Below are 56,861 nucleotides of genomic sequence, written 5' to 3'. Positions count from 1 at the left end.
CTTGGCCGCTTCGGCGTCCGGGCGCTCGATCTTGATCTTCACGTCGAGTCGTCCGGGCCGCAGGATCGCGGGGTCGATCATGTCCTCACGGTTGGAGGCACCGATCACGACCACGTTCTCCAGGCCCTCCACGCCGTCGATCTCGGCGAGCAGCTGGGGGACGATGGTGTTCTCCACGTCCGAGCTGACGCCGGATCCGCGGGTGCGGAAGAGGGACTCCATCTCGTCGAAGAAGACGATGACGGGCGTGCCCTCGCTGGCCTTCTCACGCGCACGCTGGAAGACGAGGCGAATCTGCCGCTCGGTCTCGCCGACGTACTTGTTGAGCAGCTCCGGACCCTTGATGTTGAGGAAGAAGCTCTTGCCCGTGGCCTGTCCGGTCACTTCCGCGACCTTCTTGGCAAGGGAGTTGGCCACTGCCTTGGCGATCAGGGTCTTGCCGCAGCCGGGAGGCCCGTAGAGCAGGACGCCCTTGGGCGGCCGCAGCTCGTGCTCCTTGAACAGGTCCGGGTAGAGGTAGGGGAGCTCGACCGCGTCGCGGATCAGCTCGATCTGGTTGCCCAGACCGCCGATCTGCTCGTAGCCGATGTCCGGGACCTCTTCCAGGACGAGCTCTTCGACCTCGCTCTTGGGTACGACTTCGTAGACATAGCCGGATCGGGGTTCGAGCAGGAGGGCGTCGCCGGGGCGGATGGTGATGTCGAGGAGCGGTTCGGCGAGCCGGACCACCCGTTCTTCATCGGTGTGCCCCACCACCAGGGCGCGCTCGCCGTCCTCGAGGATCTCCTTGAGGGTGACGATGTCGCCGACGCTCTCGTACTCCATGGCCTCGACCACGTTGAGCGCTTCGTTGAGCATCAGTTCCTGGCCGCGCCTGAGCTCTTCGAGCTCCACGCTGGGGCTGACGTTCACCCGGAGCTTGCGGCCGCCGGTGAAGATGTCGGCGGTACCGTCCTCGTTCGCCATGAGGAAGACTCCGAAGCCGGCCGGCGGCTGCGCGAGCCGGTCGACTTCCTCCTTGAGGGCCACGATCTGGTCGCGGGCCTCCCTGAGCGTGTTGGCGAGCCGCTCGTTCTGTGCGGACACGCCGGCCAGGTTGGTCTGCAGCTCTACGATCCGCTCTTCGAGAATCCTCGTATGGCGCGGAGAGTCGGCGAGCTTGCGTCGCAGGACGGCGATCTCCTGCTCAAGATAGGCAATCTGACCGGCCGGGTCTTCGGACCCTCTTCCCGGGCGGATGCCGCGGTTCATGTCGTCGTCGTGGGCTGCCACGGTCCTCACCTCCTCCAAGGGGAGCTGGACGCTTCCAGACCCTACCTGGGTGGGTGTCGATTGAAACCCCTAGATCACAAAGACGAAGGGGGTGTGTCCGATCTTCACCCTTGCGCTCTCCCTCACGCCAGGGGAATACCCACCCAACAACATCGGAAAGCGGCCGACTGTAGGGTCGAAGTGTTCAACACCCGTCGGAGCTGGCCCGACTTGCTGGTACGCGGGGTGGTTCGAGGCAGGAAACGGCAGGAGATATGAGCGTGCAGCAGGAGGCCGGATCCGGCATCGACAGCGGTGCCGCCCTTGAGGTGTGGATCGACCAGGGCCTCTGCACCGGCGACGGGATCTGCGTGCAGTACGCGCCGGAGGTCTTCGAGCTGGACATCGACGGACTGGCCTATGTGAAGGGCGCGGAGGACGAGCTGTTGCAGGCGCAGGGGGCCACCACCCCGGTGCCGCTGCCGCTACTGAACGACGTCGTGGACTCCGCGAAGGAGTGCCCGGGCGACTGCATTCATGTACGTCGCGTTTCGGACAGGGTGGAGGTCTACGGCCCTGACGCGGAGTGACCGCGGGGTTCCCGCGCGTCACTCGACGTGGGAAGAGGCCAACGAAAGGGGCCCGTGCCGCCGTTCCCGGCGGGCAGGGCCCCTTTTCGTATGCCGCGCTTCAGACGCTGCGTGCCTCCGCGGGAGTGGAGCGCACGAACGCGTCGCCCTTCCACTGCCACTTGGCCTTGTCCTGGGTGTCGGGGCAGCAACTGGGGACGGCGGAGCTGGAGTAGCCGAGGAGCGTAGCGGTGACGGTCTGGTCGCGTACCGCCACGTCGTCGGCGGTGAGCCGGTCCTTCGGGTCGACGAGGGTGGCGACGATGCGCGGCTTGGCGTGGGCCTCGTGGGGCTGGGTGAGGACGTAGACGCCGTTCGGCGGGGTGCCGGAGCCGGCGTCGCAGCGGACCACGGCGACGGTTTCCGGCCTGCCGTCACCGTCGAGGTCCCCGGTGGCCTTCTTCACCACGAGGATCTTGGCGGGGCCGCACTCGAGCGGGAAGTGGACGGCGGCCGCGTCAGGCGGCGCGGCGGCGGTTCTGGTGCCGACGGGCTGTGTTCCCGGCTGGGCCGCGGTGGCCGCGCCGGGCTGTAGGAACGAGGAGGCCGCGACGACGGCCGATACGGCCGCGGCGGTCGCGAGCCAGTGGATGGGGCGGGTGGTGGTGTGCGCCAGTTCCGGGACGGCGGGGTGCTGCACTAGGAGTGTCTCCTGTGAGGGCTGTGCCGGTGGGGGTGGCCAGCATCGTGCCATACCTCACACCGTGGGGGAACGTCAGGGTCCGCTGATTCTCAGCTTCCTCACGTGTCCTTGCCGTACCGTGCGCGCCGCTCCTCAACGAACGGGCGCCGCCGTCGAGTTCGCCCGACATGCGGGGAACTCGACGGCGGCGCCTGTGCGTTGTGTCGGTGTTCGGGTCAGCGCCCGGCGTTGCCGCCGTCGGCGTTGGGGCCCGAGTAGTCCTCGCCGTAGGCGCCCTTCGCGGGGCGACGGCGGCGCATGGGCGGCTCGACGCCGTCCGCGAGGCGACGGGCGGTGAGGAGGAAGCCGGTGTGGCCGATCATGCGGTGGTCCGGGCGGACGGCCAGGCCCTCGACGTGCCAGTTACGGATCATCGACTCCCAGGACGTCGGCTCGTTGAAGCAGCCGATCTCGCGGATGGACTCGACGGTCCGCGCGAGCTGGGTGGTGGTGGCGACGTAGCAGCAGAGGATGCCGCCGGGGACGAGGGCCTTGGAGACGACCTCGAGGCACTCCCAGGGGGCGAGCATGTCGAGGATGACGCGGTCCACGTCGGCGTCGCTCAGGTTGTCCTGGAGGTCGCCGACGGTGAGCTGCCACGCGGGGTGGGGGCCACCGAAGTAGCGCTCCACGTTCTGCGTGGCGATCTCGGCGAAGTCCTCGCGGCGCTCGTAGGAGTGCAGCATGCCCTCGTCGCCGATGGCGCGCAGCAGGAAGCTGCTCAGCGAGCCGGAGCCGACGCCTGCCTCGACGACGCGTGCGCCGGGGAAGATGTCGGCGAAGGCCAGGATCTGCCCCGCGTCCTTGGGGTAGACCACGGCGGCGCCGCGGGGCATGGACAGGACGTAGTCGGGGAGCAGGGGGCGCAGCGCGAGGTAGGCGACGTTTCCGGTGGTGCGGACAACGCTGCCCTCGGGAGCGCCGATCAGCTCGTCGTGGGGGAAGGAACCCTTGTGGGTGTGGAAGTTCTTCCCGGCCTCGAGCGTGAACGTGTAGTGGCGGCCCTTGGGGTCGGTCAGCTGTACCTGGTCCCCGACCTTGAAGGGCCCGCGTCGGCGGGCGGCACCGGTCGGTTCGGACATGTGACCAGCCTACCGGTCCGCGGAGGGCCCGCGGACCAGGGGCGCGGGGGTGCGGGCCCGGTCAGGAGGGGCGGGCCATGGCCTTGACGAAGGCGCGCTCCACGTCGGCGGCGGACAGGACGCCGTAGATGGCGCCGCTCTCCTCGACGACGAGGTACTCGGTGGCGGGGGTGGCGCGGAGGGTGTCGAGGAGCTCCTCGCCGGCGAGTTCCGCGGAGACGCGCATGCCGTCGGTGAGGTCCTGGGCGAGGCCGCTGACGGCGACCCAGGGGCGGCGGTGTTCCGGTACGCCGACGATGGCGGCCTCGCGCACGAGGGACCTGGGTTCCCCGTCGGCGTCGACGATGACGAGGGCGCGGGCGCCCGCCTCGTTGGCGCGGCGCAGGGCCTCCGACAGCGGGGTGGCGCTCTCCACGGGGACGGCGCGGCGGGTCAGGGCGCGGGCGCGCAGCTCCGGGAGGTGTTCGCGCAGGCGGGCCATGCGGAGGCTGTTGCCGGCGCCGGTCCAGATGATCGCGGCGAGGATGGCGGCCAGCAGGGCGTCGGTGACGGTGTCCATGCCGCTGACGTCCGCGGCGCCTTCGCCGAGGGCACCGGACTGGGTGAGCAGGGGCAGTCCGATGAGGACGGTGATCGCGAGGGCGCGGCCGACCCAGGCGGCGGCGACGGTGCCGCTCATGGGCTTGCCGGTGATCTTCCAGACGATGGCGCGGAGCATGCGGCCGCCGTCGAGGGGCAGGCCGGGCAGCAGGTTGAACGCGGCGACGATGAGGTTGGAGATCATCAGTCCCGCGAGCAGGACGCCGGGCACGGTGCCGGGTTCCACGGCGAGCATGCCCAGGTAGAAGACGCCGGCCAGGACGAGGGAGAGCAGCGGTCCGACGAAGGCGAGTACGAACTCGCGTCCCGGCGTCTCGGATTCCTTCTCGATCTCGGACACGCCGCCGAAGAACTGGAGCTGGATGCGGCGCACCGGCAGCTTGAAGCGGAGCGCGGCGACGGTGTGCGCGAGTTCGTGGACGAGTACGGAGGCGTAGAACGCGACCGCGAAGAAGAGGGAGACGAGATAGCGGACCGCGCCGAGTCCGGGCAGGACGTGGTCGAGTTGTCCGCCGAAGACCCAGGTGATGAGGGCGGCGACGAGGAACCAGCTGGGCGCGACGTAGACGGGGACGCCGAAGGGGCGCCCCATGAGGAGTCCGCCACGGGGCTCGGGAGCCTTGGTGGGGCGGCGGCCGCTTGTCGCGGGGGTACGGCTGGGTGGGGTGTCGCCCTGGGATACGGGGTCCTGGGCGGGCGTGGCTGTGTCATCGCCGCCGGCCGGGGCGTGCTTGGTGAACGGGTCCGAGCCGGGGGCGGTGTCCGGGGCAGTGTCCGAGGTGTCGCCCTGGTCGGCCGGGGTGGCGTCCTCGGGGTGCTCCTTGTGCGGCGGCTCTTCCGGGTCCTGGGGCGTATGCGGGACGGAGTTCGCGCGGGCCGCGCCGTTCGCGCTCGCGGGTGGTGGGGGCGTGGGGCCGGGGCGGGCGGCCTGGTGGTCGTCCGTCGTGCCGCTGCCGGGCTGCGGCCGGCCGCTCTCGTCCACGGTGATCCCTCGGTCCCCTCGTTGGAAATCCCTCGCTCCTGCCGTTGCACGATCATGCAGGGCGAGGGGGTCTGCCGTCGATGGTATGCGTCCGTTGTGGCGCGGCCCTCGTCGACTCCCCTGCGGCGCCGCCGGGCCCCGCTTCCCAGGACGCCGGCGACGCGTTCGTACCTGACTGTCAGTGGCGGCCCGTAAGGTCTGTCGTCATGGAAACCAGCACCGAAGGGGCCGCCGCGGCCGCTCGCCCTGCGTCGCTCTCGCCGTCGCGCGCGAGCGACTTCATGCAGTGCCCGTTGCTCTACCGGTTCCGGGTGATCGACAAGCTGCCCGAGAAGCCGAGCGAGGCGGCGACCCGCGGCACGCTGGTGCACGCCGTGCTGGAGAGACTGTTCGACGCTCCGGCGGGAGAGCGGACGGCGCCGCGGGCCAAGGCGCTCATCCCCGGCCAGTGGGACCGGCTGCGCGAGGTGAAGCCGGAGCTGGCCGACCTGTTCGCGGACGACGGCGAGGGTGAGCGGATGGCGCGCTGGCTCGGCGAGGCCGAGCAGCTCGTCGAGCGCTGGTTCACGCTCGAGGACCCGACGCGTCTGGAGCCGGCCGAGCGGGAGCTGTTCGTCGAGGCCCAGCTGGACTCGGGCCTGAAGCTGCGCGGCATCATCGACCGGGTCGACGTGGCGCCGACGGGCGAGGTCCGGATCGTCGACTACAAGACGGGCAAGGCCCCGCGCCCCGAGTACGCGGAGGGCGCCCTCTTCCAGATGAAGTTCTACGCGCTGGTGGTGTGGCGCCTGAAGGGGGTCGTGCCGCGGCGGCTCCAGCTGGTCTATCTGGGCAGCGGTGACGTGCTGACGTACGACCCGGTGGTGGAGGACCTGGAGCGGGTGGAGCGCAAACTGCACGCGCTGTGGGACGCGATCCAGCTGGCCACGGAGACGGGCGAGTGGCGGCCACGCCCGACGAAGCTGTGCGGTTGGTGCGACCATCAGGCGGTTTGCCCGGAGTTCGGTGGGACTCCCCCGCCGTATCCGCTTCAGATCAGGGTGCCCGGGTCGGACGCCGGCTAGCAGGGCAGAATGGGCCCGGACTACCGAAGGAGAGTTACGTGGCGATCCGCGTCCTACTGGTCGACGACCAGCCGCTGCTCCGTACCGGGTTCCGGATGATTCTGGAGGCCGAGCAGGACATCGCGGTCGTCGGCGAGGCCGGAGACGGCCTGCAGGCGCTCGACCAGGTCCGTGCCCTGCAGCCCGATGTGGTGTTGATGGACATCCGTATGCCGCGGATGGACGGTGTCGAGGCGACCCGGCAGATCACCGGCCCCGGCCGGGACGGTCCGGCGAAGGTGCTCGTCCTGACGACGTTCGACCTCGACGAGTACGTGGTGGAGGCGCTGCGCGCCGGCGCAAGCGGCTTCCTCCTGAAGGACGCCCCGGCCAACGAGCTGGTGCAGGCGATCCGGGTGGTCGCGGCGGGCGAGGCGATGCTCGCGCCGAGCATCACGCGCCGGCTGCTCGACAAGTACGCGGACCATCTGCCGTCGGGCGACGACCCGGTGCCCGACACGCTGCACACGCTGACCGAGCGTGAGGTCGAGGTCCTGAAGCTCGTGGCGCGTGGCCTGTCGAACGCGGAGATCGCAGCGGATCTGTTCGTCAGCGAGACGACGGTGAAGACCCATGTCGGCCATGTGCTGACGAAGCTGGGGCTGCGCGACCGCGTGCAGGCGGCGGTGTACGCGTACGAGAGCGGTCTGGTGCGTCCCGGCGCCCAGTAGAAGCAAGCAAGGCAAGCGTCTGCAAGAAAAAACAGGCCGGTGGCCGCCTCCCGCGAAGGGAGGCGGCCACCGGCCTGTTGGTTACGCGGTGCCCTTGCTGATCTCCCAGAAGCGGAACACGGTCGACGCGTCGAGGCAGGACTCCAGGCCGTAGACGCTGTCGCGGACGACGGCGTACTGCTTGGCCTGCCAGACGGGCAGGACCGGCAGCTCGTCGGCGACGATGTTCTGGAGCTGCTCGAAGTCCCGGTCGGTGGAGGCGCGGTCGCTCTGTGCCCCGGTCTCCGGGATGATCTTCCCGGTGATGGTGCTGTTGGTGTAGTTGTTCCCGAGCACGTTGCCGGCGCCGAAGAACGGCTGGGTGAAGTTGTCGGGGTCCGGGTAGTCCGGGACCCAGCCCTTCACGTACACGCCGTACTTGCCGGTCTTGATGTCCTTCTCGTACTGGCCGAACTCGATGGACTTCATGTCGGCGTCGAACAGGCCGCTCGCGTTGAGCTGCTTGGCGATGGCCGCCAGTTCCTGGTCGGTGGCGGGGCCGTAGCGCGAGGGCGTCGACCAGAGGGTGATCTTCACCTTGCCGGTGATGCCGTCGGCGCGCAGCGCGGCGCGGGCCTTCGCGGGCGTGGGGTGAGCGCCGTAGGTGTCGAAGAAGGCCGTGTTGTGGCCGCTGATGCCCGCCGGGATGATCGAGTACAGCGGGGTGGCGGTGTCCTGGTAGACCTCGTCGACCAGGGCGTCGCGGTCGAGGAGGTACGCCATGGCCTTGCGTACGGACAGGCGTCCCGCGACCGGGTCCTTCATGTTGAAGACCAGGTGCTGGACCTCGGCGCTGGTGCCCTCGACGACCTCCATGCCCGAGCTCGTCGAGGTGGAGTTCTCGATGCCGGCGATGTCCTTGGCGGCGAGTCCGCGGTAGGCGAGGTCGATCTTGCCGCCGACGAGGGCCTTCTTCAGGCCCGCCTGGTCGCCGTGGAAGAACTTGATGGTCATGCCGGAGTTCTGGACCCTGGCGGTGCCCTTGTAGCCCGCGTTGACCGAGAAGACCGCCTGCTTCTTGTCGAAGGAGTCCAGCTTGTAGGGGCCGGAGCCGACGGCCGCGCCGTCCGTGCGCAGGCTGTTCATGGAGTACGCGGTGTGGTCGACGATGGATCCGGCGCCGGACGCGATCTTGCTGGGGAAGGTGGCGTCCGCGTGCTTCAGCTTGAAGACGACGGTTTTCGCGTCGGGCGTCTCGACCTTGTCGAGCATGGGGAACATGATCGCCGGGCCGGCGTCGTCGTTGATGGTCATCATGCGGTCGAAGGAGAACTTGACGTCCTTCGAGGTGAGCTTGTGGCCGTTGCTGAACTTGAGCCCGTCGCGCAGCGTGCAGGAGTAGACGCGGGTGCCGGTGTCCGTGAAGGAGCACTCCTTGGCGGCTTCGGGTTCCGGCTCCGTGCTGCCCTTGGGGAAGCTCAGGAGCGACTGGAACACGTTGTTGAACAGCAGCCACGACCCCGGGTCGTAGCCGGACGCCGGATCGGTGGCCTGGATGTCGTCGGACATTCCCATGACCACGGCCCCGCCCTGCCCGGCGGCATCGCCCTGGTCGGTGCCGCAGCCGGCCAGCAGGGCCGCGGTGAGTCCCGTCCCGAGGGGCAGGACCAGCCACTGGTTGCGCATTCTCACGTACGTGCCTTGTCGTCAGTGGTGCGGAAATCGGGCGAGCCGGCCGCCCTGGAGGGGGAGGCCGGCTCGCGCGGGGATCAGCCGCTCACGCCGCGGCCGAGCTCCCAGAGTTGAAGGATCGAGGAGGAGCTCAGCGCCCACTCGACTCCGGTGATGTCGTCGCGGGCGGCGACGTACTGCTTGCCCTGCCAGAGCGGGAGGACCGGCACGTCGTCGGCGACGATGTTCTGGATGCTCGTGAGGCTCTTGGAGGCGGTCAGCCGGTCGGCCTCACGACGGGACTCGGGGATGAGCTGGTCCCGGATCGTGCTGTTCGCGTACGGGGACGCGAGGAAGTTGTCCTTGTCGAGGAACGGCGCGATGAAGTTGTCGGCGTCGGGGAAGTCGGGGAACCAGCCGAGTCCGTAGACGTCGTACTTGCCCTTGAGCTCGGAGGCGCGGAACGTGTCCCAGGCGTCGCCCTTGATGTCGACGTCGAACAGGCCGCTGGAGTTGAGCTGCTTCTTGAGCACCTCGAACTCCTTCTTGGTGGCCGAACCGTAGTGGTCGGTCGTGTAGTGCAGGGTCAGCTTCACCGGCGTGGTGATGTCGGCCCGGGACAGGATCGAGGCGGCCTTGGAGACGCTCGGCTCGCTGTACCTGTTGAAGAACGAGTTCGTGTGGCCGGTGATGCCGGCGGGCACGAGCGAGTAGAGCGGCTCGGCGGAGGTGCCGTAGACGTCGGCCGTGAGCTGGCCGCGGTCGACGACCTGCGCCATGGCCTGGCGGACGGCCTTGCTCTTGACCACCGGGGCGCTGGTGTCGAACCCGAGGTAACGGATCTCCATGCCCGGCATCTCGACCAGGTTGATGTTCTTGCTCGGGTTGTCCGAGAGCTGCTTGATCTGCTCCGGCGACATGGTGCGCGTCATCATGTCGACGTCGCCCTTTTCAAGGGCCTTGCCCATGGCGTCGGCGTCGGCGAAGGAGACCAGCTCCACCTTGTCGTTCTTCGGCTTCAACTGCCCCTTGTAGTGGGGGTTCTTGGTGAAGACGGCCTTGACGAGGGTGTTGTTCTTGACCTTGGCGTCAAGGGTGTACGGGCCGGAGCCGTCGACCGCGAAGCCGCCCCGCAGCTTCCCCTTCGTGTAGTCGTCGGGGTTGACGATGCCGGCGGTGGGTGTGGCCAGCTTGTACGGGAAGGTGGCGTCGGGGCTCTTCAGGTGGAAGATGACCTCGCTACGGCCCTTGGTCTCGATCGTGTCGACGCTGGAGAGCAGCGCGGAGGAACCGCTGTCGCTCTTGATATGGAGCACACGGTCGATGGAGAACTTCACGTCCGAGGCGGTGACGGGGGTGCCGTCGGCGAACGCGAGACCCTTGCGCAGGGTGCAGGAGAAGCGCTCGTTGCCGGTGTCGGTGAAGCCGCAGGTCTGGGCGGCCTCGGGCACCGGCTCGCCGCCGCCGCGCGGCATGGCCATCAGGGTCTGGATGGTCTGGCGCAGCACGTTCCAGGAACCCGCGTCGTAGGCGTACGCGGGGTCGAACGGGGCCGGGACCGCCTTCGAGGCAACGAACCGGTCGGTGGTACCGACGGCGATCGGGTTGCCGTCCTTGCCCCCGCTGTCGGACCCGCCGCAGGCGGCGAGCACAGGCGCGAGCAGGCCGATGACGGCCGGCAACACCAAAGTCTTGCGGTTCATGCTCGAAGTTCTCCAGAGCTGTCGATCCCGTGGGCCCGGCAACGGGGGTGGTGTCGACGGGACACGAGGGGTTACGGCGATGTTCTCGCCACGACATTAATGCGCACGGCGAAGCGTCCCGAAGGGGCCGGAGCCACGGCTTCATCACGCTGCGAAACCGGGCGTGGACACACCGATAACCCCACAGGGGTCGCTTCGGCTCAGGGTCCGACCAATCGGGACACAAGGTCACTCGGGGTGGGGCGGGGGGTGGGGTCGCAGCACAGGTCCGTATACCTGTCGACCCCGCATCGAGTGGGAAACGTCACATGCTCAACTGGGTTGATGGGCGCAGCATTTCGGCCACGCACGAGCGCTGTTACCGAAGGTTCAGTAGCCCATCAGGCCATGTAGAAAAGGGAGGTTGACGTGTTCGAGCGAGGGGACGACGGTGCGCCGGTAGGCGGGTGCGATGGGGGCCACGGAGGGTACGGCGACGACGTGGCAGCCGGCCGCCTCGGCGGCGGCGACACCCGTGGCGGTGTCCTCGATGACGGCGCATCTGGCCGGATCCGCACCCAGTCCCGCGGCGGCGAGCAGATACGGGTCGGGGTACGGCTTCGTCCGCTCGACCTCGTCACCTGCGACCGTGAGCGCGAAAAACTCGGGTCCGAGCGAGGTCAGGACCCGGTCGATGATGCGCCGGTGCGAGGCGGACACGAGGGCCGTGGGCACCTCGTGGGCGGCGAGTTCGGCAAGGAGCCGCGCGGCGCCCGGCATGAGCGGCAGGGCGCTGCTGATGCGCTCCTCGAAGCCGTCGTTGAGCAGCACGGTCAGCTCGGGGAGCGTGATGTCCGCGCCGGTCGCCTCGATAAGGAAGCCGGCACTGCGGGTCATCGGGCCGCCGACGACGACTTCGCGCCACGCCTCGTCGAGCGCGTGCCCCAGCGAGCCGAAGACGGCGACCTCGGCGTCCCACCAGAAGCCTTCGGTGTCCACCAGAGTGCCGTCCATGTCGAGGAGCACGGCCTGCAGGGCGGAGCCTTCGGCCGTTCGGGTACCGAGAGCGGGGACCGTACTGGTCATCCGGGCACACCTCCGTGAGGGACGAGAAGGCCGACTGCCTCCTTTTGACAGGAAGGCAGCCGGCCTGCACTGGACCGACCAGTGTACGACTTGTGCGGATCAGCGCGCGCGTTGGCGACTCACGGGCGGCCTCCGCACCGCGCTAGCGCGCGTTGAAGTACTTCGCCTCGGGGTGGTGGATGACGATCGCGTCCGTGGACTGCTCGGGGTGGAGCTGGAACTCCTCGGAGAGGTGGACGCCGATGCGCTCGGGCTCCAGGAGCTGAGCAATCTTGGCCCGGTCCTCGAGGTCCGGGCACGCTCCGTAGCCGAGCGAGAAGCGGGCGCCGCGGTACTTGAGCGCGAACATGTCCTCCATCTCGGCGGGGTCCTCGCCGGAGAAGCCCAGCTCCGAACGGACGCGTGCGTGCCAGTACTCGGCGAGCGCCTCGGCCAACTGGACGGACAGGCCGTGCAGTTCGAGGTAGTCGCGGTACGAGTTCGACTCGAAGAGCTTGGCGGTCTCCTCGCCGATCCGGGAGCCGACGGTGACGACCTGGAGGCCGACGACGTCGGTCTCGCCCGACTCCTCGGGACGGAAGAAGTCCGCGAGGCACAGCCGGCGGCCGCGGCGCTGGCGCGGGAATGTGAAGCGGGTGCGCTCGTTGCCCTGGTCGTCGAGGATGATCAGGTCCTCGCCCTTGGACACGCACGGGAAGTAGCCGTAGACGACGGCCGCTTCCAGGAGGTTCTTGGTGTGCAGCTCGTCCAGCCAGCCGCGCAGCCGCGGGCGGCCCTCGGTCTCCACCAGCTCCTCGTACGTGGGCCCGTCGCCGGTGCGCGCCTGCTTGAGGCCCCACTGGCCCTTGAACAGGGCGCCCTCGTCCAGCCAGGACGCGTACTCCTTGAGCTGGATGCCCTTGATGACACGGGTGCCCCAGAAGGGGGGCTCGGGGACCGGGTTGTCGGTGGACGTGTCGGAGCGCGCCGGCTCCTCGTCGGGCCGCTCCTCGATCTGTACGGCGCCCGCCTTGACCCGGCGCTGCTTGAGCTCGGGGAGGGTGGCACCGGGGACGCCCCGCTTGACGGCGATGAGCGCGTCCATGAGGCGCAGGCCCTCGAACGCGTCTCGTGCGTAACGGACTTCGCCCTCGTAGATCTCGTGGAGGTCCTGCTCGACGTAGGCCCTCGTCAGCGCGGCGCCGCCCAGGATCACCGGGAAGTCGGCCGCCATCTTGCGCTGGTTGAGCTCCTCCAGGTTCTCCTTCATGATCACCGTGGACTTGACGAGGAGTCCGGACATGCCGATGACGTCGGCCTTGTGCTCCTCGGCAGCTTCCAGGATCGCGGAGACGGGCTGCTTGATGCCGAGGTTGACGACGTTGTAGCCGTTGTTCGACAGGATGATGTCGACGAGGTTCTTGCCGATGTCGTGGACGTCGCCGCGCACGGTGGCCAGGACGATGGTGCCCTTGCCCTCGGCGTCGGACTTCTCCATGTGCGGCTCCAGATAGGCCACCGCGTTCTTCATGACCTCGGCGGACTGGAGGACGAACGGCAGCTGCATCTGGCCGGAGCCGAAGAGTTCACCGACGACCTTCATGCCGTCCAGGAGCGTCTCGTTGACGATTTCGAGGGCGGGGCGGGTCTGCAGCGCCTCGTCGAGGTCGGCCTCCAGGCCGTTCTTCTCGCCGTCGATGATGCGGCGCTTGAGGCGCTCGTCCAGGGGCAGCGCGGCCAGTTCCTCGGCCTTGCCCGCCTTGAGGGACTTCGCGGTGGCGCCCTCGAACAGCGCCATCAGCTTCTGCAGCGGGTCGTAGCCCTCGGCGCGACGGTCGTGGATCAGGTCGAGAGCCGTCTGCACCTCCTCCTCGCTGAACCGGGCGATCGGCAGGATCTTCGACGCGTGCACGATCGCCGAGTCGAGGCCCGCCTTCACGCACTCGTCGAGGAAGACCGAGTTGAGGAGGATGCGGGCGGCCGGGTTGAGGCCGAAGGAGATGTTCGACAGGCCGAGCGTGGTCTGCACGTCGGGGTGACGGCGCTTCAGCTCACGGATCGCCTCGATGGTGGCGATGCCGTCCTTGCGCGACTCCTCCTGGCCGGTGCAGATGGTGAAGGTGAGGCAGTCGATGAGGATGTCCGACTCATGGATGCCCCAGTTGCCGGTCAGGTCGTCGATGAGGCGCTCGGCGATGGCGACCTTGTGCTCGACGGTGCGGGCCTGGCCCTCCTCGTCGATGGTCAGCGCGATCAGAGCGGCGCCGTGCTCCTGCGCGAGGCGGGTGACCTTCGCGAAGCGGGACTCGGGGCCGTCGCCGTCCTCGTAGTTGACGGAGTTGATGACCGCACGGCCGCCGAGCTTCTCCAGGCCGGCCCGCAGGACCTCGACCTCGGTGGAGTCCAGGACGATCGGCAGGGTGGAGGCGGTGGCGAAGCGGCCGGCCAGCTCCTCCATGTCGGCGACGCCGTCACGGCCCACGTAGTCGACGCAGAGGTCGAGCATGTGCGCGCCCTCGCGGATCTGGTCGCGGGCCATCTCGACGCAGTCGTCCCAGCGGCCGTCCAGCATGGCCTCGCGGAACTTCTTGGAGCCGTTGGCGTTCGTGCGCTCGCCGATCGCCATATACGAGATGTCCTGGCGGAACGGGACCGTCTGGTAGAGCGAGGCGGCGCCCGGCTCGGGGCGCGGCTCGCGGACGGTGGGGGTGAGGCCGCGGACGCGCTCGACGACCTGGCGCAGGTGCTCGGGGGTGGTGCCGCAACAGCCGCCGACGAGGGAGAGCCCGTACTCACGGACGAACGTCTCCTGGGCGTCGGCCAGCTCGGGGGCGGTCAGCGGGTAGTGCGCGCCGTTCTTGCCGAGGACGGGCAGGCCGGCGTTGGGCATGCAGGACAGCGGGATACGGGAGTGGCGGGCGAGGTAGCGCAGGTGCTCGCTCATCTCGGCCGGGCCGGTGGCGCAGTTCAGGCCGATCATGTCGATACCGAGGGGCTCCAGGGCGGTCAGTGCCGCGCCGATCTCGGAGCCGAGGAGCATCGTGCCGGTGGTCTCGACCGTGACCGAGCAGATCAGCGGGAGGTTCGTACCGGTGGCGTCGAGGGCGCGGCGGGCGCCGATGATCGAGGCCTTGGTCTGGAGCAGGTCCTGCGTCGTCTCGACGAGCAGCGCGTCGGCACCGCCGGCGATCATGCCCTCGGCGTTCTGCTGGTAGGCGTCGCGCAGCGCGGTGTACGCGGCGTGGCCGAGGGTGGGCAGCTTGGTGCCGGGGCCCATGGAGCCGAGGACCCAGCGCTGCTGTCCGGTGCTCGTGGTGAACTCGTCGGCGACCTCGCGGGCGATGCGCGCGCCGGCCTCGGAGAGCTCGAAGACGCGTTCGGGGATGTCGTACTCCCCCAGGGCCGCGAGGTTCGCGCCGAACGTGTTCGTCTCGACGCAGTCGACGCCGACCGCGAAGTACTCCTCGTGGACCGAGCGGACGATGTCGGGGCGGGTGACGTTCAGGATCTCGTTGCAGCCCTCGAGGTTCTCGAAGTCCTCGAGGGTGGGGTCCTGCGCCTGGAGCATCGTGCCCATCGCGCCGTCGGCCACGACCACACGGGTGGCCAGGGCCTCACGGAGGGCGTCGGCTCGGGTGCGGCCGGCGGGGTCGGTGGACGGGACGGGGGTTGGCAACGAGGCCATGAAAGTGCTCCCTGAGGTGCGACGGCTGTCGGCTTTGCGGCTCCCATGGAGGAGGCGCACCCGGTCAGGGTAGCCGGGCCGGTGGTTTCTCCGCGGAGGCGTCCACTGGCCGGAACGGCCGTGGGGCGCGGGGTGCGGGTGCGTGCGGGTGCGTTCCGAACCGGGGCGTCGAGCCAAACGGGGCGAAATATAGGCTCCTCGCGTATTCGCACGAGGTCGGCAACGACCGATAGTGTTCAGCATTGTCGAACGTTGCTCGGCGAGAGGATCGAGGGAGGAAGGGCTGGGATGGCACGGAACATCCAGTCACTCGAGCGGGCAGCCGCCATGTTGCGGCTCCTTGCGGGCGGTGAGCGCCGGCTCGGCCTCTCGGACATCGCCTCGTCGCTGGGCCTGGCCAAGGGCACGGCGCACGGCATTCTGCGTACGTTGCAGCACGAGGGCTTCGTCGAGCAGGACGCCGCGTCGGGCCGCTACCAGCTGGGCGCGGAGCTGCTGCGCCTCGGCAACAGCTATCTCGACGTGCACGAGCTGCGGGCGCGCGCGCTGGTGTGGACGGACGACCTGGCGCGCTCCAGCGGCGAGAGCGTCTATCTCGGCGTCCTGCACCAGCAGGGCGTACTGATCGTGCACCACGTCTTCCGGCCCGACGACAGCCGTCAGGTCCTGGAGGTCGGGGCGATGCAGCCGCTGCACTCCACGGCGCTCGGCAAGGTCCTGTCGGCGTACGACCCGGTGGCGCACAGCGAGGTGGTCGAGGTGGAACGCAAGGCGTTCACCGGACGGACCGTGAGCGACATGGCGGAGTTCGAGACCCTTCTGGACCTGACCCGCGCGCGCGGGTACGCGGACGACGTCGAGGAGACCTGGGAGGGCGTCGCCTCGGTCGCGGCCCCGATCCACGACCGGCGGCGCATGCCGGTCGGCGCGGTCGGCATAACCGGCGCCGTGGAGCGCGTGTGCGTCGACGGGGAACTGCGCCCCGAGCTCGTCGCCGCCGTGCGGGACTGCGCCCGCGCCGTCTCCCGGGACCTTGGCGCCAGCCGCTTCTGAGCGCCTCGCGCCGCCCCGCCGGCGCCCCCGTACGACCGAAGGCCCCGCTTCCCGGCGGGGCCTTCGCCGTTTCAGCGTGCAGGCCGCACCTTTCCGGGACACCATCGACGAACGCGCAGTCCAGACACGGAAGCGATAGCCCGACCCGATCAATAACGATCGAGTTTTCGATAACAGAACCCTTGACTAGCGAGTAACCCCGGGGTGAGACTCGCGTCCATCGGTCGGCATTGTCGAACACCTACCGGCAATAGACGTTAGAGTGTGGCAAGCCAGGGCCGAAAACGCTCTCACCTGAGGGCGCGAACCACCGGAGAGGGACCCGGGGTTCGGCTTCCCCTGGACGAAGGACAAAGGAGTCGCGGGTGTCCAGCTCCGACATCTTCATCGGCGAGACCATCGGTACCGCCGTGCTCATCCTGCTGGGCGGTGGCGTGTGCGCCGCCGTCACGCTGAAGCGCTCCAAGGCGCGCAACGCCGGCTGGCTCGCGATCACCTTCGGGTGGGGCTTCGCGGTACTGACCGGTGCCTACCTGGCGGGGGGCGTGTCAGGCGCCCACCTGAACCCGGCGGTCACCATAGGCCTCGCCATCGAGGGCGGCACCAAGTGGAGCGACGTTCCGCTCTACCTGGGCTCGCAGCTCCTGGGCGCGATGATCGGCGCCGTGCTGGTCTGGGCGACGTACTACGGACAATTCCAGGCGCATCTGACCGACCCGAAGATCCTCGAGGCTCATGCGGGCAACGGCGAAGAAGGAATGGTCGACCCGAAGGCCTCGCCCAAGGCCGGCCCGGTGCTCGGCATCTTCTCGACCGGCCCCGAGATCCGGAACGTGGCGCAGAACCTCGTCACGGAGATCATCGCCACGGTCGTGCTCGTCCTGGCCATCCTCACGCAGGGCCTCAACGACGGAGGCAACGGCCTGGGCGTCCTCGGCGCCATGGTCACCGCGTTCGTCGTGGTCGGCATCGGCCTCTCCCTCGGCGGGCCCACCGGCTACGCGATCAACCCGGTCCGCGACCTCGGACCCCGCATCGTGCACTCCCTGCTGCCCCTGCCGAACAAGGGCGGCTCCGACTGGACGTACGCCTGGATCCCGGTCGCCGGCCCTCTCATCGGCGGCGCCATAGCGGGCGGTCTCTACAACGTCGCCTTCAAGTAGGCGACAGACCCGCTACGCACCCTCCGCCAGAGCCGCACCGAGAACTTCCAGGAGCAGACCGTGACCGACGCACACACCGCGGGCCCGTTCATCGCAGCGATCGACCAGGGCACCACCTCCAGCCGTTGCATCGTCTTCGACAAGGACGGCCGGATCGTCTCCGTCGACCAGAAGGAGCACGAGCAGATCTTCCCGAAGCCGGGCTGGGTCGAGCACAACGCGACCGAGATCTGGACCAACGTCCAGGAGGTCGTCGCCGGGGCCATCACGAAGGCCGGCATCACCCGCGACGACATCAAGGCCATCGGCATCACCAACCAGCGCGAGACGACGCTGCTGTGGGACAAGAACACGGGTGAGCCCGTCCACAACGCCATCGTCTGGCAGGACACCCGCACCGACGCCCTGTGCAAGGAGCTCGGGCGCAATGTGGGCCAGGACCGCTTCCGCCGCGAGACGGGCCTCCCGCTGGCCTCCTACTTCGCGGGCCCCAAGGCCCGCTGGCTGCTCGACAACGTCGAGGGCCTGCGCGAGCGTGCCGAAGCGGGCGACATCCTCTTCGGCACCATGGACACCTGGGTCATCTGGAACCTGACCGGTGGTGTCGACGGCGGCCACCACGTCACCGACGTGACCAACGCCTCCCGCACCATGCTCATGAACCTCCACACCATGGAGTGGGACGCGAAGATCGCCGAGTCCATCGGCGTCCCGCTGGCCATGCTGCCGGAGATCCGCTCCTCCGCCGAGGTGTACGGAGAGGTCAGCGGCGGCCCTCTCGGCGACCTCCTCGGCGGCATTCCCGTCGCGTCCGCGCTCGGCGACCAGCAGGCGGCCCTGTTCGGCCAGACCTGTTTCTCCGAGGGCGAGGCCAAGTCGACGTACGGCACCGGCACCTTCCTGCTGATGAACACCGGCGACAAGCCGGTCAACTCGTACAACGGCCTGCTGACCACCGTCGGCTACCGCATCGGCGACCAGAAGGCGGTCTACGCCCTGGAGGGCTCGATCGCCGTCACCGGTTCGCTGGTGCAGTGGATGCGCGACCAGATGGGCCTGATCTCCACCGCCGCCGAGATCGAGACGCTCGCGTCGTCGGTCGAGGACAACGGCGGCGCGTACTTCGTGCCGGCCTTCTCCGGTCTGTTCGCCCCGTACTGGCGCTCCGACGCCCGCGGTGTGATCGCCGGCCTGACCCGGTACGTCACCAAGGCGCACCTGGCGCGTGCCGTCCTGGAGGCCACGGCCTGGCAGACCCGTGAGATCACCGACGCCATGACGAAGGACTCCGGCGTCGAGCTCGCGGCGATCAAGGTCGACGGCGGCATGACCTCCAACAACCTGTTGATGCAGACGCTCTCTGACTTCGTGGACGCCCCCGTGGTGCGCCCGATGGTCGCCGAGACCACCTGCCTCGGTGCCGCCTACGCCGCCGGTCTCGCCGTCGGCTTCTGGACCAGCACCGACGACCTGCGCGCCAACTGGCGCCGGGCCGCCGAATGGACCCCCAACATGGCCGCGGAGAAGCGCGACCGTGAGTACAAGAGCTGGCTCAAGGCCGTTGAACGCTCCATGGGCTGGCTCGACGAAAGTGGCGAGGAGTAAGACATGACCACCCTGCAGAGCGTCCCTGCCCTCGGGACGCATCCGGCCGCCGGCTCGACTGCGTCGTTCAAAGCAGCGAGCCGCGCCGAGACCCGGGAGCAGCTTTCCAAGGCTCAGTACGACCTCCTGGTGATCGGCGGCGGAATCCTGGGCATCTCCACCGCCTGGCATGCCGCGCAGTCGGGACTGCGGGTGGCCCTGGTGGACGCCGGTGACTTCGCCGGCGCCACCTCCTCCGCCTCCTCCAAGCTGCTCCACGGCGGTCTGCGTTACCTGCAGACCGGCGCGGTGAAGCTGGTGGCGGAGAACCACTTCGAGCGGCGTGCGGTGTCACGTCAGGTGGCACCGCACCTCGCCAACCCGCTCACCTTCTACCTGCCCGTCTACAAGGGCGGCCCGCACGGCGCCGCGAAGCTGGGCGCGGGCGTGTTCGCGTACAGCGCCCTGTCGGGGTTCGGTGACGGTGTCGGGCACCTGCTCTCCCCCGCGAAGGCACAGCAGGACGTGCCCGAGCTGCGGACGGAGAACCTGAAGGCCGTGGCCGTGTACGGCGACGACCAGATGAACGACGCGCGCATGGCGCTGATGACCGTCCGCGCGGCCGTCGACTCCGGGGCCGTGGTCCTCAACCACGCCGAGGTCACGGGTCTGCGCTTCACCCGGGGCCGGGTCACGGGCGCGGACCTCAAGGACCGCGTCGACGGCGAGGAGTTCGGCGTGAACGCCCGGCTCGTGCTGAACGCGACCGGCCCCTGGGTCGACCACCTGCGCGCCATGGAGGACCCGAACGCGGCCCCCTCCATACGCCTCTCCAAGGGCGCCCACCTCGTCCTCAAGCGCACCTCGCCGTGGAAGGCCGCGCTCGCGACGCCGATCGACAAGTACCGCATCACGTTCGCCCTGCCGTGGGAGGACATGCTGCTCCTCGGCACGACCGACGAGGAGTACGAGGGTGACCCGCGCGACGTGTCGGTCACGGAGAAGGACACCGAGCAGATCCTGGACGAGGCGGCCTTCTCCGTACGGGACCAGCAGCTGAAGCGGGATCTGATCACGTACTCGTTCGCGGGTCTGCGCGTGCTGCCCGGCGGTCCCGGCGACACGTCCAAGGCGAAGCGCGAGACGGTCGTCACCGAAGGCCGCGGCGGGATGCTGTCCGTCGCCGGCGGCAAGTGGACGACGTTCCGCCACATCGGCCGCACGGTCATGAAGAAGCTGGAGTCGCTGCCGGGCCACCCGCTCGGCGAGGACTTCGAGCCGGTCAAGGAGCTGCCGAAGCGGATGCCGCTGCCGGGTGTCGCCAACCCGCGCGCCGTCGCGCACCGCCTCCTGGTCGACAACCCGGCCCCGGGCCCGCGCATGGCGGCCGACACGGCCAAGCACTTGGCCACGCACTATGGTTCGCTGGCCTTCGACATCGCGCGGATGGCCAACGAGAACCCGGAGCTCGGCGAGCGGGTCCACCCGGACGCCCCGGAGATCTGGGCGCAGGTCGCCTACGCCCGCGACCACGAGTGGGCCGAGACGGCGGACGACGTGCTGCGCCGCCGCACCACGCTGACGATCCGCGGCCTGGCCACGGACGACGTGCGGGCCAAGGTCCAGGACGTGCTCGACAAGAAGTAAGTACCTCTGGATCCATGTGACGTGAGGGGCGGCTGCCACGGGGGGAGCCGCCCCTGACGCCTGTCCCGGTGCGCTGCCATGCCGCGTACATACGCCCGCAACGCCCGGGCGCGAGAGTGGGGGCATGAAGTTCCAGGTCCTGTCCATCATCGGCCATGCGCCGCACCCCCTCACCGGTGAACTCCCGTCTGCCGCCGACCGGTTGACGCAGGTCGTCGACGTCGGTGTCGCGGCGGAGGAGTTCGGCTTCGACGCGTACGCGGTCGGCGAGCGGCACGCGGGGGCGTTCCTGTCGTCGGGCCCGACGGTGGTCCTCGGCGCGCTGGCCGCCCGTACGTCCCGTATCAAACTGCTGACCGGCGTGACGGTCGTCGCGATCCTCGATCCGGTACGGGTCGCCGAGGACTACGCGACCCTCGACCAACTCTCGCGCGGACGCGTCGAGCTGGTCATCGGCAAGGGCGCCGAGGCCGGCCACTTCGACCTCTTCGGGCTCGACGAGGAGCGGCAGTGGGACCTCCAGAAGGAGAAGTACGAGCTCCTTCGGCGGCTGTGGAGCGAGGAAGGCGTCGACTGGGAGGGCGAGTTCAGGCCCGCCCTGAAGAACGTGACGACGGTGCCGCGCCCGTACGACGGACTGCCGCGCGTCTGGCACGGCTCGGCGACCTCGCTCAACTCCCCCGAGCTGGCGGCCCGGCACGGTGATCCGCTGTTCACGGCCAACGCCATCCAGCCGCGGGCGGCCTACGCGAAGCTCATCGATCACTACCGGGAGCGGTTCGAGGCGTACGGGCACGATCCGGCGCGGGCGCATGTCGCGGCGGGCTCGGGCGGCCTGCTCATCGCCGACTCGCACGAGCGGGCGGTGGCGCGCTTCAAGGAGCTGTACGAGGCGAAGGTCGCGCAGTCCTTCAAGCCGCATCTGGAGGGCAGGGCGGGGTACAACACGCCGTTCCGCACGATCGAGGACGCCATCGCGGACGGGCCGCAGCTGATCGGTTCGCCGCAGCAGATCATCGACAAGATCCTCGGCTACCACGAGGTGTACCGGCACGACCTCCAGTCGGTCACCGTCGACGCCTTCGGGCAGGGGACGGGCGAGCAGGTCGAGACGCTCCAGCGGTTCGCGGAGGAGATCGCGCCGGTGATCAGGAGAGAGGCGCCCAGCTCCCTGTGGGAGTGAGCGCCCCCGTTCCAGGAAGCCTAGGAAGCCTCTTCGTCCGGGGCGTCCGACTCGAGGATGGAGTCCTCCAGCTTGCGCAGGAGCCGCGCGAGCTGGCGGCGCTCCACCGGGGAGAGGTCGCCGAGCATCCGGCGTTCGTTGTCGAGGTGCTCGGTGAACACCTCGTCGACCTTGGCGAGCCCCGTGTCCGTGAGCCGCGAGTAGACGACCCTGCGGTCGTCGGCGTCGCGCTCCCTGACGATCAGGCCGTCCTTCTCCAGGCGGTCTATGCGCAGGGTGACCCCGGCCGACGAGACGAGCCCCTGGTCGGCGAGCTGCCCCGCGGTCAGGCGGTACGGCTCGCCGGAGCGGCGCAGCGCGGTCAGCACGTCGAATCCGGCGACGGAGAGTCCGTGCCGCTCTATCGACGCGATGAGCTTGGTGTTGTACCGCAGGAACGAGCGGTGCAGCCGGGCGAGGACCTCCAGCGGGGTCGTGTCCAGCTCGGGCCGCTCACGCGCCCAGTCCTCGATGACCTCCGCCACGGCATCCCGCCGTGCCGCCTTCCGTTCAGCCATCCCCGTCCCCTCGGCCGCTTCCGGGTGGGACGCGATGTCCTACGCCCCTGAAAATCCTACCCCTGAAGAGATCGCGGGCGTGACGGCCGCCCGATCCTCCGTCCGCCCGTCCACCCCTCCGCCCGTCAGGAGTTGAGCTCCTCCAGCGTCTTGCCCTTCGTCTCCACCGCGAAGAGCGCGATCACCGCACCCACCAGGGCGACCCCACCGAGCTGGGCGAAGACAAGCGTCAGGCTGCCGCCCCCGCCGATGATCGCGCCGACCGTGATCGGGCCCAGGATCACGCCGAGACGGTTCCACAGGCCACCGAACGCGGCACCCTTGGCGCGGTTGCGTGTCGGGTACAGCTCGGGTGAGTAGAGGTAGAGGCCCGCGTTGATGGCGTAGACGAAGAACGTTGTGCAGGAGGCGAAGATCGCGACCTGGCTGCCCGACGTCACGCCGACCAGGGCGAGCGTCACGAGGGTGAGCGCGCTGCCGAGGAGTGCGGCCACGAGGGCGGGGCGCCGGCCGACGCGGTCGATGACGAGGGCGACGGCGAAGGTGCCGAGGAGGCCTGTCACGTTGCTGAGCAGCGTGTACTCGAGCGCGGTGGTCAGGTCGAGCCCGAAGTGCTTGGTGTAGAGCGACGGCAGCCAGGTGGAGATGCCGTGGTTGACGTAGTACGCCACGAACCAGAGCGCGGAGAGCACGGTCGTGCGGCGCAAGTACCGGCCGGTGAACAGCTCCCGCAGGCGGCCCCGGGCGGTGTCCTCGGCGGGGGCCTCGGCCGGCTCGGGCAGCTCCGCGCCGGTGGCGGCCGCGACCTCCGCCTCGATGCGGGCGATGACCTGCTCGGCCTCTTCGGTACGGCCCTGGGAGAGCAGCCAGCGGGGCGACTCGACGACCTTCTTGGGCAGGGCGACGGCGAGCAGGACGGGCAGAGCGCCGATCACGAACATGGCGCGCCAGCCGAAGGTCGGCACCACCCATACGGCGACCAGGGTGGCCGCGGCGAGTCCGAGCGGGAAGATCATCTCGTAGAGCAGGACGAACCGGCCGCGCTTGTCGGAGCGGGCGATCTCGTTGATGTACGTGGCCGCCACGGGGACGACGCCGCCGATGCCGAGGCCCTGCACGAAGCGGAAGAGCGAGAACATCTCGATGTTGTTCGAGAAGGCCACCGCGAGGCTCGCGAGCGCGGTGACGGCGACGCCGAGGGCCACGGTGCTCACCCGGCCGACGCGGTCGCCCATCCACCCGGCGACCAGGGCGCCGAGGAGCATGCCCACGGAGCCCGCGGTGATGGCGAAGGTCGCCTGGCCCGTGCTCAGGTGCCAGTCCTTGATCAGGACGGGCAGCGCCGACGCGGAGAGTAGCTGGTCGAACGCTTCGAAGAAGGTGACGGCACCGATCAGGAATCTGACCTTCACGTGCCATCGGGATTGTGGAAGTCGTTCGAGCCGGGCGGCTATCGAGCCGAGACCTGGCTTGCCGGCCACAGTCGTCATGAGGGGGGGGTCCTTTCGCGGCAACGCGAACAGAGGAGTTGCGCAGACACTAGGAGGACTTATCTAAGTGGTCAATGGTTAATGGCTTAGATACATCCAGGGTGACTCGACCTTTACCTTCACGCAACCGACCTCGGACACCCTGCCCCAACTACTTCACCGAGGGGTCTTGCGGGAAATTAGTTAAGCCCTTAGATTTCTAGCACTTCAGCGCTCAGGCATCGCCGAGCTGAACGTTCCCCCCTCGCCCGTAGGCCGTAGACCCCCGGAGGTCCCGCCCGTGCCTCACGACATCTCCACCGACATCCTGATCGCGGGCCAGTGGCGACGCGGCGCGGGTGAGCCCGTCGAGACCGTCGACCCGGCGACCGGCCAGGTGCTCGCCACCGTCCACTCCGCGTCCGCCGAAGAGGTCGACGAGGCAGCGCGGGCCGCCGCGCTCGCCGTCGCGGACCCGGCCTGGCGCGATCTGCTCCCCCACCAGCGGGCCCGACTCCTCTACCGCATCGCGGAGTTGACGGAGGAGGCGGCCGACGAGCTCGCCGCCCTCCAGACCGCCGACACCGGCAAGACCCTCACCGAGACGAAGGCCCTCGCGCTCAGCGCGGCCGGCACCTTCCGGTACATGGCGGCGGCCCTGGAGACGGCCGAGGAGACCCTCACCCCGTCCCGCGGCCCGTACGTGACGATGAGCGTGTACGAGCCGATCGGCGTCGTCGGCGCGATCAACCCCTGGAACTCGCCGGTCGCCAGCGATGCGCAGAAGATCGCGCCCGCCCTCGCCGGCGGCAACGCCGTCCTGCTCAAGCCCGCCGCCTGGACCCCGCTGGTCTCCCTCGCACTCGGCCGTCTGATCCACCGCGCGCTCGGCGAACTCGGCCTGCCCACCGCCCTGCTGTCGGTCCTGCCCGGCAGCGGCCGGGTAGTCGGGGACGCGATCGTGCACCACCCCCTGGTGACCAGGATCGGCTTCACCGGCGGTACCGAGACCGGCCGGTCCATCGCGGCAGTGGCGGCCTCGAAGCTGATCCCCGCCTCCCTCGAACTCGGCGGCAAGTCGCCGACGATCGTGGGCGCGGACGCGGACGTCGAGCAGGCCCTGGCGGGCGTGATGTTCGGGATCTTCTCGTCCAGCGGCCAGTCCTGCATCGCCGGTTCGCGGCTCTTCGTCGCACGCGAGATCTACGACAGCTTCGTCGGCGAACTCGTCGAGCGGGTAAGGAAGTTGCGCGTCGGACCTGGCACCAACTCCGACACCCAGGTGGGCCCCCTCGTCCACCACCGGCACCGGGACTCCGTCGCCGCCTATGTCGATCTGGCCCGCTCGGAGGGCGCCCGGGTGCTGTGCGGCGGCCGGGCGCCCGAGGGCGAGACCTACCGGGACGGCGCGTACTACCTGCCCACCGTCCTCGACGGGCTCCCCAACACCTCACGGACCTGCCAGGAGGAGATCTTCGGGCCCGTCCTGGTCGCCCTGCCCTACGACGACGAGGACGACCTGGTCCGCCAGGCCAACGACTCCGTCTACGGGCTCGCCTGCGGGATCTGGACCCGCGACCACCGGGCCGCGTGGCGCCTGGCCCGCCGGATCGAGGCGGGGACGGTCTGGATCAACACGTACAAGCAGTTCAGCGCGTCCACCCCGTTCAGCGGGATGAAGGACAGCGGTCTCGGTACGGAGAAGGGCCGCGACGCCATCCGCGCCTACCAGCGCCAGAAGTCCCTGTACTGGGGCACTTCGGACGCGCCCCTGCCCTGGGCCAACTGACCGCGCCCCGTCGTCTGGAGACACTCATGCCCCACCCATCGCCAGGACCCGTCGCCCGCCTGCGCTCCCTGCGCTACGTCGAGCTGCTCACCCCCGCCTTCACCGAGGCCGCCGACTTCTACGAGGAGGTCTGGGGCCTGCGGACCGTCGAGGCGGAGCGCGGCGCGGCGGCCTGGCTGCGCGGCACCGGCGACGAGCACCACGTCCTGCACCTCACCCACGCGGACCGCACGGGACTCGGCCGGCTCGCGTTCGCCGTCGCCACGCCCGCCGAGGTCGACGAGGCGGCCCGGCGCCTGGAGGCCCGCGGGATCACCCCGGTCTTCGGCCCCGGACCGCTCGACCAGGTGGGCGGCGGCTACGGCCTGCGCTTCACCGACCCCGAGCAGCGGCTCGTGGAGATCAGCGCGCAGGTCGAGGCGGTCGCGCCGCGCGGCAGGGACGCCGCCGTCCCCGTCGGGGTCACGCACGCCGTCCTGAACACCGCCGACATCGACGCCTCCGTCGCGTTCTACTGCGACGTCCTCGGCCTGCGCGTCTCCGACTGGTCCGAGCACCAGATGGCGTTCCTGCGCTGCAACGCCGACCACCACTGCATCGCGTTCAACCAGGCCGAGTGGGCCTCCCTCAACCACGTGGCGTACGAGATGAGTTCGGTCGACCACTTCATGCGCGGGCTCGGCCGGCTCAAGCACCACGGCATCGACCCGCAGTGGGGCCCGGGCCGCCACGGCCCCGGCAACAACACCTTCTCCTACTTCACCGACCCGTCCGGCCTCGTGTGCGAGTACACGTCCGAGGTCGCGCAGATCGTCGAGGACGCCTGGATCGCGCGGGTGTGGCGGCGCGTGCCCGAGCTGTCCGACCTGTGGGGCACGGCGGGCCCGCCGTCCAAGGAGATCCGCTGTCACATGGCGGGATCACCCGATCCCGGCCCGCTCGCATCCGCTTCCCTGGAGGTCTCCGCATGAGCACGGTACGCAAGGTGGGCCTCGTCGGCTGGGGCGCGATCGGCCGCGTCGTCGGCACCGCCCTCGCCGAACAGCGGATCCCCGGCGCCGAGTTGACGTGCATCATCGACAACCGCCCGCTCGGGGACACGGCCCCCGCGCCCCAGCTCTCCTTCGAAGAGGCCCTGGAGTGCTGCGACCTGATCGTGGAGGCGGCCGGGCAGGGCGTCGTACGGGAATGGGGTGAGCGGGTCCTCGTCTCCGGGACCGACCTCCTGGTCGCGTCGACCGGCGCCCTCACCGACGACGAGCTGGCCAAGCGGCTGCTCGCGGCCGGGCCCGGCCGGGTGTACTTCACCGGCGGCGCGGTCGGCGGGCTCGACCTTCTCCAGGCGGTGCGCTCCCTCGGCCCCCTCGACGAGGTGCGGCTCACCACCACCAAGCTCCCGTCCACCCTCGAACAGCCCTGGATGGACGAAGAGTTGCTGTCCAGGCTGCGGACGGCGACCGGGCCCGTCGAGGTCATGTCCGGCACGGCGCGCGACATCCCCGTGAAGTTCCCCAAGTCGACGAACGTGGCCGCCTCGGTCGCCCTCGCCGTCGGCGACCTGGACGCTGTGCGGGTCCGGGTCGTCGCCGACCCCGGCGCCCGCCACACGCGGCACGTCGTCGAGGCGTCCGGCGCGCACGGCGCGTACCGCTTCGACGTCGCGCACCTGCCGGACCCGGGCAACCCCGCGACCAGCCAGGTCGTGCCGTACGCGGTGCTGCGCAGCCTGGCGGCGCTGGCCGGGCGGACGGGCCAGATCCTGTGAGCGCCGTCCATGTCGAGGAGGCGGGCGACCACGGCCCCCTGCTGCTGTGCCTGCACGGCATCGGCTCCTCGTCGGCGGCGTTCGCCCCGCAGCTCGCCGAGCTGTCCGCGTACGCGCGGGTCGTGGCCTGGGACGCGCCCGGCTACGCCAAGTCGCCGGATCCGGAAGGGCCGTTGGACCTGGACGGGTTCGCGGATGCGGCGGCCGAGCTCATCCGGGAGCGCGGCGGACGCGCGCACGTCCTCGGTGTCTCCTGGGGCGGGGTGATCGCGCTGCGGCTCGCGGCCCGCCACCCGGATCTGGTCGAGTCCCTCGTCGTCGCCGACTCCAGTGCGGGCTCCGGCACGGACCCCGCCAAGGCCGAGGGCATGCGGGCGCGGGCCGCCGAGCTGGCCGAGCTCGGACCGCGCGCCTTCGCCGAGAAGCGCGGACCGCGGCTCGTGTCCGGCGGGGCGCCCGAGGAACTCGTACAGCGCGTCGTCGACACCATGGCCGGGTCCGTGCGCCTGCCCGGCTACGCCTACGCCGCCGAGTCCATGGCCTCCGCCGACCTGCGGGCCGAGCTGCCCGCGATCGCCGCGCCCACGCTCGTCCTGTGCGGCGACCAGGACCAGGTCACCGGTGTCGAGGCCTCGCAGGTCCTCGCCGGCGCCCTCCACAAGACCGCCTACGTGATCGTCAAGGACGCCGGTCACCTGGCCAACCAGGAACAGCCCGCGCGCTTCGACGCGTGGGTCCTGTCCCACCTCCGCATCACCGCCCGCATCCCCGAGTAGGAGTCCAGCCATGCCTCTGGCCACCACCGACTACGACAACGGCAGCGACCTCGGCAAGTACACCGACTCGCTCATCGCCACCAAGGAGTCCCGTGTCGCGGACTTCAACACGCTCTCCTTCCAGGAGAAGGCGGGCCCGCAGTACCGCCGCGGCCAGATCCGCTACGTCGGCTCCGGCGCCACCGGCAACCACGAGAACGACTCGCGGATCCTCCCCTCCGGCGGCTTCACCTTCTCCAACATGCTGCTTCCGCCCGGCGCCGAGGGCCCCGAGCACACCCACCACGACGTCGAGGAGGCCTTCTTCGTCCTGGAGGGCCAGGTCCGCGTCGGCATCCACCGCGGCGCCGACGAGGTCGAGTACCGCACCCTCGGCTACCGCGACATGATCGTCGTCCCGGCGGGCGTGGCCCGGTCCCTGAAGAACGAGGGCGACACCGACGCCCTGTTCTGCGTCGTCATCGGCACGCAGAAGCCGCAGGTCCCGACGTACCCGGAGCACTCGCCGATGCACGGTGTCACCCGTGACTGACCCCTCAGGGGGCGCCGGCACCGTCGTCGTCACCGGGGCGGGCCGTGGCCTGGGACTGGCCATGGCCCGCCGGGCCGCCGAGGACGGCTTCCGCGTCGTGGTCGCCGAGCTCGACACCGAGCGCGGGACCCACGCGGCCGAGGGACTGCGAAGTGACGGGCTCGACGCCCACTTCGTGCGCTGCGACGTGGCCGATCCCGAGTCGGTCGACGAACTCGCCGGTCGCGTACGGGATCTGGGTCCGCTGTACGGCCTGATCAACAACGCGGCTCTCGCCAACGGCGTCGGCGGCAAGGAGTTCCAGGACATCGACGTCGAGGTGTGGGACCGCCTGATGACGGTCAACGCCCGCAGCCCCTGGCTGGTGTCGAAGGCCCTGTACCCCCTCTTCGGCTCGCCGGGCCGGATCGTGAACGTCGCCTCGGACGCCGCGCTCTACGGCTCGCCCCGCCTCGCCCACTACATCGCCTCGAAGGGCGCGGTCATCGCGCTGACCCGGGCGATGGCCAGGGAACTCGGCGACAAGGGCATCACCGTCAACGCGGTCGCGCCCGGCCTCACCGAGTGCGAGGCCACCGAGACCGTCCCCGAGGAACGGCACGAGCTGTACCGCTCGGGCCGGGCCATCTCGCGGCCGCAGGAGCCCGGCGACCTCATCGGTCTCGTCGCCTTCCTGCTCGGCGAGGAGTCCCGCTATCTCACCGGACAAGTGATCGCCGTCAACGGCGGCTTCACGATGAACTGACCTGCACCACAGGAGTGCAGAGTTGTGACTCCTCCCCCTCGCGAGCGAGGCGGCTTCTCATTCGGGATCAAGATCCCTCATGACGGCCAAGCCCTGACCGCTACCGAGGCAGAGTCGCAGCGTACTACGGCGCTACGCGCCTTGAAGGAGAATCATGGATCTGGGCCTCGCCGACCGGACCGTCCTGGTCACCGGCGGCAGCTCGGGCGTCGGCCTGGCCACGGTCCGCGCCCTTCTGGACGAGGGCGCGCGCGTCGCGACCTGCGGCCGTGACGCCGACCGCCTCGCGAAGGCGGCGGCGCGCCTCGGCAGCGACCGCCTCCTGACCGGCGTCTGCGACGTGCGGGACGCGACGGCCGTACGGGACTTCGTCCGGCATGCCGCCGGCACCTTCGGGGGCCTCGACGGGCTCGTCAACAACGCGGGCCAGTCCCGCATGAAGAGCCTCGACGAGTCGACCGCCGAGGACTGGCGCGACGAGCTGGAGCTGAAGTTCTCCGGCGTCCTCAACCCGCTGCACGCCGCCCGCGCCCATCTCGCCGCGTCCGACGCCGCCTCCGTCGTGAACGTCAACGCGGTCCTGGCCAAGCAGCCGGAGACCCGGCTGATCACGACGAGCGCCGCCCGCGCCGGCATCCTCAACCTCTCCAAGTCCCTCGCCACCGAGCTCGCCCCCGAGGGGATCCGCGTCAACTCGGTCTGCCTCGGCCTCGTCGACACCGGCCAGTGGACCCGCCGGCACGCCGCCGCGGAGTCCGGGCTCTCCTACGAGGACTGGCAGGCGGAGCTCGCCGCCGACCGCGGGATCGCGCTCGGGCGGCTCGGCCGGGCCGAGGAGGTCGCGTACGCGATCGTCGCGCTGCTCTCGCCGCGTGCCTCGTACATCACCGGAACCAGCATCGACGTCTGCGGCGGAGTCGGCCGCTCCATCCTCTGAGGAGACCACCATGCGTTACGACACCGGAGGCGATCTCCTCGTCGCCGTTCTGCGGGAACTGGGCATCGACACGGTCTTCGGGATCGTCAGCGTGCACAACCTGCCGCTCGTCGAGGCCGTCGACCGTGAACTGCGGTTCGTGCCCGTGCGGCACGAGGCGTCCGCCGTCAACGCGGCGGACGCCTACGGCAGGGCCGGCGGCACGCTCGGCTGCGCCCTCACCTCGACCGGGACGGGCGCGGGCAACGCGGCCGGCTCCCTGATCGAGGCGCTGGCGTCCGGCACCTCCGTCCTGCACATCACCGGGCAGGTCGAGTCGGAGTTCCTGGGCAGCGGCCGCGGTTTCATCCACGAGACCAAGGACCAGCTGGGCATGCTGACGGCGGTCTCCAAGTACGCCGCGACCGTGCCGTCCACCGACGCGGCGGGCCGCATCCTGCGCGAGGCGGCCCGCGTCGCGCTCACCGCGCCGGGCGGCCCCGCTAGCGTGGAGTGGCCGGTCGACCTCCAGTACGCGGCCCAGACCGACACCGCCGTGGAGGAGTTCACGGAGGCCTCCGTGCCCGCGCCCGGTGACGACGAACTCGCCGCCGCGGGCGCCCTGCTGGCCTCGGCCGAGCGGCCGGTGATCTGGGCCGGTGGCGGTGCCACGCGCGCCCGTACCCAGCTCGCGGACCTCCTCGCCGCGACCGGCGCCGCGCTGATCACCTCCAACTCCGGGCGCGGCGCCGTCCCCGAGGACCACCCGCAGGTCGTCGGCAACTTCGCGACGACGCCGGCCGGGCGCGCCCTGCTCGCCGACGCCGACGTGCTGCTCACGATCGGCACCCACTTCCGGTCCAACGAGACCGCCGACTACGGCCTCGATCTCCCCGCCGCCCACATCCAGATCGACCTGGACGCGGACGCGCTCGGCCGTGTGTACCCGGCCCCGCACGCGCTGCACGGCGACGCCGCCGGCGTACTGGAGCGGCTGCTCCCGTACGCGAAGCCCGCCGAGCCGGGCTGGACGGCGCGGGCCACCACGGTCCGCGACGAGGTGCGCGCCACCCTGCACGACAACATCGGCCCGCAGGCCGCCATCTGCGACGCGATCCGGGCCGCGCTCCCCCGCGAGGCAGTCGTCGCCCGCGACGTCACCATCCCGTCGAGCAGCTGGGGCAACCGGCTCCTCGACATGTACGACCCGCGCGACAACGTCTTCCCGCGCGGCGGCGGCATCGGGCAGGGCCTCGGCATGGGCATCGGGGCCGCGCTCGCCAGGCCCGACGCGCCCACGGTCGTCATCGCCGGTGACGGCGGGCTCGCCGTGCACCTCGGTGAACTGCTCACCCTCGCCCAGGAGCGCCCCCGCCTGACCCTCCTCGTGTTCAACGACGGCGGCTACGGCGTCCTGCGCAACATGCAGGACCGGCACAGCGACCGCCGCTCCGGCGTCGACCTCGCCACGCCCGACTTCGAACTCCTGGCCCGGGCCTGCGGGTTGCCGTATCTGCGGATCGCCGCCGCCGAGCATGCGGAGCCCGTCATCTGCGAGGCCGTCGCCTCCGACGGGCCGACGCTCGTCGAGGTCGACCTCGCGGCGCTCGGCCCGATGAAGAACCCGTTCACCCCGCCCGTGAAGATCCCCACCGCGTAGGGAGGCCCCGCAGCCATGACCGCAACCGACGAGACCCTCCTGGACCTCCTCGTACACCGCATGACCTGGGAGGCCGACGGCGTCCTCTCCGTCGAGCTGACCCACCCGGACGGCAAGCCCCTGCCCGCCTGGGAGCCCGGCGCGCACCTCGACGTCCACGTGGGCGGGCAGGTCCGCCAGTACAGCCTGTGCTCGGACCCGCGCACCCCGGCGTCGTACCGCATCGGCGTCCTCAACGAGCCGTCGTCGCGCGGGGGTTCGCGCCATGTGCACACGAAGCTGCGCCCCGGCGGGCGCGTCACGGTGTCGGCGCCGCGCAACCACTTCGCGCTGGAGGACGCGCCGGGCTACGTCTTCGTCGCGGGCGGCATCGGTGTGACGCCGATCCTCGCGATGGCCCGCGAGGCCGCGCGCCGGGGCGCCGCGTGGCGCATGGTGTACGGCGGTCGCAGCCGTGCGTCGATGGCGTTCGTCGACGAACTGACCGCGCTGGGCGGCGATCTGACAGTGGTGCCGCAGGACGAGCAGGGCCACATCGACCTCGCGTCCGCTCTCGCCGGGCTGCCGGAGGGGACGCTCGTGTACTGCTGCGGTCCCGAGCCGCTGCTCGCCGCCATCGAGGCCCTCTGCCCGGCGGACCGGCTGCGCGTCGAGCGGTTCGCGGCCCCGGTCGTCGAGCGGTCCGCGGACGACGAGGCCTTCGAGGTCGAGTGCCGCACCTCCGGGCTCACGCTCACCGTCGGCGCCGACACGTCGATCCTGGAGGCGGCGGAGGCGGCCGGCCTGGACGTGGCCAGCTCCTGCCGCGACGGGATCTGCGGGTCCTGTGAGACCCGGGTGTTCGACGGCACGCCCGACCACCGCGACTTCCTGCTCTCCGACGCCGAACGGGCCGCGGGCGCCTCGATGATGATCTGCGTCTCGCGCTGCGCCTCCGGCCGCCTGGCCCTCGACCTGTAACCCCTTCCCTGGAGGCACGTGTGACCACCACCTGGCCGTACCTGGACGTCCACCAGTCCCGTACGCACGAACCCACCCCCTACGAGTACAAGCTGGCCGCCACCCTCGAAGAGGTCTTCACCAAGGACGGCCACGAACTCGCCGACGTCATCCGTGGGCTGAACGCCCGCCAGGTCCACGCCCCCGACGGCGCCCCGTGGACCGAGGACTCGTTCCGCGCCGAGATGCACCGACTGGGAGCGTGACCCCGATGACCGCCGACCACATCTACGCGACGGGCCTGCGCAACCAGTGGCACCCCGTCGTGCCGTCCTCGTTCGTCGCGCCCGGCGCCATGCGCAAGGTGACCGCGCTCGGCGAGCAGTGGCTCCTGTTCCGCCGCTCCGACGGCACGCTGTCCATGCTCGCGGACCGCTGCCCGCACCGCGGCGCGCCCCTGTCGCTCGGCAAACACCTCGGCGACCGGGTGGCGTGCTGGTACCACGGCGTCGAGGTCGAGGGCGACGGCACCGTCTCCTCGGTGCCCGGCCTGCCCGGCTGCAACCTGGAGGGCAAGAAGCTCGTCAGGTCGCTGCCCGTGCGCGAGGTGGGCGGCGCAATCCTCGCCTACTTCGGCGACGAACAGCACCCGGAACCGGCCGAGTTGAAGCCCCCCGAGCCGCTCACCGACCCCGGCACGGAAGCGATCCTGTGCTACGCGGAGTGGGAGGTGCCGTGGCGCTACGCCGTCGAGAACCTCCTCGACCCGATGCACGGCGCGTTCCTGCACCACGACTCGCACACCATGTTTGACGGTGACACGACGGCCAAGTTCCGTATCCGGGAGACCGACCGGGGCTACTTCTTCGAGAAGACCGACCAGCGGGGCGTCAACTTCGACTGGGTCGAGCTGTGCCACACCGGCATCGACTGGGTCGACCTGTCCATCCCGTACCCGCCGTCGGCCGGTCCCGGCGGCCCGTTCGGGATCGTCGGCATGGTCTGCCCGGTCGACGAGCAGCGCTGCGGCGTCTTCTTCTGGCGCTACCGCCGGGTCGAGGGCTGGCAGCGCGACACCTGGCGCTTCCTCTACAAGACCCTCATCGAGGAGCGCCACTGGGAGGTGCTCGAACAGGACCGCGTGATGCTGGAGGCCATGCCGGCGGACGCCGACCAGCGCGAGAACCTCTACCAGCACGACCTGGGCGTGGTACGCCTGCGCCGCATGTACCGGGCGGCCGCGCAGGCCCAGGCGGGCGCCGCGGGCTGACGTCCGGGCGCGGTGCCGGTACGAGTACGCCGGCACCGGCACCGCGCGCCCCCTCACTACCCACATAATGGGCCGATACATCGGAGGTATTGGCGCTCCAGACGGTGGCGCTCCAACCGAGGACAGGGAGGCCGCCATGGCTGTCACCGACGAGGCCATCGAGAAGATCAAGGGCATGATCGTCTCCGGCGCCCTGCGCCCGGGCGACCGGCTCCCCAAGGAGAGCGAACTCGCCGCCGACCTCGGCCTGTCCCGCAACTCCCTGCGCGAGGCCGTACGCGCCCTGTCCCTCATCCGCATCCTCGACGTGCGCCAGGGCGACGGGACGTACGTCACGAGCCTCGACCCTCAGCTCCTCCTCGAAGCCCTGAGCTTCGTCGTCGACTTCCACCGCGACGACACCGTCCTCGAATTCCTCGCCGTGCGCCGCATCCTGGAGCCGGCCGCGACCGCGATGGCAGCCACCCGGATCGACGAGGCCCGGCTCGACGCGCTCGCGGCCCAGCTGGACGCGCTCGGAGCCGCGCCCTCCGTGGAGGAACTGGTCGCCTCCGACCTGGAGTTCCACCGCGGCATCGTGCAGAGCTCGGGCAACTCGGTCCTGTGCTCGCTCCTCGACGGCCTGTCAGGACCGACGACCCGCGCCCGCGTCTGGCGCGGCCTGACGCAGGAGGACGCGGTCAGCCGGACCCTGCACGAGCACCGGGCGATTCTGGCGGCGCTGCGCGACGGTGACGCGGAGGCGGCGCGGTCCTGGGCGACGGTGCACATCGCGAGCGTGGAGCAGTGGCTGCGCTCCACGCTCTGAGCCCGGCCGCACGGCCGGTTCCGCTACGGGCGTGAAGGGGGAGTGCGAGGGCGCATTGCGGGGCAGTGATCCGGTCACTCCCCCGTACAAGGGGGCTGCGGATGGCCCTCGCGGACGCCGTAAGGTGGGCAGGTACGCGATGGGGGTCCCCCCAGGCCATGAGGGCACTGGGGGAACGTCGGAAGGAGGCGCTGGGTGATCGAGCTCGAGGGAGTTCCCGAGCTGGTCGACCCGGTCATGGTGGCCGCGTTCGAAGGCTGGAACGATGCCGGTGACGCCGCCTCCGCCGCGGTCGCGCATCTCGACAAGGAGTGGAAGGGCGAGGTGTTCGCGGCGCTCGACGCCGAGGACTACTACGACTTCCAGGTCAACCGGCCGACGGTGTGGCTCGACGGCGGCGTGCGCAAGATCACCTGGCCGACGACCCGGCTCTCCGTGGTCAGGGTCGGCGGCGACAAGCCGCGCGACCTGGTCCTGGTCCGGGGCATCGAGCCGTCGATGCGGTGGCGTTCGTTCTGCAACGAGCTGCTCGGCTTCGCGCACGAGCTGGGCGTCGAGCTGGTCGTCATCCTGGGCGCGCTGCTCGGCGACACCCCGCACACGCGGCCCGTGCCGGTCAGCGGCGTCACGTCCGACGCGGACCTGGCGCGCACCATGGACCTGGAGGAGACCAAGTACGAGGGTCCGACGGGCATCGTCGGCATCCTCCAGGAGGCCTGCACGCACGCGGGCGTCCCCGCGGTCTCCCTGTGGGCGGCGGTGCCGCACTACGTGTCGCAGCCGCCGAACCCGAAGGCGACGCTGGCCCTGCTCAACCGCCTGGAGGACCTGATCGACCTGCGCATCCCGCTGGGCGAGCTGGCCGAGGACTCCCGGGCGTGGCAGCTGGGCGTGGACCAGCTGGCGGCGGAGGACAGCGAGGTCGCCGAGTACGTGCAGTCGCTGGAGGAGGCCCGGGACACCGCGGAGCTTCCCGAGGCGTCCGGCGAGGCGATCGCCCGCGAGTTCGAGCGCTATCTGCGGCGCAGGGACGGCGGCGGCCCTGCGGGCGGTCCGGCCGGCCACGCGACGGACGGCGGCGACACGGCGTCGTACCTGCGGGACACCCCGAGCGAGCGCACCCGGCCGCCGCGGCCCCAGCGCCCCGATCCGGGCACGGAAACCCCCGGCGGGACGGGTGACACGGACACGCCCTCGGACTCCGGGGACGATTCCTCCGAGGACTCGCCGGAGTAGGACGAAGACGGCTCAGCAGGGGCGGTGCACACATGGTGTGCCCGCCCCTTCGCTGTGCGCCTGCTGTCGCACGGGCACACGTGACCGCCCCCGAACTCCGTGGAGTTCGGGGGCGGTTGAGGGATGTATACCCCGGGACCGGGCCCGGGACCGAGGTGTCTAGAGCGCCACTCCCAGCAGGGCGTCGACCGCGCGGGACACCACGCCGGGCGCCCCCTCGTCCGTGCCGCCCTGCTCCGTCTGAAGGGCGGCCCAGCGGTCCACCGCGAGGAGCGCGGACGGTGCGTCGAGGTCGTTCGACAGCGCCTCGCGGATCTCCTCGACGAGCGTCGCGGCGGACGGACCGTCGGGGCGGGACACGGCGGCACGCCACCGGCCGAGCCGCTCGACGGCGTCGCTCAGGACCTGGTCGGTCCACTCCCAGTCGGCCCGGTAGTGGTGCGAGAGGAGCGCGAGACGGATCGCGGCCGGGTCGACCCCGTCGCGCCGCAGCTTCGAGACGAAGACGAGGTTGCCCTTGGACTTGGACATCTTCTCGCCGTCGAGCGCGACCATGCCGGCGTGGACGTACGCCTTGGCCATCGGGAACTCGCCGGTGAGGACCTGCGCGTGCGAGGCGCCCATCTCGTGGTGCGGAAAGGCCAGATCGGACCCTCCGCCCTGCACGTCGAAGCCCATGCCCAGGTGGTCGAGGGCGATGGCGACGCACTCGATGTGCCAGCCGGGCCGGCCGCGGCCCAGCGAGCCGCCGTCCCAGCTCGGCTCGCCCTCGCGGGCGGCCATCCACAGCATCGGGTCGAGCGGGTTCTTCTTGCCCGGGCGGTCCGGGTCACCGCCCCGCTCGGCGGACAGCAGCCGCATCGCCGCGGCGTCCAGGCGGGAGACCTGGCCGAAGTGGGGGTCGGTCTCGACGGAGAAGTAGACGTCGCCCTCGAGCTCGTAGGCGGCGCCCATGTCCCGGAGCCGTTCGACGAGCGGCACGATGCCGGGTATCGCCTCGACGGCTCCGATGTAGTGCTGCGGCGGCAGCATCCGCAGGGCGGTCATGTCCTCGCGGAAGAGGGCGGTCTCGCGCTCCGCGAGTCCGGTCCAGTCGACGCCGTCACGGATCGCGCGCTCGAGCAGCGGATCGTCGACGTCCGTCACGTTCTGGACGTAGTGAACCTGCCGCTTGGTGTCGAGCCACACGCGCTGAACGAGGTCGAACGCGTTGTAGGTCGCCGCGTGACCCATATGGGTCGCGTCGTACGGGGTGATCCCGCAGACGTAGATACGGGCGACGGGACCGGGCTCGAGGGTGACGAGGCCATCGGTCGCGGTGTCGTGGATCCTCAGGTCGCGGCCCTTGCCAGGCAGGACGGGGACCTCAGAAGCGGGCCAGGCATGCATGCCATGAGCCTAACCGGACGGAGCTTCCGCATACGAACCGGACCGGGTCCGATGGCCGGGAAGGCCCTCTTGCGGTCCGCTCGGGTGCCATGTCAGGCCTCGACGGTGGCACGGATGGCGCCCGAGAGTCCGAAGTGGCGGATGCCGTGCAGCAGATGGGCTCTGAGTCCCGTCACGAAGTATGTCCACCCCTGGGTCTGCCCGACGGCACGCGCGGCGCCCTCCAGGCTCTGCCCCATGGGCTGCTCGGTGATCGTGAGAAGGGTGGCCGCGCCGTCGTCGGCCCGCTCCAGCTCGATGGTCACGTCTCCCCCGGGCCAGCTCCACGAGATCAGCCGGTCCGTCTCCACGGGCCCGACCTCGACGTCGAAGGTCGCGTCGACATGGCCGAAACGCCAGGTCACCGTGGTGTTGGGGATCATCGGGGCGGAGGCGTCCGACGTGAAGAAGCTGGACAGCTCCTCCGGGCTCACGATGGAGTTGAACACGTCCTTCACAGGCCGGTCGATCCGGTCCTCGACGATCAGTTTCACGGCGTGGCCTCCGTTCTGAGGATCCCCTGGGGGTCTCTTCGAACGTAGCCGCAGCCACTGACATGCGCCCCCGGACGACGCGGACGGCAGGGCTCGAACAGGCCGGCTCAGAGGGGCCGGCTCAGACGGGCGGCCACGGGATGGCCGGCCACTCCCCGCTCGGCGCCCGGTGCTTCCCGGTCGTGAGCATCGAGTCGACCCGTGCGCGTACGGCGTCCAGCTCGGCCTCGGTGATCAGCTCCGCGAGCCGCAGCGCGAGGGGTTTCCCGGTCCCCAGGGCGCCCGTGAGCGCCTTCAGGGCCTCGGTCGCCTCTCCGGTCAGGGGCTCCCCCGCCCAGCCCCACAGGAGCGTGCGCAGCTTGTCCTCGGTGTTGAAGGAGACGCCGTGGTCGATGCCGAACAGGCGCCCCTCGGCGTCGACCAGGAGGTGGCCGCCCTTGCGGTCGCCGTTGTTGATCACCGCGTCCAGCACGGCGAGGCGCCGCAGCCGTACGTCGTCGGCGTGCACGAGCAGCGCCGTGCGCCCCTCGCCGACCTCCGCGAACCCGACGGCCTTCCAGCCGTCGCCCGCCTCCTCGCCCTCCACGAGAGCGAGCAGCTCAGCACCCTCGGCGGGCTCCTCGGGCTGGTCGATCCAGAGCTGGCACATGCCTTCGCCGTACGGCCCGTCGCGCAGCACGGTCGGCGGTACGAGGCTCCAGCCGAGGGCCTCGGAGACCTCGTAGGCGGCGACCTCGCGCCGGGCGAGGTTGCCGTCGGGGAAGTCCCACAGGGGGCGCTCGCCGGCGACGGGCTTGTACACGCACGACGCCGCACGGCCCGCGTGGGTGACCGTGCACAGGAGCACCGCGTTCGACGCCTCACGGATGCGCCCCTGGACCGCCAGCTCGCCCCTGGTGAGGAGGTCCGCGTCCGAGACGGTCACGCTCCTCGCCGGTATCCGTTCTGACGCGGGCATACGTGTCCCTCCGGGTCGAGCGGCAGACTGCACAGGGGGCACGGCGGACGCCCCGCGTTCACGACGTCCAGGGCGCGCTTGGCGAACGCGCGCGCCTGCACGCCGGTGAGCCGGACCCGCAGCATCGGGGGGCCGTTCTCCTCGTCCTGGAGCAGCCGTTCCTCGGCCTCCGCGAGGTCCTCGTCGGAGTCCGCGTCGAGCTCGACGAGCGCCTGCGCCTCGACGATCATCCGCTCCTCCTCGCCGTCCCAGGCGAGGGCCATCGTGCCGACCCGGAACTCCTCGTCGACGGGCGCCTCGAGAGGCGCGGTGTCGTGGATCTCCGTGGGCACGACGGCGGGCACCGGCGCGTTCCCGCCGCTGCGGCGCACGACCTCGTCGAGGAGCTCGTCCATGCGCTCGGCGAGGGCGGCGACCTGGGTCTTCTCCAGGGCCACACTCGTCACACGGGCGCCGGCCGAGGCCTGGAGGAAGAAGGTGCGGCGCCCAGGGAGCCCGACCGTGCCGGCCACGAAGCGCTCCGGGGGGTCGTAGAGGAACACCTGACGGGACACGTCCTGTCTCCATTGGAATCGACTGCTGGGACCGACTGCTTGATCGGGCGCGGCAACAACTGCAGTTACTGCGACGGCTTCACCCTACTGCGGCGGACGATCACGGGGCGCCCGCACCGCCCCCGACCGGGGCGTCCCCCTCGGCCGGCTTCTCGCGCGGGGCGAGCGACGCGAAGTCGCCGGTGTCGCCGAGGCGGACGAGATAGGGGCGGAGCCGGGTGTAGCGGATCGCCGTGACCGAGCAGGGCTCCACGGAGATGCGCTGGAAGAGGTCCAGATGAAGCCCTATGGCGTCCGCGACGAGCGACTTGATGATGTCGCCGTGGGAGCACATCAGATAGGCGGCGTCCGGGCCGTGGTCGCGCTCCACGCGCGCGTTCCACTCGCGTACGGCCTCCGCGGCCCGGTGCTGCATGGCCCGCATGGATTCGCCGCCGGGGAACGCGGCGGCCGACGGGTGCTGCTGCACGACCTCCATCAGCGGGTCGTCGACGAGCTCGGCGAGCTTGCGGCCCGACCAGTCGCCGTAGTGGCACTCGCCGATGCGGTCGTCGGTGTGCAGGGTGAGTTCCGGGCGGGCGGCGAGCAGCGGGGCCAGGGTCTCCTGACAGCGCTGGAGGGGGCTCGTGACGATCTCGGCGAGGGGCACCGCGGCGAGCCGCTCCGGCAGCGCGGCGGCCTGCGCGGCGCCGCGCTCGTCGAGGGACACACCGGGGGTCCACCCGGCGAGCAGGCCCGCGGTGTTGGCGGTGGAGCGTCCGTGCCGGACGAGGATCAGCGTGGGCATGCGGGCCAGCCTAGGCCCAGTGCGACATGCGGCCCGGTCGCCCCCTGGGAAGAATGCGAAGCGTGATCGTCGACTGCGGCATCTATCGCGACGGGCGCAGGACCGAGGGGCCCGCGGACTTCTCCCACGCGCTCGCCGAGGCCCGGGCCGAGGGCCACTCCTTCGTCTGGATCGGCCTGCACGAGCCGGCGGAGGACGAGTTCGATCGGGTCAGCGAGGCGTTCGGGCTGCATCCGCTGGCCGTCGAGGACGCGCTCAAGGCGCATCAGCGGCCGAAGCTGGAGGTGTACGACGACTCGGTGTTCGTGGTGCTCAAGCCGGTCGTGTACGAGCCGGACGGCGACAAGGTCTCGTCCGGTGAGGTCATGCTCTTCATGGGCGACTCGTTCGTGGTGACCGTCCGGCACGGCGAGGGCGCACCCCTGAAGGCCGTACGCAAGCGGCTGGAAGCCGACCCCGACGTGCTGCGGTACGGGCCGACAGCGGTGTTGTACTCGATCGCCGACGCGACCGTCGACCACTACCTGGAGGTCGCGACCGAGCTCCAGACCGACATGGAGGAGCTGGAGGCGGAGGTGTTCTCGCCGGAAGGGGGCGGCTCGCGCAACACGGCGTCCAGGATCTACACGTTCAAGCGCCAGATCCTGGAGTTCCGCAGGGCCACGGGCCCGCTGTTGCTCCCGATCGCCCGGCTTTCCGGAACCGGCCAGTCCATTGGGTCCGTGCCCTTCGTGCACGACTCGGCGCGGCCGTTCTTCCGCGACGTCAGCGACCACCTCCTGCGCGTCAACGAGTCGGTGGACGCCCTCGACCGGCTCGTCTCGGACATCCTGGCGGCGCACCTGGCGCAGATGGGCGTGCGGCAGAACGACGACATGCGCAAGATCTCGGCGTACGCCGCCATGGCCGCGGTCCCGACCCTGATCGCGGGCATCTACGGCATGAACTTCGACCACATGCCGGAGCTGCACTGGCTGTGGTCGTATCCGATCGTGATCCTCGCGATGCTCTCCCTGGAACTTCTGCTGTTCCGGACGTTCAAGCGGCGCGGCTGGCTGTAGTGCGCGCCTCCCGCGGGGGCCTACGCGAACTCGACGGCGCTCGTCGCGGGCCCGCCCAGCGCGTTGCGCCGCTCCGGCATCTCCAGGGACACCATCCGCCGCCAGCCGACCAGGCGTTCGTACGCGTACACGGCATGGATGCCGGCCGCGAGCAGGGCCGCCTTGGGTTTCGGCCAGCCCAGGATGTGCCCCATGTGCTCCATCACGGCGAGGCTGACGTCGCGGTAGACGCGGATCTCCTCCAGGGCGCACTCGCGCAGGATGCGCTGGATGTCGCGGCCGTGGCCCGCGTACGCGAAGCGCAGCAGCTCCTCGTGGCAGTACGCGAGGTGGTTGTCCTCGTCGGCCGAGATCATCTTCACCGCGCGGCCGATGTCGGGGTCGTCCGCGAAGTACTTGCGCAGCACGTCCATCTGCTCGGAGGCCCGCTGCTCGGTGACCCGGCTGTGGGCGAGATACGTGACGACGTCCCGCACGGTGAGCGGCTCGTCGGCCTTGAGCTGCTGGTGCGCGAGGCCGATGCCGTGCTTCTCCAGGAGCATCGTGTAGTCGGTCTCCGGCGGTACGTCCACGGGTTGCAGGCCGCGCTTCTTCATCAGTGCGTTGAAGATCCGCCCGTGCTTGTCCTCGTCGGCGCCGTGCCGCGCCACCTTGGGCGCGAGGTCCCGCTCGCTGAGGGGGACGAGCATGGCGATACGGCCGTTCTCCCAGCCTCCCTGCGACTCCCCGCTCGCCGCGATGGAGCAGAAGAGCCGGAAAGACTCGTCGTCGTCGAGGATCTCCTGGAACAGACTCTTGGCCGACAGCATCTCTGGCACCTCCGTGCGCGCCGCGCGTTCCGTGCGGGGTTCCGCCGAAAACGAGTCAAATACGGCATGCCGGACCGGGCAACAGCTGTGTGGGGCCACTCGGCCGAAGGAAGGACCCCGAGAGAGGGTCTCGGGGCGTAACCAGGTGCCCGATGAGACGTTGTTACCCGTGACGGCCGTGGCGGGGAAGACCCCCGAGCCCCCACCACGGCCGCAGAACTTTCCCTCTCCCCCGCGTTACGCCAGTCCGGCCCGCTCAAGGGCCTCGGTGCCGGCCCGCAGGGCCGCGATCCGCTCGTCGAGCGTGAAGCCGGCGGGTGCCAGCGTCAGGGTCGTCACCCCGGCAGCCGCGTAGGCCTGCATCCGCTCGGCGATCCGCTCCACGGAGCCGAGCAGCGTCGTCGAGTCGATCAGCTGGTGCGGCACCGCGGCCCCCGCACCCTCCTTGTCGCCGCCCAGGTACTTGTCCTGGATCTCGGCGGCTTCCTTCTCGTAGCCCATGCGCTGGGCGAGCTGGTTGTAGAAGTTCTGCTTCCGGCTGCCCATGCCGCCGACGTACAGGGCGGTGTACGGGCGGAACATGTCGGCGAGCGCGGGCACGTCCTTGTCGGCGCCGAGCGCGAGGGGCAGCGTCGGGACGACGTCGAAGCCCTCCAGGGTCTTGCCGGCCTTCTCGCGCCCCGCCCGCAGGTGCGTCAGGGCGGTCTCCTCCAGGTGCTCGGCGGCCGGGAAGATCAGCAGAGCGCCGTCGGCGATCTCGCCGGTCTGCTCCAGGTTCTTCGGGCCGATCGCCGCGATGTAGAGCGGGATGTGCTCGCGCTGCGGGTGCACGGTCAGCTTGAGCGGCTTACCCGGGCCGCCCGGCAGCGGCAGCGTCCAGTGCTCACCCTCGTACGACAGCCGCTCGCGGCCCATCGCGCGGCGCACGATGTCGACGTATTCGCGGGTGCGGGCGAGCGGCTTGTCGAACTTCACGCCGTACCAGCCCTCGGAGACCTGCGGGCCGGAGACGCCGAGGCCGAGGCGGAAGCGGCCGCCGGACAGGGAGTCGAGGGTCGCGGCCGTCATCGCGGTCATCGCGGGCTGGCGGGCGGGGATCTGCATGATGGCGGAGCCGATGTCGATGCGCTCGGTCTGCGCGGCGACGTAGGAGAGCACCGTGGGCGCGTCAGAGCCGTAGGCCTCCGCGGCCCAGCAGACGGCATAGCCGAGCTTGTCGGCCTCCCGTGCGACGGCCAGGTTGTCCGCGTCCATTCCGGCGCCCCAGTAACCGAGGTTGATGCCGAGCTCCATGGCCGATCCCCTTACTGATCAGTAACGTCCTTTGTCCGGGCACCCTAGCGCGCCGGTTCGGGGGTCGGCAGAGGCCGGTTGTCCACAGGCCCCCAATAACCGACTTCCGGCCAGTAATCTCAGCGCCCATGGAGCAGAGGCATCTCGGCCGCACCGGCCTGCGCGTGTCCCGGATCGGGCTCGGCACCCTCACATGGGGCCGCGACACCGACGAGCACGACGCCGCGGACCTGTTGAAGACCTTCTGGGAAGCGGGCGGCACACTCGTCGACACGGCCGATGTCTACGGGGGCGGGGAGGCCGAGTATCTCCTCGGGCAGCTCGTCGAGGGCCTCGTGCCGCGGCGCGATCTGGTCATCGCGACGAAGGCGGGCAGTGTGCCCGACCCGGACCGCCGCTTCGACGGCTCGCGCGCCCATCTCCTCTCCGCCCTCGACGCGTCCCTCGCCCGCCTCGGCACGGACTACGTCGACCTGTGGCAGGTCCACGCCTTCGACCCGGCCACCCCGCTCGACGAGACGCTCCAGGCCCTCGACATAGCGGTGAGCAGCGGCCGCGCCCGGTACGCCGGCGTCTCCAACTTCTGCGGCTGGCAGCTGGCCAAGGCCGGCACATGGCAGCTGGCCGCACCGGGGACACGCACCCGGCTCGCCAGTACGCAGATGGAGTACTCCCTGCTCCAGCGCGGGGTCGAACGGGAGGTCCTGCCCGCATCGCTCGACCTCGGTATCGGTCTGCTCCCGTCGTCACCGCTCGGCCGCGGGGTCCTCACCGGCAAGTACCGCAACGCCACGCCTGCCGACTCGCGGGGCGCGTCCGACCACATGGCGCCCTTCGTCGCGCCGTACCTCGACGACGCCGCGACCCGCATCGTCGACGCGGTCACCACGGCGGCGGACGGCCTCGCGGTGACGCCGCTCCAGGTCGCCCTCGCCTGGATCCGCGACCGGCCCGGGGTGGCCGCCCCCATCATCGGCGCGCGCAACTCGCAGCAGCTCACGGCGGCATTGTCAGTGGAGGCCCTTAGTCTTCCTGACGAGATCTGCCAGGCGCTCGACGACGTGTCGGCGCCCGTGCACCGCTATCCCGATCAGGACTGGAGCACGCTGTGAGTACGGAGCCCGCTGCCGCGGAGGGCCACCCGGGCCCGGCCGACACCGACGCGCCCCGCGCCGGGCAAGGCGCGGAGGCCACCGGCCCCGAGGAAACCGGCCCCGAGGAATCCGGCGCCGAGGAAGGGGCCGCCACCCCTGATCCGGCCGAGACGGACGAGGGAGCCGATGCCGGCGCCCCCGCCGCGGAGCCCGCCGCCGAAGGCGAGGGCGAGTCCGAGGCCGCTGCCGAGATCGCCGCGCAGCGGGAGTTGCAGGAGCGGATCGCCCAGCGGAAGGCGGCCAAGGAAGGGCCCATCGCGGCCGGGGGGAAGCTGAGCGGTACGGCCGCTGATCTCCTCGCCGCGGTCAGGGCCGTCGAGAGCGGTGAGCGGCCCGCCACCGTGTTCAGCGAGCCGGCACCGGCTCCCCGCAAGGTCGTCGCCGAGCCCGTCCGCCGTGCACCGGCCGCCGCGCCCGCGGGGCCTGCCGAACCGGCCGCGGAGGCCGTCGACGCCGTGCGGGCCCTCCTGGCCGAGGGCGGCGCCCCCGCCTCGCTCGCCGCACCCGCCGCCGCGACGCTCGGCGAGGGCGCGGACAGCGCGCTCCGGGAAGACCCCTGGCAGCTTCTGCGGATCCCGGGCGTGCGCCCCGAGCAGGCGGACGGCTTCGCCCGCGCGCTGCTCGGCGCCGAGTGCGGCCCCGACGACGAGCGCAGGGGCCGTGCCGTCACCGTATGGCTGCTGGAACAGGCCGCGGTCGCGGGGCACACCGCCCTGGACGCGCCACTGCTCGCTCAGGCGCTGGGCAAGCGCGCCGTGCCCGACCCGGACGAGGCGGTGCAGAGCGCCATCGCGGAGGGCGACGCGCTCGTCTTCCAGGACGCGCTGGAAGAGCCGCCCGGTGGGCACGCCCGCGCCCCGGAGAGCAGCCAGGAGACCGCAGCGCAGGACGGCTCGGAGGACGACTCGCAGGACGGCTCGCAGGACGGTGACGAAGCCGAGCGGCCGGTCCGGGTGCTCGTCGGCCTCGAGCGGTACGCGCTGGCCGAGGAGAGCCTCGCCGACGCGCTCGCCCGGCTGGTCAACTCCCTTTCCAAGGAAGACAGTTCGCAGGCCCTCGCGGACTGGGAGCCGGCCGCTGCGGCGGCCGCCGGTTCCACCGCCGAGCTGATCAGGGCGGCCGCCGGACACGGCCTCGTCCTGCACACGGGCGCCGAGGCGGCCCGCGCCGAGCCCGCCGCACTGGTCCAGGCCGCGGCGCGCCTAGGCCTGCGCGTGTGCTCCGCGGCGCACAGCGTCGACGGGCGGCGCCGCCTCGCCGAGCACTTCGGCCCCGGCACCCCGGAGGGCACCGCGGTCACCGTGTCCGGCCTGCTGTCCGGCACCGAGGGCCCTGGCCGGGACCGGGACGGCGCGCTCGCGGTGGACCTGCTGGTGGTCCTGGACGCGCCGCAGCTCGACGTGGAGACGGCCGCGATGCTGGCCGAGTCGCTCCCGGACGGCGCGCGGCTCGTCCTCAGCGGCGACCCGTCCGTCCTGTGGTCCGCGGGCCCCGGCCGGGTCTTCGCGGATCTCCTCGCGGCCCGCGTGTGCCCCCAGATCGCCTCCCGCACCCCGGACCCCGGCCCGGTCGGCGAGCTGGTCTCCGGCATCGGCGTGGGCGAGCTGAACGAGGTGGCGGCCCCCGGCAAGGAGGTGGTGATCGTGCCGGTGCGCGACGCCGCCGAGGCGATCCACCGGGCCGTACAGCTGGTCGCCGACTCGGTGCCGCGGGCGATCGGCGTGCCCTCCGAGCAGACCCAGGTCATCACCCCGGGTCACGGGGGCGCCGCCGGGACGCGCGCGCTGAACGCGGCCCTCAAGGAGCGCCTCAACCCCGGCCCCGGCCGCTTCGGCGGCTTCGACCCGGGCGACCGGATCGCGTACGTACCGGCCCCTGGCCGCACGGTGCCCGGCCGGGTGGTGCGGGCCGACGCGGAGGGACTGCACCTGGACTGCGCCGGGACCCCGGTCGTCGTACCGCAGGACGCGGTGGAGCGGACCGTGCGGCACGGGTGGGCGCTGACCGCGCACCAGGCGGTGGGGCTTCGGTGGCCCGCGGCGGTGGTCGTGCTGCCGGGCGACGCGACGCAGGCGCTGAGCCGCCCGTGGGTGTACACGGCGTTCGGCCGCGGTGAGCGGCACCTCTCGGTGGTGCACGGCGCGGACGCGGCCCTGCCGCGCGCCGTGGCCGAGGTCCCGGCCAAGCCGCGTACGACGCGTCTGCAGACCCTGCTGAGTGCGCAGGTCCCGCCGACGCAGTAGGCGCACAGCGGCAAGCGGGAGGGGCGGGCGGACCGAAGTCCGCCCGCCCCTCCCTCACTCGCTCACGCCGTCACCGGCCGTGTCAGGTCGGTTCCACCCCGTCCCCCGTGGCGCCCGCGACCGCGTCCGGCCCGTCGTCCGCGAGGTCGCCGTCCAGCTCGTCGTCGAAGACGGAGCTGACGTCGAAGCGGCAGACGACCCGCTGCGGATCGGCCTGGTCGAACGGCGCGTCCAGCCACTCCCCCGGCTCCGCCGGATCGTCCGAGGCCGTCACCCACAGCGTGGAGTCGCCCTCCTCCAGGCCGAACTCCTTGTGCCGGGAAGCGATTTCGTCGGGTTCGAACTCTCCGAAGAGGACGCCGAGGGCAGCGTGCACGCTGTTCCCGATGGTCCCGACGGCCGCCGCGGCGCCGTCGCCGAGGTCCGAGTCGGCCTCCACGTCGGCGACCCGCTGGGCCTGTGCGAGCAGTCGCTGCGGCTCCACCACGGCGTAGTCGCGGCGGATGAGCACGCTCAGGGCGTTCGGCTCCTCGGGGCCGGTGTACGGGGGCAGCGAGTCCTCCGTACCGGGAATCTCGAAGGGGGTGACCTCGTCGTAGCGGTCGTAGAGGAGCTCGTCGTACTCCTCGGCCGCCGCGGCCAGTTCGTTGAACGCTTCGTAGACGGCCGGATCGTCCTCACCCGACCTGCGCTCGACAGCCGCCAGGTGGCGGTCGAGCGCAGCCTTGACCGCCTCGGCGGCGGCGCGTACCTCGGCAGCGGTGGGCTGCGCAGCATCAGACATAGAGCAGACGCTATCCGTACACGGCCCGTGCCCGCACAATAGATGCGATGCCGGAATACGAATTTGTCGACGTGTACGTCCCTCGCGGGGTGTCCCGCAAGGACGCCACACGCCTGCTGACCGACCATGCCGAGTACGGACACTGGGAGTTGGACCGCCTGAGCCTGCTGCGTGACGGCAGCCGCAGAGTGCGGTTGCGCCGGCGGATCATCCGCCAGCTGCGCGCCACGTGGTGAGTGAACGGAGCGGGCCCCGTCGCTACTGGGCCCGCTCCGTTCCGCACCTTCTCAGTCACGCCGCGTCACGCGGCGGTCACACGCCTGACCGCGCGCGCCGGTAGAGGAGCGCGCCCGCGAGCAGGGCGCCCGCACTGGCCGGCAGGACGGTACCCAGCGGCATCGAGCTGCCGGTCTCGGCGAGCTGCTCCGAACCCTTGGGCTGGGTGACCGTCTGCGTCCCCGGGTGGTTCGGGGTGCTGGGGTGGCTCGGGGTGCTGGGGTGGCTCGGGGTGCTGGGGTGGCTCGGCTTCGACGGCGTGCCGGGGTGATGGGGCGTGCCCGGCACGGGCTTCGTCGGCGGCTTGGTCGGCGGGGTCGTCGGCTCGTGGCCTCCCGGCGAGTTCGCGCAGTCGTTGCCTCCTGCGGGGTTGAGAAGCCCGATGACCGAGACGCTGTTGCCGCAGGCGTTGACCGGCACGTGGACCGGGACCTGCACATGGTTGCCGGAGCCGACACCGGGCGAATCGCTCGTGCCCCCCTCGGCCGTGGCGCCGCCGCCGTGGTGGTGGTGGCTCCCACCGGGGTGGCCACCTCCCGGCTTCGACGTGTTGGCACAGTCGTTGCCCGACGCGGGGTTGAGCAACCCGACGACGTTCACTGTGTTGCCGCACGCGTTGACCGGGATGTCCACGGGGAGCTGGATCGTGTTGCCGGAGAGGACGCCGGGCGATCCCGACGAGCCCCCCTCGGCACCGGAGTCTGCGTGTGCGTAGCCACCGGACACGGCGAGTACGCCGGTCGCGGCCGCCACGGTGATCAGGCCTTTGCGCGTGACCTGTCGCATAGCTTTAACCTGCCTTATGCCTTGCAGAATGCGCACGGGCATCCATACGCGTGCGCGGAATGCCCAATCGGCCCCGGAGCGCATGGCGCGCACTCCGGGGCCGACGGACTCAGGCCCTCAAGGGGCGATGCACAACAGCGTCACTTGTTGACGCAGGCGTTGCCGAAGGCGGGGTTCAGCAGCCCGATCACGGACACCGTGTTGCCACAGGCGTTCACCGGGATGTGGACCGGAACCTGGATGACGTTGCCCGAGATCACACCGGGGTTCTTCACGGCAGCACCCTGGGCACCGGCGTCGGCAGCGGCGATGCCCGCGCCAGCGAGCACGAGACCACCCGTGGCAGCCGCAGCAGCGACGACCTTCTTGATCATTATTCCTCCTTGTTGGCAATGCAGTCCCAGCCGCGGACTGCACCCCCTGTAACGAGGAGGGGCTGATGAGGCTACGAGCCTATGTTTCCTTTCACTCTTTCCAGTCCCGTGCGTACGCGCAGTCGAATACCGGCGGCGCGGTCCCGCCGGGTCAGGACGCGTCGATGAACCGGTCGAGCACGCGCACACCGAACTTGAGCCCGTCGACCGGAACCCGCTCGTCGACGCCGTGGAACATGCCCGCGAAGTCCAGCTCCGGCGGCAGCTTCAGGGGGGCGAAGCCGAACCCGCGGATGCCGAGGTCGTCGAAGGACTTGGCGTCGGTGCCGGCGGAGAGCATGTACGGCACCGCGCGGGCGATCGGGTCCTCGGCCTGGAGCGCCGTCTGCATGGCGTCGACGAGCGCACCGTCGAAGGTGGTCTCCAGGGCCTTGTCCGCGTGCACGTCCTCGCGCTTCACGTTCGGGCCGAGGATGCGGTCCAGGTCGGCGAGGAACTCCTCCTCGTAGCCCGGCAGATAGCGGCCGTCGACGTGCGCGGTGGCCTGCCCGGGGATCACGTTCACCTTGTAGCCGGCGGCGAGCTGGGTCGGGTTGGCGGTGTTCTGCAGCGAGGCGCCGATCAGCTTGGCGATGCCGCCGAGCTTGGCGAGCGTCTCGTCCATGTTCTCGGGGTCGAGCTCGGTACCGAGCGCGTCGCCGAGCTCGTCGAGGAAGTGCCGCAGCGTCTTGGTGACCCGCACCGGGAACTTGTGCCGCCCCAGGCGCCCGACGGCCTCGGACAGCTCGGTGATCGCGTTGTCCTTGTGGATCATCGAACCGTGGCCGGCGGTGCCGTCCACGGTCAGCTTCATCCAGTGCATGCCCTTCTGGGCCGTCTCGACGAGGTAGAGCCGCAGCTTCTCGTTGACGGTGAACGAGAAACCTCCGACCTCGCTGATCGCCTCCGTGCACCCCTCGAAGAGGTCCGGGTGCTTGTCGACGAGGTGCCGCGCGCCGTACGTGCCACCCGCCTCCTCGTCGGCGAGGAAGGCCAGGACGATGTCGCGCGGGGGCTTGCGGCCGCTGCGCAGCCGGTCGCGGACGACCGCGAGGGTCATCGCGTCCATGTCCTTCATGTCGACGGCCCCGCGGCCCCAGACGCACCCGTCGGCGATCTCGCCGGAGAACGGGTGGTGGGTCCAGTCCGCCGCGTTGGCCGGTACGACGTCGGTGTGGCCGTGGATCAGGAGCGCGGGCCGCGAGGGGTCCTCGCCCTGGATGCGGGCGACCGTGGAGGCCCGGCCCGGGTGCGACTCGAAGATCTTGGGCTCGAGGCCCACCTCGGCGAGCTTCTCCGCCACGTACTCGGCGGCCTTGCGCTCGCCGGGGCCCGAGTGGTCGCCGTAGTTGCTGGTGTCGATCTGGATCAGCTCACGACAGAGGTCGACGACCTCGTCCTCGCCCGAGACCGTCCTGCCCGTGCTCGACTCGCTCACGCCTGTTCCTCCCACTGTCGTTGCTGGTGGTCCCCCTCATCCTCTCTCTCCTGAGGCCGCGGCCCAAGGGCGGGCGGGGGTCGTCATCCGCCGTTCACAGCGAAGGGGCGGCGGGATCGGGCACCCCTTCGGGCCTGGTAATGTTCTCTCTGTCGCCGCGGGGAACACCCCGCGAAGACAGACACCTTGTCCGGGTGGCGGAATGGCAGACGCGCTAGCTTGAGGTGCTAGTGCCCTTTATCGGGCGTGGGGGTTCAAGTCCCCCCTCGGACACCGGCAGGAACCCCAGTTAACCTGGGGTTTTTTGCATTTCCGGCCCCTCTGCCGGACCTCTCTCCGGCCCCCTCCCCGTCAGACGCTCGAAGAGCAGCGGGCGGGCGGCGCGCAGGGCCGTGGTGATCGCTCCGAACAGGACCGCGTCCGCTCCCGTCCTGCTGGGCTCGACTCGGGGGCGCAGCGGGGTGAGACGGTGCAGGGTCTCGCCGACCGTGGCGAGCAGGAGGTCCGCGCCCCGGCCGACGCCGCCGCCGAGGACCACCAGATCGGGGTCGAGGACGGCGGTCACGGAGGCGACGGCCAGGGCGAGGCGCTCGCCTTCCTGGCGTACGGCGGCGAGGGCGGCACGGTCGCCGGTGCGGGCGGCGTCGAAGACACGCTTGGCGGTGAGAGGTCCGGTCATGCCCCGGGTGCGGGCGGCGCGGACGACGGCATCGGCGGAGACCGCGTCCTCCAGCATGCCGCGCCGGGGGGCCGCTCCCGACGCCGGTACGCCGTCCAGCGGCAGGAAGCCGATCTCGCCCGCGGCGCCGTGCGCGCCGAGGAAGAGTTCGCCGTCGGCGACGACGCCCATGCCGAGGCCGGTACCGATCAGGACGTACACGAACAGATGACTGCCGGAGCCCGCGCCGAAGGTGTACTCGCCGAGCGCCGCGAGGTTGGCGTCGTTGTGGACGGAGAGCGGGGTGCCGAGCCGGTCGCGCATGCGCTCGACGAGGCCGGGGCGGCCCCAGCCGGGCAGGTTGACGGCGTAGCGGACCCGGCCGGTGTGGCGGTCGAAGACGCCGGGGGTGCCGACGGCGGTGTGCACGATGTCGGCCTGGCTCAACCCGGCGTCCGCGAGGGCCTGTTCGGCGCAGGTGACGGCGGCGTCGGCGACCGCTCCCGCGCTGCGGCCCCGGTTGCGTAACTCCGTACGGGAGACGATCTCGCCCGTCAGGTCGGCCACCGCCGTGCGCAGCCGGGCGCGGCCGATGTCGATGCCGAGGACATGTCCGGCACGCGGGTCGGGTTCGTAGAGAACGGCGACGCGTCCCCTGCTCTGGGCATGAGTGCCTGCCTCACGGACCAGGCCCGCGCGTTCCAGGGCGGCGAGGGCGGAGGAGACGGTGGGCTTGGACAGGCCGCTGTCGCGCGCGAGTTGGGCGCGGGAGGCAGGGCCTTCGAGGCGCAGGCGTTCGAGGAGCAGCCATTCGTTGTTGCTGCGCAGGCGCCGGCGGTTCCAGGGGGGCGTGGTCACTGGGCGCCCTCGGGCGGGGCGGTGACGTGGCAGGCCGCCGTGTGGCCCTCGCCGACCGGCTGCAGGCGCGGGGTGACGTGGTGGCACTGGTCGACGGCGAGGGGACAGCGGGTGCGGAAGCGGCAGCTGGGGGTGGGGTCGATGACGACGGGCGGGTCGGTCTTGGCGGCGGCCGCGTCGACGTCGAGGGGGGCGCGCGGATCGGGGACGGCGGACAGGAGCAGCTCGGTGTAGGGGTGGCGGGGGTGGGCGAGGACGTCCTCGGTGGGGCCGGTCTCGACGACGTGACCGCCGTACATGACGGCGATCCGGTCGGAGAGATAGCGGGCGCCGGCGATGTCGTGGGTGATGTAGAGGATGGAGACGCCCTCCGTCTCGCGCAGGTCGGCCATGACGTTGAGCAGGCCGATGCGGATGGAGACGTCGAGCATGGAGACGGGTTCGTCGGCGAGGATCAGTTTGGGGCGGTGGGCCAGGGCCTGGGCGAAGCCGATGCGCTGGCGCTGGCCGCCGGAGAGTTCGTACGGGAAGCGGGAGAGGACCTCGGCGGCGGGGGTGAGGCCGACGGCCTCGACGACCCGCTCGGCCTCCGCCCGGCGCTCGGCGCCGCTCAGTTCGGGGCGGTGCAGCTTGAGGCCGCGCAGGATGCCGTGGGAGACACGGTAGGCGGGGTTGAGGGAGGCGAAGGGGTCCTGGAAGACCATGGGGACGTCGCCGCGGTAGGCGAGCTTGGCCCTGCGGCCGCGGTGGGCGGTCAACGGCTGTCCCTGGTACCGGATTTCGCCGCGGGTGGGCTTGTGGACCTGGGCGACGAGGCGGGCGAGCGTGGACTTGCCGCTCCCGCTCTCGCCGACGAGGGCGACGATCTCGCGTTCGCCGATGGCGAGGTCGACGTCGTCGACGGCGTGCAGGACGCTGCGGGTGAGCCCGGTGCCGACCTTGAAGTGGCGGGTGAGGCCGATCGTTTCGAGGAGAGGGCTCATGAGGCGGCCTCCGTGAGGTGCAGCAGGCAGCGGGAGCGGGCCGCGCCCACTTCGTACAGGGCGGGCTCGCTGACGTGGCACCGCTCGTGGACGAGGGGGCAGCGCGGGGCGAAGCGGCAGCCGGCCGGGGGCGCGGCGAGGTCGGGCGGGCTGCCGGGGATGCCGTGCAGCGGGACGCGGGGGCCGCGGATCGAGGGGAACGCTTCGAGGAGGCCGCGGCTGTAGGGGTGGGAGGGGTGGTCGAAGACGGTGCGGGTGGGGCCCTGTTCGACGACCTGGCCCGCGTACATGACGAGGAGCTGGTCGGAGAAGTGGCTCACCAGGGACATGTCGTGGGTGACGAACACGACGGCGAAGCCCAGGAGCTGCTGGAGTTCCTTGATCTGGACCATGAGGGAGCGCTGGGCGACGACGTCGAGCGCGGAGGTCGGCTCGTCCATGATGACCAGGTCCGGGGTGAGCAGCAGCGCCATGGCGATCATGGCGCGTTGGCGCATGCCGCCGGAGAGCTGGTGCGGGTAGCTGTGCAGATGGACCGGGTCGATGCCGACGAGGTCGAGGACCTCGGCGGAGCGGGCGCGGATCTCCTCGTTCGTGTAAGTCCCGTGGGCGGCCATGGCGTCCTTGTACTGGGCGGCGAGGGTGGCCACCGGGTTCAGGGCGTTCATGGCGGACTGCAGGACGACGGAGTAGTCGCGCCAGCGCAGGGCGTTGAGTTCGCGTTCGCCGAGGGTGACGAGGTTCTCGCCGCGGAAGCGGACGGTGCCGCCGGCGATGCGGGCGGGCGGGTTGAGCAGCTGCGCGACGGCGAACATCAGGGTGGACTTGCCGCAGCCGGATTCGCCCACGACGGCAGCGAACTGCCCTTTCTCCACGGCGAGATCGACGTGATCGACGGCCGTGACCGGGCCGCGTGCGGTGTCGTAGACGACGGTCAGATCGGTGACGCTCAGCAGGGGTTCAGGCACCTCTGCGCCTCCTTCGTACGGGACGCAGGGCCGGGTTGCCGATCTCGTCGAAGGCGTAGTTGACGAGGGCGAACGCGACGCCGAGCAGGGCGACACACAGGCCGGGGGCGATGGACCACAGCGGGGTGCCGGTCTGCAGGGCCTGCTGGTTCTGGGCCCAGTAGAGCATCGTGCCCCAGCTCTGCGAGTTCGGGTCGCCGAGGCCGAGGAACTGCAGGCCGGCCGCGCTCAGCACCGAATAGAGCGCGGCGCCGAGGAAGTTGGCGACGATCAGGGACGTCATCGTCGGCAGGACTTCGCAGACGATGATGTACGAGCGCCGCTCGCCGCGCACCCGCGCCGATTCCAGGAAGTCCCGGTTGCGCAACGACAGGGCCTGGGCGCGCAGTTGGTTGGCGCCGTAGGACCAGCCGGTGAAGACGAGGACGGCGAGGATGACGGTGAGCGAGCCCTTGCCGGCGTACTTGGCGAGGATGATCACCAGGGGGAACGCCGGGATGACGAGGACGACGTTCGTCAACAGGGACAGCAAGTCGTCGGCGAGGCCGCCGAGGTACGCGGCGGAGACTCCGATGATCACGGACAGGACGGTGGCGAGGGCACCGGCCACTACGGCGATGACGAGTGATTCCCGTGTGCCGTAGATGAGTTGGGAGTAGATGTCCTGGCCGAGCGCCGTGGTGCCGAGGAGATGGGCGGTGGACGGGTCGAGGCGCGGGGCGAAGTTCGCCTCGTCGGGGTGGTCGACGGAGGTGAACAGGCCCGGGAACGCGGCGACGACGGTGAAGATCAGCAGGATCACCGCGCCTGCCATGGCCTTCCGGTTGCCCCGGACGGCCCGCCAGAGGCCGCCACCCGCCCTGGTGCGGGCGGGGGCCTTCTCGGGAGGTGGGGCGGTGATGGCGGTGGTGGTCATCGGGCGCTCACCCCTTTGCCCTGGCTCGCGGATCCAGCCACACGGTCGCGATGTCCACCGCGAGCAGCGCCACCAGGACGGCGACCGTGAACAGCATGAACAGGGCCTGCATCAGCGGGTAGTCGACGTTCTGGACGGCGTTGTAGAGGAGGTAGCCGATGCCGGGGTAGTTGAAGACGTACTCGATGAGGATCGCGCCCGAGATGACGAAGCCGAGGGACATGGCGAAGCCGGCGAGGTTGGGCAGGATCGCGTTGCGGGCCGCGTAGCCGTACATGATGCGGCGGGAGCCGAGGCCCTTGGCGCGGGCCATCCGGACGTAGTCCTCGGCCAGGGTGGTGATCATGTTGTTGCGCATGGTGAGGATCCAGCCACCGATCGTCGTGATGAGCAGCGTCGCCGCGGGCAGGACCGCGTGGGACAGGACGCTGCCCACGAAGCCCGGGGAGAAGCCGGGCACGATCGAGGTGTCGTAGTTGAAGTTGGCGGGGAGCCAGCCGCCGGTGCCCTGCGAGAAGATCAGGATGAGCAGCAGGCCCACCCAGAAGTAGGGCAGCGCCGAGGTGATCACGAAGATCGGCGGCAGGATCGCGTCGAGGGCGCCGCCGCGCCGCCAGCCCGAGACCGTGCCGATGAGCGTGCCCAGCACGAACGCGAGCACCGTGGTGATGCCGACGAGGCCCAGGGTCCAGGGCAGGGCGCCGCCGATCAGCTTGGTGACCGGCTCGCCCAGCGTCTGGCCGATGGAGCGGCCCCAGTTCCCGGTGAACATGTGGCCCAGGTAGTCGACGTACTGGACCGCCACGTTCTGGTCGGGCTTGAAGCCGAACGACGTCAGCATCTGTTCCAGCGCGTCCCGGGAGACCCGGCCGCGGGTGCGCACGACGAGCGCGTCGACCGGGTCGCCCGGCATGAAGCGCGGGATGAAGAAGTTCAGGGTGAGGGCCGCCCAGAGTGTGAGGAGAAAGAACCCCAGGCGGCGCAGTATGAAGCGCACAGGTCACCGCCTACTGGGCCGACTTGGAGTACAGGTGGGTGAGCACCTGGCCCGTGTCGGGGAAGTTGTAGGCCGCGGGCTGCGCGTAGGGGTTGTCCTCGGTGGGCCAGCCGGCGATGTCCTTGGTGTTGTACTGGAACCAGTCCACCGCCTCCACGACGGGGATCACCGGGACGTCGTCGATCATGTACTGGGCGACCTGCTTGACGATCTCGACCTGCTTGGTCTCGTCCGCCGACGCGTAGTCGTTGAGGAGCTGGTCGACCTTCGGGTTCTTGTAGCGCTGGTAGTTGCTGGTGGCGTTCTTGCCGAGGGGCGCGGTGTTCGCGGAGTGCAGCATCTGGCGCAGCTCGTAGTACGGGGTGGGGCCGCTGGTCTGCTGGTTGTAGTACGCCAGGTCGTAGTCACCGGTGTAGAGCTTGCCGACCATGGTCTGCTGCGCGAGGTCCTGGACGGTGAGGTCGATGCCGACGGCCTTCAGGTTCTGCTTGATGACGTTGAGGGAGGCGTCCCAGTCGGTGTAGCCGGTGATCGTGATGATCTTCAGCTTGAGGGGCTTGGACGGGGAGTAGCCGAGCTCGCCGAGGAGCTTCTTGGCGCGGGCCGGGTCCGGCTTGTCGAAGCCGGCCTTCGCCACGGCCGCCTTGTCGTAGTACTTGTCGAACGTCGGCGTCACGATGCCCGACTGGTTGGCGGCCGGCTCCTGCCCGCCGACCCCGATCTTGGAGACCTTGTCGCGGTCGACGGCGTACGAGATCGCCTGCCGGACCTTGAGGTTGCTGGACATCTTGTGGGACGGGTCGAGGTTCGGGTAGATGCCGACGTTCAG

52 protein-coding genes and 1 tRNA gene (2 of these 53 cut by a window edge) are annotated in these 56,861 nt (G+C 70.7%); 26 read left to right on the top strand and 27 right to left on the bottom strand.

What is annotated here, in order from left to right; genetic code table 11:
• Positions 1–1,272 carry the 5' portion of a proteasome ATPase gene (gene arc / locus OHA58_RS29640; RefSeq protein ID WP_405482582.1) on the bottom strand. It extends 495 nt beyond the left edge of the window, so only the first 1,272 of its 1,767 coding nucleotides appear in the window; its start codon is at positions 1,270–1,272; its stop codon lies off the left edge, out of view.
• Between the two features lie 254 nt (positions 1,273–1,526).
• Here arc and OHA58_RS29635 point away from each other — a divergent pair, with 254 nt between their 5' ends.
• Entirely contained in the window at positions 1,527–1,841 is a 315-nt protein-coding gene (locus OHA58_RS29635; RefSeq protein ID WP_405482581.1) for a ferredoxin, read from the top strand.
• 100 nt (positions 1,842–1,941) lie between these two features.
• Here OHA58_RS29635 and OHA58_RS29630 read toward each other — a convergent pair whose 3' ends face one another.
• The 3 genes from OHA58_RS29630 to OHA58_RS29620 form a co-directional block, all read right to left on the bottom strand.
• Positions 1,942–2,520, bottom strand: a complete 579-nt coding sequence (locus OHA58_RS29630) for a hypothetical protein (protein WP_405482580.1) — start codon at positions 2,518–2,520, stop codon at positions 1,942–1,944.
• A gap of 218 nt (positions 2,521–2,738) precedes the next feature.
• A complete protein-coding gene (locus OHA58_RS29625) occupies positions 2,739–3,644 on the bottom strand; it encodes a tRNA (adenine-N1)-methyltransferase (RefSeq protein WP_116503110.1) in 906 nt (301 codons plus the stop codon).
• Between the two features lie 61 nt (positions 3,645–3,705).
• The gene (locus OHA58_RS29620) at positions 3,706–5,226 is read right to left on the bottom strand and encodes a site-2 protease family protein (RefSeq protein WP_405482578.1); all 1,521 of its coding nucleotides are present in this window, start codon (positions 5,224–5,226) and stop codon (positions 3,706–3,708) included.
• 206 nt (positions 5,227–5,432) lie between these two features.
• Between OHA58_RS29620 and OHA58_RS29615 the strand changes: the two genes are divergently transcribed.
• The gene (locus tag OHA58_RS29615) at positions 5,433–6,290 is read left to right on the top strand and encodes a RecB family exonuclease (RefSeq protein ID WP_405482577.1); all 858 of its coding nucleotides are present in this window, start codon (positions 5,433–5,435) and stop codon (positions 6,288–6,290) included.
• A 38-nt stretch (positions 6,291–6,328) separates the two neighbouring features.
• A complete protein-coding gene (locus OHA58_RS29610) occupies positions 6,329–7,000 on the top strand; it encodes a response regulator transcription factor (RefSeq protein WP_116503106.1) in 672 nt (223 codons plus the stop codon).
• 81 nt (positions 7,001–7,081) lie between these two features.
• Here OHA58_RS29610 and OHA58_RS29605 read toward each other — a convergent pair whose 3' ends face one another.
• From OHA58_RS29605 to metH, 4 genes are all read right to left on the bottom strand, one after another.
• Positions 7,082–8,671: an ABC transporter substrate-binding protein gene (locus tag OHA58_RS29605; RefSeq protein ID WP_405482576.1), complete on the bottom strand. Its 1,590-nt coding sequence runs from the start codon at positions 8,669–8,671 to the stop codon at positions 7,082–7,084.
• Between the two features lie 77 nt (positions 8,672–8,748).
• Positions 8,749–10,353 carry an ABC transporter substrate-binding protein gene (locus OHA58_RS29600; protein WP_405482575.1) on the bottom strand — a complete coding sequence of 535 codons (1,605 nt, stop codon included), beginning with the start codon at positions 10,351–10,353 and terminating at the stop codon, positions 8,749–8,751.
• Positions 10,354–10,722: 369 nt separating this feature from the next.
• Positions 10,723–11,418, bottom strand: coding sequence for an HAD family hydrolase (locus tag OHA58_RS29595; protein WP_405482574.1), 696 nt, complete (start codon positions 11,416–11,418; stop codon positions 10,723–10,725).
• Positions 11,419–11,560: 142 nt separating this feature from the next.
• Complete coding sequence (gene metH / locus OHA58_RS29590) at positions 11,561–15,082, bottom strand: methionine synthase (protein ID WP_405482573.1); 3,522 nt, start codon at positions 15,080–15,082, stop codon at positions 11,561–11,563.
• A 288-nt stretch (positions 15,083–15,370) separates the two neighbouring features.
• On the opposite strand from metH, the gene OHA58_RS29585 reads away from it, so the two are divergent.
• The 5 genes from OHA58_RS29585 to OHA58_RS29565 all read left to right on the top strand — a co-directional run bounded on the left by OHA58_RS29585 (position 15,371) and on the right by OHA58_RS29565 (position 21,712).
• Positions 15,371–16,135 (top strand): IclR family transcriptional regulator, encoded by a 765-nt coding sequence (locus tag OHA58_RS29585; protein WP_405482572.1) that lies wholly within the window; start codon positions 15,371–15,373, stop codon positions 16,133–16,135.
• A gap of 365 nt (positions 16,136–16,500) precedes the next feature.
• Positions 16,501–17,298 (top strand): MIP/aquaporin family protein, encoded by a 798-nt coding sequence (locus OHA58_RS29580; RefSeq protein ID WP_405482571.1) that lies wholly within the window; start codon positions 16,501–16,503, stop codon positions 17,296–17,298.
• Positions 17,299–17,358: 60 nt separating this feature from the next.
• Positions 17,359–18,903, top strand: coding sequence for a glycerol kinase GlpK (gene glpK, locus OHA58_RS29575; protein ID WP_405482570.1), 1,545 nt, complete (start codon positions 17,359–17,361; stop codon positions 18,901–18,903).
• A 3-nt stretch (positions 18,904–18,906) separates the two neighbouring features.
• Positions 18,907–20,529, top strand: coding sequence for an FAD-dependent oxidoreductase (locus OHA58_RS29570; protein WP_405482569.1), 1,623 nt, complete (start codon positions 18,907–18,909; stop codon positions 20,527–20,529).
• Positions 20,530–20,653: 124 nt separating this feature from the next.
• Entirely contained in the window at positions 20,654–21,712 is a 1,059-nt protein-coding gene (locus tag OHA58_RS29565) for an LLM class flavin-dependent oxidoreductase (protein WP_405482568.1), read from the top strand.
• A gap of 20 nt (positions 21,713–21,732) precedes the next feature.
• Here OHA58_RS29565 and OHA58_RS29560 read toward each other — a convergent pair whose 3' ends face one another.
• Both OHA58_RS29560 and OHA58_RS29555 read right to left on the bottom strand, forming a co-directional pair.
• Positions 21,733–22,269 carry a MarR family winged helix-turn-helix transcriptional regulator gene (locus tag OHA58_RS29560; protein ID WP_405482567.1) on the bottom strand — a complete coding sequence of 179 codons (537 nt, stop codon included), beginning with the start codon at positions 22,267–22,269 and terminating at the stop codon, positions 21,733–21,735.
• A 125-nt stretch (positions 22,270–22,394) separates the two neighbouring features.
• Positions 22,395–23,759 (bottom strand): MFS transporter, encoded by a 1,365-nt coding sequence (locus OHA58_RS29555; protein WP_405482565.1) that lies wholly within the window; start codon positions 23,757–23,759, stop codon positions 22,395–22,397.
• 280 nt (positions 23,760–24,039) lie between these two features.
• Here OHA58_RS29555 and OHA58_RS29550 point away from each other — a divergent pair, with 280 nt between their 5' ends.
• The 13 genes from OHA58_RS29550 (at position 24,040) to OHA58_RS29490 (ending at position 36,174) form a co-directional block, all read left to right on the top strand.
• Positions 24,040–25,527, top strand: a complete 1,488-nt coding sequence (locus tag OHA58_RS29550; protein WP_405482564.1) for an aldehyde dehydrogenase — start codon at positions 24,040–24,042, stop codon at positions 25,525–25,527.
• 26 nt (positions 25,528–25,553) lie between these two features.
• Positions 25,554–26,498, top strand: coding sequence for a VOC family protein (locus OHA58_RS29545; RefSeq protein ID WP_405482562.1), 945 nt, complete (start codon positions 25,554–25,556; stop codon positions 26,496–26,498).
• The gene (locus OHA58_RS29540) at positions 26,495–27,292 is read left to right on the top strand and encodes an aspartate dehydrogenase domain-containing protein (protein WP_405482561.1); all 798 of its coding nucleotides are present in this window, start codon (positions 26,495–26,497) and stop codon (positions 27,290–27,292) included. Before OHA58_RS29545 ends, OHA58_RS29540 begins: the two co-directional genes overlap by 4 nt.
• Positions 27,289–28,068 carry an alpha/beta fold hydrolase gene (locus tag OHA58_RS29535; RefSeq protein ID WP_382607082.1) on the top strand — a complete coding sequence of 260 codons (780 nt, stop codon included), beginning with the start codon at positions 27,289–27,291 and terminating at the stop codon, positions 28,066–28,068. The genes OHA58_RS29540 and OHA58_RS29535 overlap by 4 nt, the downstream gene beginning before the upstream one ends.
• Positions 28,069–28,078: 10 nt before the next feature.
• Complete coding sequence (locus tag OHA58_RS29530; protein ID WP_405482558.1) at positions 28,079–28,600, top strand: cupin domain-containing protein; 522 nt, start codon at positions 28,079–28,081, stop codon at positions 28,598–28,600.
• Positions 28,593–29,345, top strand: coding sequence for an SDR family oxidoreductase (locus OHA58_RS29525; RefSeq protein WP_405482557.1), 753 nt, complete (start codon positions 28,593–28,595; stop codon positions 29,343–29,345). The genes OHA58_RS29530 and OHA58_RS29525 overlap by 8 nt, the downstream gene beginning before the upstream one ends.
• A 154-nt stretch (positions 29,346–29,499) precedes the next feature.
• Positions 29,500–30,282, top strand: a complete 783-nt coding sequence (locus OHA58_RS29520) for an SDR family oxidoreductase (protein ID WP_405482555.1) — start codon at positions 29,500–29,502, stop codon at positions 30,280–30,282.
• A 10-nt stretch (positions 30,283–30,292) separates the two neighbouring features.
• Entirely contained in the window at positions 30,293–31,921 is a 1,629-nt protein-coding gene (locus tag OHA58_RS29515; RefSeq protein WP_405482554.1) for a thiamine pyrophosphate-binding protein, read from the top strand.
• Between the two features lie 15 nt (positions 31,922–31,936).
• Positions 31,937–32,881, top strand: a complete 945-nt coding sequence (locus OHA58_RS29510) for a PDR/VanB family oxidoreductase (RefSeq protein WP_405482553.1) — start codon at positions 31,937–31,939, stop codon at positions 32,879–32,881.
• A 20-nt stretch (positions 32,882–32,901) separates the two neighbouring features.
• The gene (locus OHA58_RS29505; protein WP_100599058.1) at positions 32,902–33,126 is read left to right on the top strand and encodes a recombinase-like helix-turn-helix domain-containing protein; all 225 of its coding nucleotides are present in this window, start codon (positions 32,902–32,904) and stop codon (positions 33,124–33,126) included.
• Positions 33,127–33,131: 5 nt separating this feature from the next.
• Entirely contained in the window at positions 33,132–34,130 is a 999-nt protein-coding gene (locus tag OHA58_RS29500; RefSeq protein ID WP_405482551.1) for a Rieske 2Fe-2S domain-containing protein, read from the top strand.
• A 136-nt stretch (positions 34,131–34,266) separates the two neighbouring features.
• Positions 34,267–34,938 carry a FadR/GntR family transcriptional regulator gene (locus OHA58_RS29495; RefSeq protein ID WP_116503058.1) on the top strand — a complete coding sequence of 224 codons (672 nt, stop codon included), beginning with the start codon at positions 34,267–34,269 and terminating at the stop codon, positions 34,936–34,938.
• Between the two features lie 195 nt (positions 34,939–35,133).
• A complete protein-coding gene (locus OHA58_RS29490) occupies positions 35,134–36,174 on the top strand; it encodes a PAC2 family protein (protein WP_405482549.1) in 1,041 nt (346 codons plus the stop codon).
• Positions 36,175–36,333: 159 nt separating this feature from the next.
• Here the strand turns inward: OHA58_RS29490 and mshC are convergent, their stop codons facing one another.
• From mshC to OHA58_RS29465, 5 genes are all read right to left on the bottom strand, one after another.
• The gene (mshC, locus tag OHA58_RS29485; RefSeq protein ID WP_405482547.1) at positions 36,334–37,563 is read right to left on the bottom strand and encodes a cysteine--1-D-myo-inosityl 2-amino-2-deoxy-alpha-D-glucopyranoside ligase; all 1,230 of its coding nucleotides are present in this window, start codon (positions 37,561–37,563) and stop codon (positions 36,334–36,336) included.
• Between the two features lie 92 nt (positions 37,564–37,655).
• Positions 37,656–38,096 carry an SRPBCC domain-containing protein gene (locus OHA58_RS29480; protein ID WP_405482546.1) on the bottom strand — a complete coding sequence of 147 codons (441 nt, stop codon included), beginning with the start codon at positions 38,094–38,096 and terminating at the stop codon, positions 37,656–37,658.
• Between the two features lie 121 nt (positions 38,097–38,217).
• Complete coding sequence (locus OHA58_RS29475; protein WP_405482545.1) at positions 38,218–39,054, bottom strand: SCO1664 family protein; 837 nt, start codon at positions 39,052–39,054, stop codon at positions 38,218–38,220.
• On the bottom strand, positions 39,018–39,608 hold the full coding sequence (locus OHA58_RS29470) for a DUF3090 domain-containing protein (protein ID WP_266566185.1): 591 nt from the start codon (positions 39,606–39,608) through the stop codon (positions 39,018–39,020). The genes OHA58_RS29475 and OHA58_RS29470 overlap by 37 nt, the downstream gene beginning before the upstream one ends.
• A gap of 100 nt (positions 39,609–39,708) precedes the next feature.
• Positions 39,709–40,395: a histidine phosphatase family protein gene (locus tag OHA58_RS29465; protein WP_405482543.1), complete on the bottom strand. Its 687-nt coding sequence runs from the start codon at positions 40,393–40,395 to the stop codon at positions 39,709–39,711.
• A gap of 62 nt (positions 40,396–40,457) precedes the next feature.
• Here OHA58_RS29465 and corA point away from each other — a divergent pair, with 62 nt between their 5' ends.
• Entirely contained in the window at positions 40,458–41,456 is a 999-nt protein-coding gene (corA, locus tag OHA58_RS29460) for a magnesium/cobalt transporter CorA (RefSeq protein WP_405482542.1), read from the top strand.
• A gap of 20 nt (positions 41,457–41,476) precedes the next feature.
• On the opposite strand, the gene OHA58_RS29455 is transcribed toward corA, so the two are convergent.
• Together OHA58_RS29455 and OHA58_RS29450 are read right to left on the bottom strand one after the other, a co-directional pair.
• On the bottom strand, positions 41,477–42,265 hold the full coding sequence (locus OHA58_RS29455; protein ID WP_405482540.1) for a ferritin-like domain-containing protein: 789 nt from the start codon (positions 42,263–42,265) through the stop codon (positions 41,477–41,479).
• 237 nt (positions 42,266–42,502) lie between these two features.
• On the bottom strand, positions 42,503–43,558 hold the full coding sequence (locus OHA58_RS29450) for an LLM class F420-dependent oxidoreductase (RefSeq protein ID WP_405482539.1): 1,056 nt from the start codon (positions 43,556–43,558) through the stop codon (positions 42,503–42,505).
• Between the two features lie 128 nt (positions 43,559–43,686).
• Here OHA58_RS29450 and OHA58_RS29445 point away from each other — a divergent pair, with 128 nt between their 5' ends.
• Together OHA58_RS29445 and OHA58_RS29440 are read left to right on the top strand one after the other, a co-directional pair.
• Positions 43,687–44,670 carry an aldo/keto reductase gene (locus OHA58_RS29445; protein ID WP_405482538.1) on the top strand — a complete coding sequence of 328 codons (984 nt, stop codon included), beginning with the start codon at positions 43,687–43,689 and terminating at the stop codon, positions 44,668–44,670.
• Positions 44,667–46,955 carry a helix-hairpin-helix domain-containing protein gene (locus OHA58_RS29440; protein ID WP_405482536.1) on the top strand — a complete coding sequence of 763 codons (2,289 nt, stop codon included), beginning with the start codon at positions 44,667–44,669 and terminating at the stop codon, positions 46,953–46,955. Before OHA58_RS29445 ends, OHA58_RS29440 begins: the two co-directional genes overlap by 4 nt.
• Positions 46,956–47,037: 82 nt before the next feature.
• Here OHA58_RS29440 and OHA58_RS29435 read toward each other — a convergent pair whose 3' ends face one another.
• Positions 47,038–47,739 (bottom strand): hypothetical protein, encoded by a 702-nt coding sequence (locus OHA58_RS29435; protein WP_405482535.1) that lies wholly within the window; start codon positions 47,737–47,739, stop codon positions 47,038–47,040.
• Positions 47,740–47,786: 47 nt separating this feature from the next.
• Here OHA58_RS29435 and OHA58_RS29430 point away from each other — a divergent pair, with 47 nt between their 5' ends.
• Positions 47,787–47,975 carry a DUF5703 family protein gene (locus tag OHA58_RS29430; protein ID WP_067429589.1) on the top strand — a complete coding sequence of 63 codons (189 nt, stop codon included), beginning with the start codon at positions 47,787–47,789 and terminating at the stop codon, positions 47,973–47,975.
• Between the two features lie 76 nt (positions 47,976–48,051).
• Here the strand turns inward: OHA58_RS29430 and OHA58_RS29425 are convergent, their stop codons facing one another.
• The 3 genes from OHA58_RS29425 to OHA58_RS29415 form a co-directional block, all read right to left on the bottom strand.
• Positions 48,052–48,801 carry a chaplin family protein gene (locus OHA58_RS29425; RefSeq protein ID WP_405482534.1) on the bottom strand — a complete coding sequence of 250 codons (750 nt, stop codon included), beginning with the start codon at positions 48,799–48,801 and terminating at the stop codon, positions 48,052–48,054.
• A 140-nt stretch (positions 48,802–48,941) separates the two neighbouring features.
• Complete coding sequence (locus tag OHA58_RS29420) at positions 48,942–49,175, bottom strand: chaplin (RefSeq protein ID WP_405482532.1); 234 nt, start codon at positions 49,173–49,175, stop codon at positions 48,942–48,944.
• Positions 49,176–49,326: 151 nt separating this feature from the next.
• Complete coding sequence (locus tag OHA58_RS29415; RefSeq protein ID WP_405482530.1) at positions 49,327–50,652, bottom strand: M20/M25/M40 family metallo-hydrolase; 1,326 nt, start codon at positions 50,650–50,652, stop codon at positions 49,327–49,329.
• Positions 50,653–50,840: 188 nt separating this feature from the next.
• Here OHA58_RS29415 and OHA58_RS29410 point away from each other — a divergent pair.
• Positions 50,841–50,925: transfer RNA gene (locus OHA58_RS29410), tRNA-Leu, on the top strand.
• A gap of 16 nt (positions 50,926–50,941) precedes the next feature.
• Here the strand turns inward: OHA58_RS29410 and OHA58_RS29405 are convergent.
• The 6 genes in view from OHA58_RS29405 to OHA58_RS29380 are tightly spaced (at most 10 nt apart) and all read right to left on the bottom strand, a layout consistent with a single transcriptional unit that may run on beyond the window.
• Positions 50,942–52,168 (bottom strand): ROK family protein, encoded by a 1,227-nt coding sequence (locus OHA58_RS29405; protein ID WP_405482529.1) that lies wholly within the window; start codon positions 52,166–52,168, stop codon positions 50,942–50,944.
• Positions 52,165–53,151, bottom strand: coding sequence for an ABC transporter ATP-binding protein (locus OHA58_RS29400; RefSeq protein WP_405482528.1), 987 nt, complete (start codon positions 53,149–53,151; stop codon positions 52,165–52,167). The genes OHA58_RS29405 and OHA58_RS29400 overlap by 4 nt, the downstream gene beginning before the upstream one ends.
• Positions 53,148–54,119 (bottom strand): ABC transporter ATP-binding protein, encoded by a 972-nt coding sequence (locus OHA58_RS29395; RefSeq protein ID WP_405482527.1) that lies wholly within the window; start codon positions 54,117–54,119, stop codon positions 53,148–53,150. The genes OHA58_RS29400 and OHA58_RS29395 overlap by 4 nt, the downstream gene beginning before the upstream one ends.
• Positions 54,112–55,035: an ABC transporter permease gene (locus OHA58_RS29390; RefSeq protein WP_405482525.1), complete on the bottom strand. Its 924-nt coding sequence runs from the start codon at positions 55,033–55,035 to the stop codon at positions 54,112–54,114. The genes OHA58_RS29395 and OHA58_RS29390 overlap by 8 nt, the downstream gene beginning before the upstream one ends.
• 7 nt (positions 55,036–55,042) lie before the next feature.
• Positions 55,043–56,032 (bottom strand): ABC transporter permease, encoded by a 990-nt coding sequence (locus OHA58_RS29385; RefSeq protein WP_405482523.1) that lies wholly within the window; start codon positions 56,030–56,032, stop codon positions 55,043–55,045.
• A gap of 10 nt (positions 56,033–56,042) precedes the next feature.
• Positions 56,043–56,861, bottom strand: partial view of an ABC transporter substrate-binding protein gene (locus tag OHA58_RS29380; RefSeq protein WP_405482522.1) — the end only. It continues 876 nt past the right edge of the window; 819 of the gene's 1,695 nt are visible here — the last part of the coding sequence; its start codon lies off the right edge, out of view; the stop codon is at positions 56,043–56,045.

Source organism: Streptomyces sp. NBC_00009 (assembly GCF_045040855.1).
Taxonomy (GTDB): domain Bacteria; phylum Actinomycetota; class Actinomycetes; order Streptomycetales; family Streptomycetaceae; genus Streptomyces; species Streptomyces aureus.
This window is presented reverse-complemented; position numbering and strand designations above follow the sequence as displayed.

Coding starts and splice junctions, on each gene's coding strand:
- OHA58_RS29615 (WP_405482577.1), top strand. CDS start 5,433: ATGGAAACCAGCACCGAAGGGGCCGCCGCGGCCGCTCGCCCTGCGTCG.
- OHA58_RS29400 (WP_405482528.1), bottom strand. CDS start 53,151: ATGAGCCCTCTCCTCGAAACGATCGGCCTCACCCGCCACTTCAAGGTC.
- OHA58_RS29475 (WP_405482545.1), bottom strand. CDS start 39,054: ATGCCCGCGTCAGAACGGATACCGGCGAGGAGCGTGACCGTCTCGGAC.
- OHA58_RS29540 (WP_405482561.1), top strand. CDS start 26,495: ATGAGCACGGTACGCAAGGTGGGCCTCGTCGGCTGGGGCGCGATCGGC.
- OHA58_RS29520 (WP_405482555.1), top strand. CDS start 29,500: ATGGATCTGGGCCTCGCCGACCGGACCGTCCTGGTCACCGGCGGCAGC.
- OHA58_RS29500 (WP_405482551.1), top strand. CDS start 33,132: ATGACCGCCGACCACATCTACGCGACGGGCCTGCGCAACCAGTGGCAC.
- OHA58_RS29555 (WP_405482565.1), bottom strand. CDS start 23,759: ATGACGACTGTGGCCGGCAAGCCAGGTCTCGGCTCGATAGCCGCCCGG.
- OHA58_RS29635 (WP_405482581.1), top strand. CDS start 1,527: ATGAGCGTGCAGCAGGAGGCCGGATCCGGCATCGACAGCGGTGCCGCC.
- OHA58_RS29425 (WP_405482534.1), bottom strand. CDS start 48,801: ATGCGACAGGTCACGCGCAAAGGCCTGATCACCGTGGCGGCCGCGACC.
- OHA58_RS29445 (WP_405482538.1), top strand. CDS start 43,687: ATGGAGCAGAGGCATCTCGGCCGCACCGGCCTGCGCGTGTCCCGGATC.
- OHA58_RS29585 (WP_405482572.1), top strand. CDS start 15,371: ATGGCACGGAACATCCAGTCACTCGAGCGGGCAGCCGCCATGTTGCGG.
- OHA58_RS29390 (WP_405482525.1), bottom strand. CDS start 55,035: ATGACCACCACCGCCATCACCGCCCCACCTCCCGAGAAGGCCCCCGCC.
- OHA58_RS29530 (WP_405482558.1), top strand. CDS start 28,079: ATGCCTCTGGCCACCACCGACTACGACAACGGCAGCGACCTCGGCAAG.
- OHA58_RS29545 (WP_405482562.1), top strand. CDS start 25,554: ATGCCCCACCCATCGCCAGGACCCGTCGCCCGCCTGCGCTCCCTGCGC.
- mshC (WP_405482547.1), bottom strand. CDS start 37,563: ATGCATGCCTGGCCCGCTTCTGAGGTCCCCGTCCTGCCTGGCAAGGGC.
- OHA58_RS29435 (WP_405482535.1), bottom strand. CDS start 47,739: ATGTCTGATGCTGCGCAGCCCACCGCTGCCGAGGTACGCGCCGCCGCC.
- OHA58_RS29455 (WP_405482540.1), bottom strand. CDS start 42,265: ATGCTGTCGGCCAAGAGTCTGTTCCAGGAGATCCTCGACGACGACGAG.
- OHA58_RS29625 (WP_116503110.1), bottom strand. CDS start 3,644: ATGTCCGAACCGACCGGTGCCGCCCGCCGACGCGGGCCCTTCAAGGTC.
- OHA58_RS29510 (WP_405482553.1), top strand. CDS start 31,937: ATGACCGCAACCGACGAGACCCTCCTGGACCTCCTCGTACACCGCATG.
- OHA58_RS29600 (WP_405482575.1), bottom strand. CDS start 10,353: ATGAACCGCAAGACTTTGGTGTTGCCGGCCGTCATCGGCCTGCTCGCG.
- OHA58_RS29595 (WP_405482574.1), bottom strand. CDS start 11,418: ATGACCAGTACGGTCCCCGCTCTCGGTACCCGAACGGCCGAAGGCTCC.
- OHA58_RS29420 (WP_405482532.1), bottom strand. CDS start 49,175: ATGATCAAGAAGGTCGTCGCTGCTGCGGCTGCCACGGGTGGTCTCGTG.
- OHA58_RS29560 (WP_405482567.1), bottom strand. CDS start 22,269: ATGGCTGAACGGAAGGCGGCACGGCGGGATGCCGTGGCGGAGGTCATC.
- OHA58_RS29565 (WP_405482568.1), top strand. CDS start 20,654: ATGAAGTTCCAGGTCCTGTCCATCATCGGCCATGCGCCGCACCCCCTC.
- OHA58_RS29430 (WP_067429589.1), top strand. CDS start 47,787: ATGCCGGAATACGAATTTGTCGACGTGTACGTCCCTCGCGGGGTGTCC.
- OHA58_RS29450 (WP_405482539.1), bottom strand. CDS start 43,558: ATGGAGCTCGGCATCAACCTCGGTTACTGGGGCGCCGGAATGGACGCG.
- OHA58_RS29465 (WP_405482543.1), bottom strand. CDS start 40,395: ATGCCCACGCTGATCCTCGTCCGGCACGGACGCTCCACCGCCAACACC.
- OHA58_RS29495 (WP_116503058.1), top strand. CDS start 34,267: ATGGCTGTCACCGACGAGGCCATCGAGAAGATCAAGGGCATGATCGTC.
- OHA58_RS29570 (WP_405482569.1), top strand. CDS start 18,907: ATGACCACCCTGCAGAGCGTCCCTGCCCTCGGGACGCATCCGGCCGCC.
- OHA58_RS29515 (WP_405482554.1), top strand. CDS start 30,293: ATGCGTTACGACACCGGAGGCGATCTCCTCGTCGCCGTTCTGCGGGAA.
- metH (WP_405482573.1), bottom strand. CDS start 15,082: ATGGCCTCGTTGCCAACCCCCGTCCCGTCCACCGACCCCGCCGGCCGC.